This window comes from Streptomyces sp. NPDC059787 (assembly GCF_042732315.1).
Classification (GTDB): domain Bacteria; phylum Actinomycetota; class Actinomycetes; order Streptomycetales; family Streptomycetaceae; genus Streptomyces; species Streptomyces atrovirens.
This window is the reverse complement of record NZ_JBHWHX010000027.1, coordinates 1-57671: the sequence shown is the minus strand read 5'-3', so window position 1 is coordinate 57671 and position 57671 is coordinate 1. Positions and strand designations below refer to the sequence as shown.

At 71.5% G+C, this 57671-nt stretch carries 47 protein-coding genes and 1 tRNA gene (1 of these 48 running past the window's edge); 22 read left to right on the top strand and 26 right to left on the bottom strand.

Annotation, left to right across the window (positions count from 1 at the left end; translation table 11 throughout):
* The 4 genes in view from ACFV5H_RS24330 to ACFV5H_RS24315 are tightly spaced (at most 7 nt apart) and all read right to left on the bottom strand, a layout consistent with a single transcriptional unit that may run on beyond the window.
* A protein-coding gene (locus ACFV5H_RS24330; RefSeq protein ID WP_385197279.1) for an ADP-ribosylglycohydrolase family protein crosses the window boundary here: on the bottom strand, positions 1–1068 show its 5' portion. Its footprint begins 438 nt before the window's first position; only the first 1068 of its 1506 coding nucleotides appear in the window; it begins with the start codon at positions 1066–1068; the stop codon falls past the left edge of the window.
* Positions 1056–2237 carry an ADP-ribosylglycohydrolase family protein gene (locus tag ACFV5H_RS24325; protein WP_385197277.1) on the bottom strand — a complete coding sequence of 394 codons (1182 nt, stop codon included), beginning with the start codon at positions 2235–2237 and terminating at the stop codon, positions 1056–1058. The genes ACFV5H_RS24330 and ACFV5H_RS24325 overlap by 13 nt, the downstream gene beginning before the upstream one ends.
* 7 nt (positions 2238–2244) lie before the next feature.
* Complete coding sequence (locus ACFV5H_RS24320) at positions 2245–3618, bottom strand: ADP-ribosylglycohydrolase family protein (RefSeq protein WP_385197276.1); 1374 nt, start codon at positions 3616–3618, stop codon at positions 2245–2247.
* A complete protein-coding gene (locus tag ACFV5H_RS24315; RefSeq protein WP_385197275.1) occupies positions 3615–4628 on the bottom strand; it encodes an ADP-ribosylglycohydrolase family protein in 1014 nt (337 codons plus the stop codon). Before ACFV5H_RS24315 ends, ACFV5H_RS24320 begins: the two co-directional genes overlap by 4 nt.
* 455 nt (positions 4629–5083) lie before the next feature.
* Here ACFV5H_RS24315 and ACFV5H_RS24310 point away from each other — a divergent pair, with 455 nt between their 5' ends.
* From ACFV5H_RS24310 to ACFV5H_RS24300, 3 genes are all read left to right on the top strand, one after another.
* Positions 5084–5815 carry a VIT1/CCC1 transporter family protein gene (locus ACFV5H_RS24310; RefSeq protein WP_385056872.1) on the top strand — a complete coding sequence of 244 codons (732 nt, stop codon included), beginning with the start codon at positions 5084–5086 and terminating at the stop codon, positions 5813–5815.
* Positions 5816–6187: 372 nt separating this feature from the next.
* Positions 6188–10789, top strand: coding sequence for a glutamate synthase large subunit (gltB, locus tag ACFV5H_RS24305; protein WP_385197296.1), 4602 nt, complete (start codon positions 6188–6190; stop codon positions 10787–10789).
* Positions 10782–12245, top strand: coding sequence for a glutamate synthase subunit beta (locus ACFV5H_RS24300; protein WP_385056869.1), 1464 nt, complete (start codon positions 10782–10784; stop codon positions 12243–12245). Before gltB ends, ACFV5H_RS24300 begins: the two co-directional genes overlap by 8 nt.
* A gap of 121 nt (positions 12246–12366) precedes the next feature.
* Here ACFV5H_RS24300 and ACFV5H_RS24295 read toward each other — a convergent pair whose 3' ends face one another.
* Entirely contained in the window at positions 12367–13284 is a 918-nt protein-coding gene (locus ACFV5H_RS24295; protein ID WP_385056866.1) for a chitosanase, read from the bottom strand.
* The gene (locus ACFV5H_RS24290) at positions 13281–14207 is read right to left on the bottom strand and encodes a rhomboid family intramembrane serine protease (protein WP_385197274.1); all 927 of its coding nucleotides are present in this window, start codon (positions 14205–14207) and stop codon (positions 13281–13283) included. Before ACFV5H_RS24290 ends, ACFV5H_RS24295 begins: the two co-directional genes overlap by 4 nt.
* Before the next feature lie 145 nt (positions 14208–14352).
* Between ACFV5H_RS24290 and ACFV5H_RS24285 the strand changes: the two genes are divergently transcribed.
* Positions 14353–15078, top strand: a complete 726-nt coding sequence (locus ACFV5H_RS24285; RefSeq protein ID WP_385197273.1) for a vWA domain-containing protein — start codon at positions 14353–14355, stop codon at positions 15076–15078.
* A gap of 101 nt (positions 15079–15179) precedes the next feature.
* Here the strand turns inward: ACFV5H_RS24285 and ACFV5H_RS24280 are convergent, their stop codons facing one another.
* The gene (locus ACFV5H_RS24280; protein WP_385056858.1) at positions 15180–16079 is read right to left on the bottom strand and encodes a hypothetical protein; all 900 of its coding nucleotides are present in this window, start codon (positions 16077–16079) and stop codon (positions 15180–15182) included.
* Positions 16080–16160: 81 nt separating this feature from the next.
* On the opposite strand from ACFV5H_RS24280, the gene ACFV5H_RS24275 reads away from it, so the two are divergent.
* The 4 genes from ACFV5H_RS24275 to ACFV5H_RS24260 all read left to right on the top strand — a co-directional run bounded on the left by ACFV5H_RS24275 (position 16161) and on the right by ACFV5H_RS24260 (position 21365).
* Positions 16161–16538 carry a chorismate mutase gene (locus ACFV5H_RS24275; protein ID WP_385056855.1) on the top strand — a complete coding sequence of 126 codons (378 nt, stop codon included), beginning with the start codon at positions 16161–16163 and terminating at the stop codon, positions 16536–16538.
* 111 nt (positions 16539–16649) lie between these two features.
* Positions 16650–17192: a two-component system response regulator gene (locus ACFV5H_RS24270; protein WP_385056852.1), complete on the top strand. Its 543-nt coding sequence runs from the start codon at positions 16650–16652 to the stop codon at positions 17190–17192.
* Between the two features lie 48 nt (positions 17193–17240).
* Positions 17241–19826, top strand: a complete 2586-nt coding sequence (pepN, locus tag ACFV5H_RS24265; RefSeq protein WP_385197271.1) for an aminopeptidase N — start codon at positions 17241–17243, stop codon at positions 19824–19826.
* Positions 19827–19973: 147 nt separating this feature from the next.
* Positions 19974–21365 (top strand): lysine N(6)-hydroxylase/L-ornithine N(5)-oxygenase family protein, encoded by a 1392-nt coding sequence (locus ACFV5H_RS24260; protein ID WP_385197270.1) that lies wholly within the window; start codon positions 19974–19976, stop codon positions 21363–21365.
* A 26-nt stretch (positions 21366–21391) separates the two neighbouring features.
* Here the strand turns inward: ACFV5H_RS24260 and ACFV5H_RS24255 are convergent, their stop codons facing one another.
* Positions 21392–23197: a bifunctional metallophosphatase/5'-nucleotidase gene (locus tag ACFV5H_RS24255; RefSeq protein WP_385056844.1), complete on the bottom strand. Its 1806-nt coding sequence runs from the start codon at positions 23195–23197 to the stop codon at positions 21392–21394.
* Positions 23198–23350: 153 nt separating this feature from the next.
* Between ACFV5H_RS24255 and ACFV5H_RS24250 the strand changes: the two genes are divergently transcribed.
* A complete protein-coding gene (locus tag ACFV5H_RS24250) occupies positions 23351–24028 on the top strand; it encodes an SIMPL domain-containing protein (RefSeq protein ID WP_385056843.1) in 678 nt (225 codons plus the stop codon).
* 163 nt (positions 24029–24191) lie between these two features.
* A complete protein-coding gene (gene pyk, locus ACFV5H_RS24245; RefSeq protein WP_385056840.1) occupies positions 24192–25628 on the top strand; it encodes a pyruvate kinase in 1437 nt (478 codons plus the stop codon).
* A gap of 104 nt (positions 25629–25732) precedes the next feature.
* Here the strand turns inward: pyk and ACFV5H_RS24240 are convergent.
* Positions 25733–25805: transfer RNA gene (locus ACFV5H_RS24240), tRNA-Leu, on the bottom strand.
* Positions 25806–25910: 105 nt separating this feature from the next.
* Between ACFV5H_RS24240 and ACFV5H_RS24235 the strand changes: the two genes are divergently transcribed.
* Positions 25911–26567, top strand: a complete 657-nt coding sequence (locus ACFV5H_RS24235; RefSeq protein ID WP_359345469.1) for a response regulator — start codon at positions 25911–25913, stop codon at positions 26565–26567.
* Between the two features lie 71 nt (positions 26568–26638).
* On the opposite strand, the gene ACFV5H_RS24230 is transcribed toward ACFV5H_RS24235, so the two are convergent.
* From ACFV5H_RS24230 to ACFV5H_RS24190, 9 genes are all read right to left on the bottom strand, one after another.
* A complete protein-coding gene (locus tag ACFV5H_RS24230) occupies positions 26639–27355 on the bottom strand; it encodes an ABC transporter ATP-binding protein (RefSeq protein ID WP_385197269.1) in 717 nt (238 codons plus the stop codon).
* On the bottom strand, positions 27352–28275 hold the full coding sequence (locus ACFV5H_RS24225; RefSeq protein WP_385056832.1) for an ABC transporter ATP-binding protein: 924 nt from the start codon (positions 28273–28275) through the stop codon (positions 27352–27354). The genes ACFV5H_RS24230 and ACFV5H_RS24225 overlap by 4 nt, the downstream gene beginning before the upstream one ends.
* A 5-nt stretch (positions 28276–28280) precedes the next feature.
* Positions 28281–30104, bottom strand: a complete 1824-nt coding sequence (locus tag ACFV5H_RS24220) for a branched-chain amino acid ABC transporter permease (RefSeq protein ID WP_385056829.1) — start codon at positions 30102–30104, stop codon at positions 28281–28283.
* A 5-nt stretch (positions 30105–30109) separates the two neighbouring features.
* The gene (locus ACFV5H_RS24215) at positions 30110–31042 is read right to left on the bottom strand and encodes a branched-chain amino acid ABC transporter permease (RefSeq protein ID WP_385056826.1); all 933 of its coding nucleotides are present in this window, start codon (positions 31040–31042) and stop codon (positions 30110–30112) included.
* 113 nt (positions 31043–31155) lie between these two features.
* Positions 31156–32391, bottom strand: coding sequence for a branched-chain amino acid ABC transporter substrate-binding protein (locus ACFV5H_RS24210; protein WP_385057472.1), 1236 nt, complete (start codon positions 32389–32391; stop codon positions 31156–31158).
* Between the two features lie 288 nt (positions 32392–32679).
* The gene (locus ACFV5H_RS24205; RefSeq protein WP_385197268.1) at positions 32680–33282 is read right to left on the bottom strand and encodes a Tat pathway signal sequence domain protein; all 603 of its coding nucleotides are present in this window, start codon (positions 33280–33282) and stop codon (positions 32680–32682) included.
* A complete protein-coding gene (locus ACFV5H_RS24200) occupies positions 33279–33701 on the bottom strand; it encodes a hypothetical protein (RefSeq protein ID WP_385197266.1) in 423 nt (140 codons plus the stop codon). The genes ACFV5H_RS24205 and ACFV5H_RS24200 overlap by 4 nt, the downstream gene beginning before the upstream one ends.
* A 76-nt stretch (positions 33702–33777) precedes the next feature.
* Complete coding sequence (locus tag ACFV5H_RS24195) at positions 33778–34260, bottom strand: PaaI family thioesterase (protein WP_385057468.1); 483 nt, start codon at positions 34258–34260, stop codon at positions 33778–33780.
* A gap of 51 nt (positions 34261–34311) precedes the next feature.
* Positions 34312–36591, bottom strand: coding sequence for an FdhF/YdeP family oxidoreductase (locus ACFV5H_RS24190; protein ID WP_385197265.1), 2280 nt, complete (start codon positions 36589–36591; stop codon positions 34312–34314).
* Positions 36592–36836: 245 nt separating this feature from the next.
* Between ACFV5H_RS24190 and polA the strand changes: the two genes are divergently transcribed.
* Together polA and ACFV5H_RS24180 are read left to right on the top strand one after the other, a co-directional pair.
* Complete coding sequence (gene polA, locus ACFV5H_RS24185; RefSeq protein WP_385057464.1) at positions 36837–39563, top strand: DNA polymerase I; 2727 nt, start codon at positions 36837–36839, stop codon at positions 39561–39563.
* A gap of 296 nt (positions 39564–39859) precedes the next feature.
* The gene (locus ACFV5H_RS24180) at positions 39860–40288 is read left to right on the top strand and encodes a hypothetical protein (protein ID WP_385057463.1); all 429 of its coding nucleotides are present in this window, start codon (positions 39860–39862) and stop codon (positions 40286–40288) included.
* Here ACFV5H_RS24180 and ACFV5H_RS24175 read toward each other — a convergent pair.
* Positions 40212–41066, bottom strand: a complete 855-nt coding sequence (locus ACFV5H_RS24175; protein WP_385197264.1) for a DUF4184 family protein — start codon at positions 41064–41066, stop codon at positions 40212–40214. The two genes, ACFV5H_RS24180 and ACFV5H_RS24175, sit on opposite strands and share 77 nt — an antisense overlap.
* Positions 41067–41351: 285 nt before the next feature.
* On the opposite strand from ACFV5H_RS24175, the gene ACFV5H_RS24170 reads away from it, so the two are divergent.
* Positions 41352–43106, top strand: a complete 1755-nt coding sequence (locus ACFV5H_RS24170; protein WP_385197263.1) for a lytic murein transglycosylase — start codon at positions 41352–41354, stop codon at positions 43104–43106.
* A gap of 19 nt (positions 43107–43125) precedes the next feature.
* Here the strand turns inward: ACFV5H_RS24170 and hrpB are convergent, their stop codons facing one another.
* Positions 43126–45657: an ATP-dependent helicase HrpB gene (gene hrpB / locus ACFV5H_RS24165; protein ID WP_385197261.1), complete on the bottom strand. Its 2532-nt coding sequence runs from the start codon at positions 45655–45657 to the stop codon at positions 43126–43128.
* A gap of 4 nt (positions 45658–45661) precedes the next feature.
* Positions 45662–46540 carry a class I SAM-dependent methyltransferase gene (locus ACFV5H_RS24160; RefSeq protein WP_385057456.1) on the bottom strand — a complete coding sequence of 293 codons (879 nt, stop codon included), beginning with the start codon at positions 46538–46540 and terminating at the stop codon, positions 45662–45664.
* A 303-nt stretch (positions 46541–46843) separates the two neighbouring features.
* Between ACFV5H_RS24160 and rpsA the strand changes: the two genes are divergently transcribed.
* The 4 genes from rpsA (at position 46844) to ACFV5H_RS24140 (ending at position 50652) form a co-directional block, all read left to right on the top strand.
* The gene (gene rpsA, locus ACFV5H_RS24155; protein ID WP_030228486.1) at positions 46844–48337 is read left to right on the top strand and encodes a 30S ribosomal protein S1; all 1494 of its coding nucleotides are present in this window, start codon (positions 46844–46846) and stop codon (positions 48335–48337) included.
* Between the two features lie 315 nt (positions 48338–48652).
* Positions 48653–49591: a PAC2 family protein gene (locus tag ACFV5H_RS24150; protein WP_385197260.1), complete on the top strand. Its 939-nt coding sequence runs from the start codon at positions 48653–48655 to the stop codon at positions 49589–49591.
* An 18-nt stretch (positions 49592–49609) separates the two neighbouring features.
* Positions 49610–50221, top strand: coding sequence for a dephospho-CoA kinase (coaE, locus tag ACFV5H_RS24145; protein WP_385057452.1), 612 nt, complete (start codon positions 49610–49612; stop codon positions 50219–50221).
* A gap of 50 nt (positions 50222–50271) precedes the next feature.
* Positions 50272–50652: a M48 family metallopeptidase gene (locus ACFV5H_RS24140; RefSeq protein ID WP_030858785.1), complete on the top strand. Its 381-nt coding sequence runs from the start codon at positions 50272–50274 to the stop codon at positions 50650–50652.
* Positions 50653–50661: 9 nt separating this feature from the next.
* Here the strand turns inward: ACFV5H_RS24140 and ACFV5H_RS24135 are convergent, their stop codons facing one another.
* Complete coding sequence (locus ACFV5H_RS24135; RefSeq protein ID WP_385057451.1) at positions 50662–50925, bottom strand: DUF6343 family protein; 264 nt, start codon at positions 50923–50925, stop codon at positions 50662–50664.
* 147 nt (positions 50926–51072) lie between these two features.
* Between ACFV5H_RS24135 and ACFV5H_RS24130 the strand changes: the two genes are divergently transcribed.
* The gene (locus ACFV5H_RS24130) at positions 51073–51759 is read left to right on the top strand and encodes a class I SAM-dependent methyltransferase (protein WP_385197259.1); all 687 of its coding nucleotides are present in this window, start codon (positions 51073–51075) and stop codon (positions 51757–51759) included.
* Positions 51760–51872: 113 nt separating this feature from the next.
* On the opposite strand, the gene ACFV5H_RS24125 is transcribed toward ACFV5H_RS24130, so the two are convergent.
* Positions 51873–52478, bottom strand: a complete 606-nt coding sequence (locus ACFV5H_RS24125; protein WP_385197258.1) for an RNA-binding S4 domain-containing protein — start codon at positions 52476–52478, stop codon at positions 51873–51875.
* A gap of 74 nt (positions 52479–52552) precedes the next feature.
* Between ACFV5H_RS24125 and ACFV5H_RS24120 the strand changes: the two genes are divergently transcribed.
* The 3 genes from ACFV5H_RS24120 (at position 52553) to ACFV5H_RS24110 (ending at position 55285) form a co-directional block, all read left to right on the top strand.
* A complete protein-coding gene (locus ACFV5H_RS24120) occupies positions 52553–53269 on the top strand; it encodes a uracil-DNA glycosylase (protein ID WP_385197257.1) in 717 nt (238 codons plus the stop codon).
* Positions 53270–53305: 36 nt separating this feature from the next.
* Positions 53306–54277, top strand: coding sequence for a prolyl aminopeptidase (pip, locus tag ACFV5H_RS24115; protein ID WP_385197255.1), 972 nt, complete (start codon positions 53306–53308; stop codon positions 54275–54277).
* A 174-nt stretch (positions 54278–54451) separates the two neighbouring features.
* Entirely contained in the window at positions 54452–55285 is an 834-nt protein-coding gene (locus tag ACFV5H_RS24110) for an MIP/aquaporin family protein (RefSeq protein WP_385057474.1), read from the top strand.
* Between the two features lie 28 nt (positions 55286–55313).
* Here ACFV5H_RS24110 and ACFV5H_RS24105 read toward each other — a convergent pair whose 3' ends face one another.
* The 3 genes from ACFV5H_RS24105 to ACFV5H_RS24095 form a co-directional block, all read right to left on the bottom strand.
* Positions 55314–55496 carry a hypothetical protein gene (locus ACFV5H_RS24105; protein WP_385057476.1) on the bottom strand — a complete coding sequence of 61 codons (183 nt, stop codon included), beginning with the start codon at positions 55494–55496 and terminating at the stop codon, positions 55314–55316.
* Positions 55497–55870: 374 nt separating this feature from the next.
* Complete coding sequence (locus ACFV5H_RS24100) at positions 55871–56446, bottom strand: hypothetical protein (protein ID WP_385057442.1); 576 nt, start codon at positions 56444–56446, stop codon at positions 55871–55873.
* A gap of 191 nt (positions 56447–56637) precedes the next feature.
* Positions 56638–57600, bottom strand: a complete 963-nt coding sequence (locus tag ACFV5H_RS24095; RefSeq protein WP_385057440.1) for a hypothetical protein — start codon at positions 57598–57600, stop codon at positions 56638–56640.
* Positions 57601–57671 lie beyond the last annotated feature (71 nt).

Genomic DNA, 57671 nt, shown 5'->3' with positions numbered 1-57671 from the left:
GACGTCGTGGTCGCCGGTGGCGGCGGTGGCGATGACGGCCGCCGTGAACATCGCCGCGTAGACGCCGTTGGCGGTGTGGGTGAGGGTGGCGTCGCGGTGGGCCTGCTCGGCGGCGGCGGCCGGGTCGCCGGGGTTGGTCCAGCCGTGCACGTCGGCGCGGATCAGGGCGCCGATCCACTCGCGGAAGGGGTTGTGGCGGCGGGCGGTCAGTGGGGGTTCCAGGCCGCTGAGGAGGTTGCGGTAGGCGATGCGTTCGGCGGTGAAGGTGCGGCCGGCGGGGAGTTCGTCCAGCCAGACGCGGGCTACGTCGGTGGGGGTGAAGGCACGGGTGTGGCGTTGGAGGACGAGGAGGTTCAGGAGGGGGTAGTTGAGGTCGTCGTCCTCGGGCATGCCGTCGATGTTCTCGGCGAGGGAGGTTGTCGCGGAGCGGCGGTTCCAGGGGTACTGGGCGAGCAGTGGCTCCGGGACGCCGTGGGCGGTGAAGTACGTGGTGAGGGGCCAGTTGCCGGTGGACCGGGCCAGTTGACGGATGCCGGTCAGAGGGAGTTTCTCCACCGGTTTGCCCAGGAGGCAGCCGACTGCTCGGCCGAGCCAGGCGGCTTCCAGGGCGGCGGGGTGTGCTGCTCGGGGGGTTGTTGCGCGGCCCGGCGCTTGCGGGGTGCCTCCCTCACTCTCGGCTTCGCTCGAGCGGGAGGTACCCCCATCGCCCACCCTCCCCCACTCCCGGCTTCGCTCGAGCGGGGGGACCTCCATCGCCCCAGCGGCACGATTGCCCGCAGACCACGCGGGCCAGTTCGGGCACAGGGACTTGATTCTGGGCAGGTCGGTCGGTTCGTCGTCCGCGAGGGCGCTCGGGAGGTCGGCGAGTTCGTCCAGGAGGTCGGTGGCCAGGAGGCGGAGGTAGGGGGAGGCCGGTTCGGGGGACGCGCCCGCGTGGGTCGGGGCTTCGGGGCCGCCTGCCGCTTGCCAGCGGGCGGCCACGGCGGAGGGTTCCCGGCCGTCCTGGGACGCCTGGCGCAGTTCGTGGCCGATCAGGTCCTCCGGTTGGACCCAGGTCAGTCGGAGCATCCGGGGCCTCCCAGGTCCGCGAACGCCCGCTCGTGGGCGCGGCGGCGCTGTACGTCGCGTACGAAGATCTCGCGCGTCACGGCGGTGAGGGCGGCCGCCGGCTCCCACAGGTCGAGGCGGCTGGCCTCCGCCACGGTCTTGGCCCAGCCCTCGGGGACCGGTGAGCCGAGCGCGCCGGCCACCGCGCCGGCCATCGTGGCGATGGAGTCGCAGTCGCGGCCGTAGTTCACCGCGCCCAGGACCGCGTGGTGGAAGTCGCCGCCGGCCACCACCAGCATGCCCAGCGCCACCGGGAGTTCCTCGATGGCGTGCAGCCGGGACGGGCGGCGGGCGCCCAGGGAGGGGGAACGGTAGTCGGGGCCGACCGTGTCGTACGGCGTCACCGCCTCCCGCAGCGGACCCAGCGCCGACTCGAAGTCCGTGTGGCGCGAGGCGACGTCGCAGACCTTCTCGACCGCCTCCCGGGTGCCGTCCTTCGCCAAGGCCAGACACGCGGCGACCACCGAGTCCGCCGTCGCACCCGGCGCGCACGCCGCCGCCACGGCCGCCGCGAAGACACCGGCCGCCTCCCTGCCGTACGACGACTGGTGCGCGCCCGCGACATCCAGCGCCTCGGCGTAGGCGGCGGCCGGATGGGCGGCGTTGACCAGGCCGACCGGGGCCATGTACATCGCGGCACCGCAGTTGACGATGTTGCCGGTGCCGGCCTCGCGCGGGTCGACGTGACCGTAGTGCAGGCGGGCCACGAGCCACTTCTCGGCGAGGAAGATCCGCTGCAGCGGGAGCGCCTCCGCCTCCAGCTCCGGGATCCAGCGCGGGTTCGTCATCAGGTCCGGGACCAGGTGGTCGGCGACGGCGTAGGCGTCCAGGTGGTCGCGGACCGTCGCGTACACCCGGATCAGTGCGTGCGTCATCAGGGTGTCGTCGGTGACGTGGCCGTCGCCCTTGTGGTACGGCGCGATGGGGCGGGCGGTGCGCCACGCGTCGCCGTTCCACGGGCCGACGACGCCGTGCACGCGCCCGCCGTGGCGCTCGACGATCTGCTCGGGGGAGTACCCCTCGACCGGCCCGCCGAGGGCGTCGCCGACGGCCGCCCCGACGAGGGCGCCGGTGATCCGCTCGTCCAGGGGCAGGCCCTGGTCACTCTTTTCCGCCTCTTCGCGCGTCATGCCCGAATCATCCCCCTGTCGGGGCCGGTTGTGCGGCTTCCAGGAGTCCGGCGAGTTCCATCAGGTCCGTGCCGGTGAGCCGGGGGAGTGCGCAGCCGGAGAGGGTGCGGCAGCTCTCCCGCCACGTCTCCGGGATCGCGGCCCCGCCGCCCAGCGCGCCGGTGAGGGCGCCGACGAGCGCCGGGGCGGAGTCCGCGACCCGGGACAGACAGGCCGCCGCGGGGACCGCCTCCGCGATCCGGCCGTGGGCGGCGGTGGTGAGGGCGAGGGCGACGGGGACGGTCTCGGCGGCGGCGACGCCGTAGCTGTAGACGTGGTCGACGATCTGGTGCTCCAGCGGCGGTACGAGGGCGAAGGCGCTGTCGGCGTCCACCGCGAGCTTCAGGGCGTGCCGGGCGTTGCGGCCGATCTCCGTGTCCTCGGGCAGCTCGGCGCAGGCCGCCGCCACACAGGCGCGCGGGTCCGCGCCGGTCAGCGCGAGGGAGACGGCGGCGGCCATGGCGCGGGCGCCGTGCACGCCGTCGCCGTCCTGGGTGTAGCGGGCGTCGAACTCCGCGAGGTCGGCGGCGGCCCGTGGGTCGCCGGGGTGCGCCACGGCCAGCACGCAGGCGCGTACGCAGGCGGCGTCGTCGAAGTAGTGGGGGTTGTCGTGGCCGGTGGCGGGCGGGCGCAGGCCGGTGGCGAGGTTGCCGAGGCCGGCGCGGACGGAGATGCGGGCCCGCAGGGGGAGTACGGCGGACTCCGTCTCGGGGGCGCGGTCCGCCGCCGCGGCGATCTCGCCGGCGACGGTGTTCCAGGTCAGGTCGATCGCCGCGCGGGTGCGGCGTTCTCGGCTCAGGTCGCCGAAGGCGGTGTCGTCTCCGGCGCGGAGGACGGCCTCCGCGGCGAAGGCCGCCCATTCGGCGTCGTCGGAGGGGCCCAGGCGCAGGGGTTCGGAGGGCTGGTTGAGGGCGATGGGGACGGGGAGGGTGGTCGTGGCGTTCTGTTCGGCGAAGGTGTCGAGCTCGCGGGTGAGGCGGCGTGTCCACTCGGGCATCCTTGCCGCTCGGTGGCGGGCGGCGGGCCAGCCGGCGGCGTCGCCTGCGGCGAGGCCGAGGAGGAGGCCCTCGATTCTCGCCTGCGGCGCGGTTTCAACGGCCTCGGCTTCGCTCCTTGCCTGTGCCTGTGCCTGTGCCTGTGCCTGTGCCTGCGGCGGCTGGGTGGGGCTTTCGGCCTCGGCTTCGCCTTCGGCCCGGGTGTTCCCACCCGCACCACCCGTGCGGCGTTCGTCGTCGGGTGCGGGTGGCCCCTGTGGGGCGTTCTCGGCGTCGGCGGCTGCGGGTGGGTTGTGTGGGGTGGTCCCTGTGGTGGCTGTGGGGTCTGTGTCGGTGAGGGGGATCATGTGGGCGCCTCCGTCTTGTCGGCCGGTGCCAGGACCGAGGCGTCGGGTGCCTCCGGCGTCAGCAGGTCCGCGATGTCCAGGACGTGGTGGCCCGCCATGGTCGGGAGGCAGGTGCCGCGGGCCGGGGTGATGGCGGACGACCAGGCCGGCGGGATCGCCGCGGCGCCCCGGGTCGCGCCCGCCAGGGCGCCGGCCACCGCCGCCGTGGTGTCCGCGTCGCGGCCCATGTTGACGGCCGTCAGCACCGCCTGTTCGAAGTCGCCGTCGGCCGCCGCGTACGCGCCGAAGGCGAGGGCGACCGCCTCGGGGGCCAGGTCCGTCCACGGGTAGCCGCCGATCACCACCGCCGCGCGGACCGCGCGTTCTCCCAGGTGGGCCGCGGTGACGGCGCGGCGCAGTGAGCGGGCGGTCCAGGAGTCGTCCGGGACCACCGCCAGGGCCGAGGCCACGACCGCGACCACCGGCGCCCCGGCCATCGCCGCCGCGACGCCCGCCGCGACCGCCTGGCCGCCGTAGATGCCCTCGCCGTCGTGGCTGACCGAACCGTCGATCGCCGCCAGCCGGGCCGCCTCGTCGGGGCGGCCGGCCGCGAACACCCCGTGGGGCGCCGCCCGCATCGCCAGCCCGTCGCTCCAGGCGTGCCGGTGCTGGGCGGAGATCGGCGCCGCCAGTCCCCGGCGCAGGTTCTCCAGCGTGCCGCGCTCGCTGAAGCCGGCGCCCCGGAAAGGGCCCTCCGCGCGGTCCGCGATCCACTCGTGCCAGGCCGTCTCGACATGCGCCGGGGTGAGCGCGGAGCCGTGCCGGGCCAGCAGCAGGCCGGAGAAGATCGCGTACTCGGTGTCGTCCGTGCCCGCCGGGTGCTCCGTCACGTATCCCGTGATGCGGCCCCACCGCGCGCGGATCTCGGAGGGCTTCATGTTCTCGGCCGGGGCGCCCAGCGCGTCACCGACGGCCAGACCGAGCAGCGCGCCGCGCGCCCGCTCGCGGCGCCCGAGGACGTCCCCGGGCACCGGGCCAGCCGGAACAGCCAGCACAGCCCGGCTGGTCGGCGCAGCCGGGACAGCCGGGCCGGTCGGCACAGCCGGGACAGCCGGGCCGGTCGGCACAGCAGGCACAGCCGGGCCAGCCGGCGCAACCGGGACAGTCGGCGCAACCGGGCCAGCCGGCGCAACCGGGACAGAGGGGATGCGGGCGGTCGATGCCATACGCGGCTCTCCTCTCAGGTGCGCCCCGAGAGGCGCGGAGCCCTTTGCGCATCTGTCCCCTGCTCGGTGCCCGGCGCAGCCTCACAGCCCTCAGCGTCACCCGGTCGACATCTGCGCACCCATCTACACAAACGAGCGAAGCCCGCAAAACCGCAGGTTAGCCCAGCCTTTCCTTGCTGGCGGGAGGGAATGAGGAGGCGTATTTTGGGTGTTGTCGAAGAGTAGAACTTGTCCAAAGAAGAGCTGTGGGGGACACCGGCATGGCCATCATCGAGACCGAGGCGACGCTGCACGAGGCGCACCGCGACAACCACACGCACCGGGACGTGAACGGCGGCTGGCTGCGCCCCGCGGTCTTCGGCGCGATGGACGGACTGGTCTCCAACCTCGCCCTGATGACCGGTGTCGCCGGAGGGGCAGTCAGTCAGCAGACCGTCGTGCTCACCGGCCTCGCCGGTCTGGCCGCCGGTGCCTTCTCCATGGCGGCCGGCGAGTACACCTCCGTCGCCTCCCAGCGCGAGCTGGTCGAGGCCGAGCTCGACGTCGAGCGGCGTGAGCTGCGCAAGCACCCCAAGGACGAGGAGGCCGAGCTCGCCGCGCTCTACGAGTCCCGCGGTGTCGAGCCCGAGCTGGCCCGTGAGGTCGCCCGGCAGCTCTCCCGGGACCCCGAGCAGGCGCTGGAGATCCACGCCCGCGAGGAACTCGGCATCGACCCCTCCGACCTGCCCTCGCCCACCGTCGCCGCCGTGTCCAGCTTCGGCTCCTTCGCGCTGGGCGCCCTGCTGCCCGTACTGCCGTATCTGCTCGGCGCGAGCAGTCTGTGGCCCGCCGTGCTGCTGGCGCTGCTCGGGCTCTTCCTGTGCGGTGCGGTGGTGGCCAAGGTGACGGCGCGGACCTGGTGGTACAGCGGTCTGCGGCAGCTCGCCCTCGGTGGCGCGGCGGCCGGTGTGACGTACGTCCTGGGCACACTGTTCGGAACGGCCGTAGGATAGTGCGACTCGCACTTATGCGTTGGGCCGCATAAGTAGTCGTAAATTGCTGGTTTCGGCCGCATGGCCACTGGGCATGAGCCGTAAGCGCTGTGGGCAAAGAGGCCGACGGCGTGCCCCGCGGGTCGGGCGAAGGAGCCCTTTCCCGCCATCGGGCCGCGATGGACACCGATCTGTCCGACCGGCCCCCATAGCTTCCACCGCCAGGCGCGGAACCTCGCCGCGACCCATGTGGTGTCCGCATGTTGGAATGGATTATCCCGGTTTCCGAGAACCGCTCCATCATGTAACCTGCACGAAATTTTGCACCACGCAGAGGGCCAACGTCGTCCCTCGGCACCTTGCACATGCCACATGACGACGACGGGAGAGCCGATGCGTACGCCGCGCCAGCCGTCCCAGCATTCTACGAGCGACCGCCTGAACTGGTCTTTCATGGATGCTCGCCCTGCTGCGCAGGGTATGTACGACCCCCGCAACGAGCACGACGCCTGCGGCGTCGGCTTCGTCGCAACCCTCACCGGCGAGGCGTCCCACACCCTGGTGGATCAGGCCCTCACGGTCCTGCGCAACCTCGAACACCGCGGTGCCACCGGTTCTGAGCCGGACTCCGGCGACGGCGCCGGAATCCTCTCCCAGGTCCCGGACACCTTCTTCCGCGAGGTGGCCGGATTCGAGCTGCCCGAGGCCGGCGGTTACGCGGTCGGCATCGCCTTCCTGCCGGAGGACGGCGCCGACGCCGCCGTCGCCCGCATCGAGGAGATCGCCGCCGCCGAGGACCTGACCGTCCTCGGCTGGCGCGAGGTGCCGGTCGCGCCCGAACTGCTCGGCGCCACCGCCCGCTCGACGATGCCGGTCTTCCGGCAGATCTTCGTCACCGCCGGTGAGCTCAAGGGCCTCGACCTCGACCGCAAGGCGTTCGTGCTGCGCAAGCGCGCCGAGCGCGAGGTCGGCGTCTACTTCCCGTCGCTGTCCGCGCGGACCATCGTCTACAAGGGCATGCTGACCACCGGCCAGCTCGAGCCCTTCTTCCCGGACCTGTCCGACCGCCGCTTCGGCTCCGCGATCGCGCTGGTGCACTCCCGGTTCTCCACGAACACCTTCCCGTCGTGGCCGCTCGCGCACCCGTACCGCTTCGTCGCGCACAACGGTGAGATCAACACCGTCAAGGGCAACCGCAACTGGATGCGCGCCCGCGAGTCCCAGCTCGTCTCCGACTTGTTCGGTGCCGAGGACAAGAACCTCGAGCGGATCTTCCCGGTCTGTACGCCCGACGCCTCGGACTCCGCCTCCTTCGACGAGGTCCTCGAACTGCTGCACCTGGGCGGGCGTTCGCTGCCGCACTCCGTGCTGATGATGATCCCGGAGGCGTGGGAGAACCACGACTCCATGGACCCGGCCCGGCGCGCCTTCTACCAGTACCACTCCACGATGATGGAGCCCTGGGACGGCCCCGCCTGCGTCACCTTCACCGACGGCACCCAGGTCGGCGCCGTGCTCGACCGCAACGGTCTGCGCCCCGGCCGCTACTGGGTCACCGACGACGGCCTCGTCGTCCTCGGCTCCGAGGTCGGCGTCCTCGACATCGACCCGGCGAAGGTCGTCCGCAAGGGCCGTCTGCAGCCCGGCCGGATGTTCCTGGTGGACACCGTCGAGCACCGCATCATCGAGGACGACGAGATCAAGGACGGGCTCGCCGCCGAGCACCCCTACGGGGAGTGGCTGGAAGCCGGCGAGATCGAGCTGCCCGACCTGCCCGAGCGCGAGCACATCGTGCACACCCACGCCTCGGTCACCCGCCGTCAGCAGACCTTCGGCTACACCGAGGAGGAACTGCGGGTCCTGATCGCGCCGATGGCCAAGGCCGGCGCCGAGCCGATCGGCTCGATGGGCACCGACTCGCCGATCGCCGCGCTGAGCGAGCGCCCGCGCCTGCTCTTCGACTACTTCACCCAGCTCTTCGCGCAGGTCACCAACCCGCCGCTGGACGCGATCCGCGAGGAACTGGTCACCTCCCTGCGCTCCCCGCTGGGCCCGTCGGGCAACCTGCTGGAGCCCACCGCGGCCTCCTGCCGCAGCGTCGTCCTGCCCTTCCCGGTGATCGACAACGACGAGCTGGCCAAGCTCATCCACATCAACGCCGACGGCGACATGCCCGGCTTCAAGGCCGCGACCCTCTCCGGCCTGTACCGGGTGTCCGGCGGCGGTGACGCGCTCGCCGAACGCATCGAGGACATCTGCGCCGAGGCCGACGCCGCCATAGAGAACGGCGCCCGGCTGATCGTCCTGTCCGACCGGCACTCCGACGCCGAGCACGCGCCGATCCCGTCGCTGCTGCTCACCGCGGCCGTCCACCACCACCTCATCCGCACCAAGCAGCGCACCCAGGTGGGTCTGCTGGTCGAGGCCGGTGACGTCCGCGAGGTCCACCACGTCGCCCTGCTCATCGGCTACGGCGCCGCCGCCGTCAACCCGTACCTGGCGATGGAGTCCGTCGAGGACCTGGTCCGCGCGGGCACCTTCCTGCCGGGCATCGAGGCCGAGAAGGCGATCCGCAACCTGATCTACGCCCTCGGCAAGGGCGTCCTGAAGGTCATGTCCAAGATGGGCATCTCCACGGTCGCCTCCTACCGCGGCGCCCAGGTCTTCGAGGCCGTCGGCCTGGAGGACGCCTTCGTCGAGAAGTACTTCAACGGCACCGCCACCAAGATCGGCGGCGTCGGCATCGACGTCGTCGCCAAGGAGGTCGCCGCCCGCCACGCCAAGGCCTACCCCGCCTCCGGCATCGCTCCCGCGCACCGCGCGCTGGAGATCGGCGGCGAGTACCAGTGGCGCCGCGAGGGCGAGCCGCACCTGTTCGACCCGGAGACGGTCTTCCGCCTCCAGCACTCCACGCGCTCCGGCCGCTACGACATCTTCAAGAAGTACACCGAGCGGGTGAACGAGCAGTCCGAGCGACTGATGACGCTCCGCGGCCTGTTCGGCTTCACCTCCGGCCGGCAGCCGATCCCGATCGACGAGGTCGAGCCGGTCTCCGAGATCGTCAAGCGGTTCTCCACCGGCGCCATGTCGTACGGCTCCATCTCCCGCGAGGCGCACGAGACGCTCGCCATCGCCATGAACCAGCTGGGCGGCAAGTCCAACACCGGTGAGGGCGGCGAGGACCCGGAGCGGCTGTACGACCCGGCCCGCCGGTCGTCCATCAAGCAGGTCGCCTCCGGCCGCTTCGGTGTGACCTCCGAGTACCTGGTCAACTCCGACGACATCCAGATCAAGATGGCCCAGGGCGCCAAGCCCGGCGAGGGCGGCCAGCTGCCCGGCCACAAGGTCTACCCGTGGGTCGCGAAGACCCGGCACTCGACGCCGGGCGTGGGGCTCATCTCCCCGCCGCCGCACCACGACATCTACTCCATCGAGGACCTCGCCCAGCTCATCCACGACCTGAAGAACGCCAACCCCCAGGCGCGCATTCACGTCAAGCTGGTCTCCGAGGTCGGCGTCGGCACCGTCGCCGCGGGTGTCTCCAAGGCGCACGCGGACGTCGTCCTGATCTCCGGTCACGACGGCGGCACCGGTGCCTCCCCGCTGACGTCGCTGAAGCACGCCGGCGGTCCCTGGGAGCTCGGCCTCGCCGAGACCCAGCAGACCCTGCTGCTCAACGGCCTGCGCGACCGCATCGTCGTGCAGACCGACGGCCAGCTGAAGACCGGCCGTGACGTGGTCATCGCCGCGCTGCTCGGCGCCGAGGAGTTCGGCTTCGCCACCGCCCCCCTCGTCGTCTCCGGCTGCGTGATGATGCGCGTCTGCCACCTGGACACCTGCCCGGTCGGCATCGCCACCCAGAACCCCGTCCTGCGGGACCGGTTCTCCGGCAAGGCCGAGTACGTCGTGAACTTCTTCCAGTTCATCGCCGAGGAGGTCCGCGAGCTCCTCGCCGAGCTGGGCTTCCGCTCCATCGAGGAGGCCGTCGGCCACGCCGAGATCCTCGACGTGACCCGCGCGGTGAACCACTGGAAGGCGCAGGGCCTGGAGCTGGCCCCGCTGTTCCACGTGCCCGAGCTGCCCGAGGGCGCCGTCCGCCACCAGGTCGTCGCCCAGGACCACGGTCTGGAGAAGGCGCTCGACAACGAGCTGATCAAGCTCGCCGCCGACGCGCTCGCCGCGTCCGGCGCCGAGGACGCCCAGCCGGTGCGCGCCCAGGTCGCCATCCGCAACATCAACCGCACGGTCGGCACCATGCTCGGCCACGAGGTGACGAAGAAGTTCGGCGGTGCGGGTCTGCCCGACGACACCATCGACATCACCTTCACCGGCTCCGCGGGCCAGTCCTTCGGCGCCTTCGTCCCGCGCGGTGTCACGCTGCGCCTGGAGGGCGACGCCAACGACTACGTCGGCAAGGGCCTGTCCGGCGGCCGGATCGTGGTCCGCCCGGACCGCGCGGCCGACCACCTCGCCGAGTACTCGACCATCGCGGGCAACACGATCGCGTACGGCGCGACCGGCGGCGAGCTGTTCCTGCGCGGCCGGACCGGCGAGCGGTTCTGCGTCCGCAACTCCGGCGCGACGGTCGTCTCCGAGGGCGTGGGCGACCACGGCTGCGAGTACATGACCGGCGGTCACGCGGTCGTCCTCGGCGAGACGGGGCGCAACTTCGCGGCCGGCATGTCCGGCGGCATCGCCTACGTCATCGACCTCGACCGGAACAACGTCAACGCCGGCAACCTGGACGCCGTGGGCGCCCTGGACGACACCGACAAGCAGTGGCTGCACGACGTGGTCCGCCGCCACCAGGAGGAGACGGGCTCCACCGTCGCCGAGAAGCTGCTCGCCGAGTGGGACACCGCCGTGCAGCGCTTCAGCAAGATCATCCCCAGCACGTACAAGGCAGTGCTCGCCGCCAAGGACGCCGCCGAGCGAGCAGGTCTCTCCGAGACCGAGATCACCGAGAAGATGATGGAGGCGGCGATCAATGGCTGACCCGAAGGGCTTTCTGAACCACGGCCGCGAGGTCGCCAGGTCCCGTCCGGTCGAGGAGCGCAGGAAGGACTGGAACGAGGTCTACGTTCCCGGCTCCCTGCTGCCGATCATCAGCAAGCAGGCCAGCCGGTGCATGGACTGCGGCATCCCGTTCTGCCACAACGGCTGTCCGCTGGGGAACCTCATCCCCGAGTGGAACGACTACGCCTACCGCGAGGACTGGGGCGCCGCCTCCGAGCGGCTGCACGCCACCAACAACTTCCCGGAGTTCACCGGCCGTCTGTGCCCCGCTCCGTGCGAGTCGGCGTGCGTGCTCGGCATCAACCAGCCGCCGGTCACCATCAAGAACGTCGAGGTCTCGATCATCGACAAGGCGTGGGAGACCGGTGACGTCGCCCCGCAGGTCCCCGAGCGCCTCTCCGGCAAGACCGTCGCGGTCGTCGGTTCGGGCCCCGCGGGCCTGGCCGCCGCCCAGCAGCTCACCCGGGCCGGCCACACGGTCGCGGTGTACGAGCGCGCCGACCGCATCGGCGGCCTGCTGCGCTACGGCATCCCCGAGTTCAAGATGGAGAAGCGGCACATCAACCGCCGTATCGAGCAGATGCGCGCGGAGGGCACCAAGTTCCGTACGGGCGTGGAGATCGGCCGTGACATGCCGGCCACCGCGCTGCGCAAGCGGTACGACGCCGTGGTCCTCGCCGTCGGCGCGACGACCGCGCGCGACCTGCCGGTGCCGGGCCGCGAGCTCAAGGGCATCCACCAGGCCATGGAGTACCTGCCGCTGGCCAACAAGGTGCAGGAGGGCGACTACGTCGCCCCGCCGATCTCGGCCGAGGGCAAGCACGTCGTGGTGATCGGCGGCGGTGACACCGGCGCCGACTGCGTGGGTACCGCCCACCGCCAGGGCGCGGCCTCCGTCACCCAGCTGGAGATCATGCCCCGCCCGAACGAGGAGCGGAACCCGGTCTCCCAGCCGTGGCCGACCTTCCCCATGCTCTACAAGGTCACGTCCGCGCACGAGGAGGGCGGTGAGCGGATCTACTCCGTCTCCACCACCCACTTCGAGGGCGACGAGGACGGCAACGTCCAGTGGCTGCACATGAGCGAGGTCGAGTTCGTCGACGGCAAGCTCACCTCGAAGCCGGGCACCGAGCGCAAGATCCCGGCCCAGCTCGTCACCCTCGCCATGGGCTTCACCGGCACCGACCGGGACAACGGCCTGGTCGAGCAGTTCGGCCTGGACCTCGACGAACGCGGTAACATCGCCCGCGACGCCGACTTCCAGACCAACGTGCCCGGTGTGTTCGTCGCCGGTGACGCCGGCCGCGGCCAGTCGCTCATCGTGTGGGCGATCGCGGAGGGCCGCTCGGCCGCCCGCGGCTGCGACCGCTTCCTCACCGGGGCGAGCGAGCTGCCGGCCCCGATCCGCCCGACGGACCGCTCGCTGATGGTCTGACGAGCGGTGCACAAGGTGACCTGACGGTCCCTCGCACACGTCCCGTACAACGGCGTACGGAACACAGAAGGCGCCTGCCCTCAGTCCCCGACCGGACGACTGGGCAGGCGCCTTCGCGTGTTCAGGGAATCCTGTAGTGGTCCCCGTACATCTCCCACACCAGCGGGGTCTCCAGACCCAGGTTCCCGGCCTCCAGGAACCGGCGCTGGGCCGTGTCGACGCGGGAGGTGTCGCGGTCCGGGTACCGGGTGAGCATGGCCTCGCGGCGGATGCCGAGGAAGGTGTTCAGGTACTTCTTCTCGGAACCGCCCGCGGCGGGCGTCTTCGCCTGCTTCAGCGTGCGCTCGCGCAGGGCGTAGAAGCCGTCCGCGTCGGTGTCGGGGCCGTGGAAGACCATCGCGTCGTAGTAGACGAACTGGCCCAGCGTGCCGAGGCCGTCCAGCTTGGCGAGCCGGACCGCCGGCTCGAAGTAGAGACGGTCGCGCTCCGCCTCCTGCGCCTCCCGGAAGGCGGGCACCTCCGCCTCCGCCTCCCAGGCGGCCGTGAAGCCGGGGTCCAGGCCCTCGTGGGAGTCCGAGCCGTCGACCTCGCGCAGGGCGGGCAGATAGGACGCCAGCCCGTTGTCCGGGTGGTCCTCGGTGTAGCTCTCGACCAGCATGAGCAGGTCGTGGGTGCCGGTGCAGAAGCCGATGATGCCCGCCGTGTAGCCGCAGCCGTCGCCCTCGTCCTCGATGGCACCGTACGTGGTGCGCCAGTCGGTGGTCGAGTGCTCGGCGCTCGCCACCAGCTGCTGGGCCAGTTCCTTCTTCGCGGGGGCGGCCAGCCCCGCCGGCAGGCCGGCGACGACCGCGTCGTCCTCGGCCCGCTCCTTGGCGTCCCGCTTCTCCTCGGCCCGGTCCTTGGCGTCCTCACGGGACGACTGGACGGTGGCCGCGGACGGCGCCGCCGGGGCGTCGGCCGCGTTCGTCGGCAGGACGAAGTACACCCCCGTGGCGATCACGGGAACGGCCGCGAGGACCAGCGCACCGGCACGTTTCACTGGGGGACACCTCCACCCGTCAGTTCGGACACCTTGACCACCGCGGCCACCCCCAGCACCACCACCAGCGCCACGCACACTCCCACCTGCACCACCGTCCGCCGCCCGTCCCTGGGGGCGTACGCGAACGCCAGCGCCACCGCGCCGCCCGCCAGCAGCCCGCCGAGGTGCCCCTCCCAGGACGTGACGAGCGCGGAGACCACCAGCCACAGCAGCAGCCCCGCCATGAACCGGTTGACCTGGCTCATGTCGGCCCCGACGCGCCGGGCCATCACGTAGTACGCGGCCCCCACGCCGAAGATCGCGCCGGACGCGCCGACCACGGCGTCCTCGGGCGCGATCAGCAGCACCAGCACCGAACCGCCCAGCGCCGACAGCAGGTACAGGGCGAGGTAGTGCACCCGGCCCAGCATCGGCTCGACGAGCCGGCCCAGATTCCACAGCGCCAGCATGTTCATCACGACGTGGGCGATCCCGAACGTGCCCTCGGTGGGCGGCAGGTGCAGGAACACGCCGGTCAGCAGCCGGTACCACTCCCCGTCCACCAGACCCTCCGGACTGAAGCCCCCGGGGTACGGGTCGACCCACAGGTAGTGCTCGCCGTCCGGTCCGACCAGCCCCGCGCCCACCATCGCGAACCGGTCCACGACCTCGGGCCGCGCCAGCTCCGCCAGGTACACCAGCACATTGAGGACGATCAGCACGTACGTCACGACGGGCACCGCCGAGACCCGGCCGCCCACCAGGGTGCGGGCCTGCCGTACCGACCGCGCGCCCTCCTTCACGCACTCGGGGCACTGGTGGCCCACGGCCGCCTCGCGCATGCAGTCCGGGCAGATGTACCGCTCGCAGCGGGTGCAGCGGACGTGGCACTCCACCTTGGGGTGGCGGTAGCAGGTGGTGACGGTGGACTCGGAATCCACGGGCCGGCTCCTCGGGAGGGACGGGACGGAAGTGAGCCGGTGGGGACGGCGGCGAACAAAATATCGAACGCCTGTGGAATGGGCGAACGGTGGGGTGGTGACGTGCCGTACCCTCGGGGCCAGTTCCGTGACGAGGGGGAGCCGTATGGCCGCGATCGGTCTCAGCAGGATCGAGGAGACGGCGCCCGCGCTGGTCAGCCTCTACAAGACCGCCGGGGTGTCCCTCGCCAAGCACGGTCTGGACGGGCTGCGCGCCGCGGTCTACCTGGTGGTCGACTACTCCGGCTCGATGAAGCCGTACTACCGGGACGGCAGCGTGCAGGCGCTCGCCGACCGGGTGCTGGGCCTGTCGGCCCACCTCGACGACGACGGCACCGTGCCGGTCGTCTTCTTCTCCACCGACGTCGACGCCGTCACCGACATCGCCCTCGCCGACCACCGGGGCCGGATCGAACGGATCGTGTCCGGCCTCGGCCACATGGGCAGGACCAGCTACCACCTGGCGATGGACGCGGTCATCGACCACTACCTGGACAGCGGTTCCACGGCCCCCGCTCTGGTGATCTTCCAGACGGACGGCGGCCCCATCAACAAACTCGCCGCGGAGAAGTACCTCTGCAAGGCCGCCCGCCTCCCTTTGTTCTGGCAGTTCGTCGGCTTCGGCGACCCGAACAGCAAACAGTTCGACTACCTGCGCAAACTGGACGACCTGGCGGTCCCGACCAAACGGATCGTGGACAACGCCGGCTTCTTCCACGCGGGCGAGAACCCGAGCAGGGTCACGGACGCGGACCTGTACGACCGCATGGTGGGCGAATTCCCCAAGTGGCTGGCGGCAGCACGAGCACAGGGAATCGTGGGCGAGGAGTAGCGCCCCCACAGGGGCGCGGGGCTGTATCGACATGCGGCTCCGCCGCGTGGGCGCGATCGACCACAACGCACCCGCACCCGGAGAACCGAGCCCCGATACCGCTAGGTGTCGCACTCCAACACGGTCCGGCACAGCCCGCACCGCGCCCGCACGCGCCCCCGCACCGGCACCCGAATCCGCTGATGGCACGTAGGACAGGGAAACGACACCCGCAACACCTCCTGACCACCCGCCGTGAAGCGGTACGGCACGTCCCCCCGCGCCCCCGCCGGAACGGGGTGCCCCTCCGCATACCGCCGGTCCCGCGCGTACCGCCGCCTGCCGACCCACCCGGCGGAAACGAGCGGAGGCTGCTCCGAGTCCCGGCGCGCCAGCGCCACCCCCTCCGTGTACGCCGTATAGGCCTCCGCGCTGGTGAACCACACCGACGGATCCTCCCCGAACACCACCGCCCGCTTCGCCAGCACGTACCCGAACTCCTCCGGAGTGAGGTACCCCAGCTTCTGCGACGACGCCCCGTCCTGACGGAACGCGTCCAGCAGCAGCCACCCCGCCCCCAGGTACGTCGCCACCGTGTCCGTCAGGATCTCGTTCTCCCGCGTCCCCGGGAACGACAGGTCCAGCCGGTGCAGGTACACATGCGCCACCTCGTGCGCCAGGGCCGCCCCGATGTCCCGCCGATGCGTCCGGAACCGGTCGTTCAGCTCGACGAAGTACTCCGGCCCGGCCGCCAGTTCCACGCTCGCCGCATGCGTCATCTCACGGAACCCGACGATCAGCCGCGCGTCCGGCAGCCGGTAGTGCCGCACCAGCTCGCGGGCCACCCGCTGCGCCCCCAGATGGAGATCGTCCGTGTCGCAGAACGCCACATCGGCCGGCGCCACGCTCACCGAGAACGTGCGGACCGTGTCGTACGACAGCCGCCGGTACAGCGCGGTGACGGCCGCCCGCACCGTCTCCAGATGCGGATAACCGTGCTCGACCGGTCCGCCGTTCGCCACGTCTCACCCCCGGACGCCCTGAACCCGGTTCCACTGTACGGGCCCGCCCCGGCCGGTGCCCGCCCCGTAATGTGACCCACCATGACCACCAGCAACACCACCACCGGTGACGCCGACCTCGCCGTCCGCGAAGAGCTCGCCCGGCTGCGCGACAGCATCGACAACATCGACGCGGCCGTCGTCCACATGCTCGCCGAACGCTTCAAGGCGACCCAGCAGGTCGGCCGCCTCAAGGCCGAGCACCAGCTGCCGCCCGCCGACCCGGGCCGGGAGGCCCGCCAGATCACCCGGCTGCGCGCCCTCGCCGAGAACGCCAAACTCGACCCGGCCTTCGCGGAGAAGTTCCTGAACTTCATCATCGCCGAGGTGATCCGCCACCACGAGCGCATCGCCGAGGACACCGCGGGCGGCGCCACGCCCTCGGCGAACCCCACCACGACGTCCTCCCCCGGGGAGTGACAGAGCCGCCCGCGGGGAGCATGCTGCCCCGTGCACTCCTTGTCGGCCGGCGAGCACCACCCGCCGGCCCCCGGACAGCCATCCGGTCCCTTGCGAGGAGGGACGCGCCGCATGCCGCCGAACGCCCGCATCCTCATCGTCGACGACCACGAGGACACCCTGTACGCCCTGGAGAGCGCCCTGGCCCCGCTGGGCCACCTGCTGGGCCGGGCCACCAGTGGCGACGAGGCCCTCAAACAGCTGCTGCGCGGAAACGTCGGCCTGCTGCTCCTGGACGTCAGGCCGCCCGGCATCGGCGGACTCGACGTCGTGCGCTACATGCGGCGCCTGGAACAGACCCAGCTCATTCCCGTCGTCCTGCTCACCGGCTTCGCCCGCGACCCGCAGCTCGGCGCCGCCGCGTACGCCCTCGGCGTAGCCGATCTCGTCACCAAACCGGTCGACCCGTGGGCGTTGCGTACCAAGATCCGTCATCTCTACGACGCGCACCAGCGCCGGCTCGCCCTGGAACGCGAGGTCCGCGCCCTGCGCGCCCGGCTGGAGGAACGCAACCCCGCTCCCGGACATCCCGCCCTGCCCCACCCGCACGCGCACACGCCGCCCTCGGGGCCCGCCGGGGCGCACACCGGGGAGCTCGAACGAGACCGGACATAGGGTGCGTACCCGATCCGCCCCTGTGGTTCGGCGACCGCATCAGGCAGCATGGCCCGCATGTCCGTACTGACGCGCGACGAAGCGCAGAACCGAGCACAGCTCCTCGACGTCCACCGCTACACGATCGAACTCGATCTGACCACCGGTGACGAGACGTTCGACTCCCGCACCCTGATCAGGTTCAGCGCCCGTACGGACGCGGACACCTTCGTCGAGCTCAAGCCCGCCGAGCTGCGCTCCGTCACCCTCGACGGACAGCCCCTGGACGCCGGCGCCCTCGACGGCAACCGGCTGCCGCTGAAGAACCTCACCGCCGGCGAGCACGAGCTGCGCGTCGACGCGAGCATGCGCTACTCCCGCACCGGCGAGGGCATGCACCGCTTCACCGACCCCACCGACGGCGAGACCTACGTCTACACCCAGCTCTTCCTCGACGACGTGCAGCGCGTCTTCGCCGCCTTCGACCAGCCCGACCTCAAGGCCGTCTTCGAGCTGACCGTCACCGCCCCGCGGCACTGGACCGTCCTCGCCAACGGCGTCACCGAGCACACCGGCGAGGGCGTGTGGCGGGCCGCCCCCACCCCGCTGATCTCCACCTACCTCGTCGCCGTCGCCGCCGGCCCCTGGCACTCCGTGCGCACCGAGCACCGCGGTCTGCCCTTCGGCATCCACTGCCGCCGCTCGCTGGCCCCGTACCTCGACGCGGACGCCGACGAACTCCTCGACATCACCCGCGCCTGCTTCGACCGCTACCACGAGAAGTTCGAGGAGCCCTACCCCTTCGACTCCTACGACCAGGCCTTCGTCCCCGAGTTCAACGCGGGCGCCATGGAGAACCCCGGACTGGTCACCTTCCGCGACGAGTTCGTCTACCGCTCCGCCGTCACCGACACCGAACGACAGACCCGCGCCATGGTGATCGCCCACGAGATGGCCCACATGTGGTTCGGCGACCTCGTCACCCTCGCGTGGTGGGACGACATCTGGCTGAACGAGTCCTTCGCCGAGTACATGGGCTACCAGACCCTCACCGAGGCGACCCGCTTCACGGACACGTGGACCGACTTCGGGGTCACCCGCAAGCCCTGGGGCTACGACGCCGACCAGCGGCCCTCCACCCACCCCGTCGCCCCCGAGAACGTCGAGGACACCGCCTCCGCCCTGCTCAACTTCGACGGCATCTCCTACGCCAAGGGCGCCTCCGCCCTGCGCCAGCTCGTCGCCTGGCTCGGCGAGAAGGACTTCCTCGCCGGCATCAACACCCACTTCGCCCGGCACAGGTTCGCCAACGCCACGCTCGCCGACTTCATCGAGTCCCTCGCCTCCGCCACCGAGCGCGACGTCCACGCCTGGGCCGACGCCTGGCTGCGCACCACGGGCGTCGACACCCTCGTCCCCGAACCGGGCAACGGCGACAACGCCTACTGGCGTCTGGGCATCGAGAACAAGGGGGGCCTCGTGACCCGGCCGGCGCCCGGCCCCGACAAGGACCGCCCCGGGGCGGAGCACGCCGGTACTCCCGTCCAGGCCCGCGGCTCGCGCCCGCACCGCATCACCATCGGCGTCTACGACCACGACCTGCACGACGCCCGCCGGCTCACCCTGCGCGACCGCTTCGAGGCGGACATCCCCGCCCACGAGAGCATCGCCATCGCCACCGGCGGCACCCGTCCCGCCCTCGTCGTCCTCAACGACGGTGACCTCACCTACGCCAAGATCCGCTTCGACGCCGACTCCCTGGACACCCTGCGCGCCCGGCTGTCCGGTCTGCCCGACCCCCTCACCCGCGCGGTGGTGTGGAACGCGCTCAGGGACGCCGTCCGCGACGGCGAGCTGCCCGCCGGCGACTTCCTGGACATCGCCCGCGCCCACCTCCCGCACGAGACCGACCTCGCCCTCGTCCAGGGCGTCCTCGCCTTCGCCTCCGTCCACATCGCCGGCCGCTACCTCACCCCCGACCAGCGGCCGGCCGCGCTGGCCACCCTCACCGAGCTGTGCCGCGACCTCATCCGGCGCACCGAGGACGGCGACCACCCCGGTCTGCGTCTGATCGCCGTGCGGCACCGCATCGACACCGCCGCCCACCCCGACACCATCGCCGCCTGGCTCGCCGACGGCACCGTCCCCGGCGGTCCCGAACTCGACCCCGAGCTGCGCTGGCGGGTCCTCGCCCGCCTCGCCGTGCTCGGCGCCACCGACGAGGCCGCCATCGCCGCCGAACTCGCCCGCGACCCCAGCGCCACCGGCCAGGAGGGCGCCGCCCGCTGCCGTGCCGCCCTGCCCGACGAGGACGCCAAGGCCCGCGCCTGGGACGCCATGTTCGGCTCCGACGACCTGTCCAACTACCTGTTCACCGCCACCGCCCAGGGCTTCTGGCAGCCCGAACAGGCCGATCTCGTACGGCCCTACGTGTCCCGCTACTTCAAGGACGCCGTGGCCGTCGCCGCCCGCCGGGGCCCCGCCATCGCCGAGGCCGCCGGACGCTGGGCCTTCCCCGCCCACGCGGTCGACGCCGAGACCCTGAAGCTCGGCGAGAAGTGCCTGCGCAAGGCCGACCCGATCCCCGCACTGCGCCGCAAGCTCGTCGACCAGCTCGACGACCTGGCCCGCGCCCTGCGCGTACAGCAGAAGTAGGTCCGGCGGAAGCGGCCCGGCGGCCGAGAACACCCCTCGAAGGCGGACTTACCCCCTTCGAGGGGTATTCACCGGGCTTTTCGGGCGCCGCAGCCCACTCCCGTCCAAGCTGGACCCTCCCGCGCACCGCGCCCCGGAGGACAGTCCATGAGCACCCCGCCCCGCGACCTCGTCGGCGTCGGCATCGGCCCCTTCAACCTCTCCCTCGCCGCCCTCGCCCACTCCCTCCCCGGACTGAGCACCGCCTTCTACGACCAGAACCCCCGCTTCACCTGGCACCCCGGCCTGCTCCTCGACGACGCCACCGTCCAGGTGCCCTTCCTCGCGGACCTCGTCACCCTCGCCGACCCCACCAGCCCCTGGACCTTCCTCAACCACCTCAGGGCCCGCGAGCGCCTCTACCCGTTCTACTTCGCCGAGCACTTCCACATCCGCCGCACCGAGTACGACGCCTACTGCCGCTGGGTCGCCGACCGCCTCCCCGCGCTCCACTTCGGCCACCACGTCGACACCGTCCGCTGGAGTCCCGAACGCGCCCTGTTCGAGGTCGACCTCACCCGGCTCGGCCCGGACGGACAGGCCGCCTCCGCCGGCCGGGTCCACGCCCGCCACCTCGTCCTCGGCGTCGGCACCGAGCCCCGGGTGCCCGAGCCGCTGCGGTCCCTCGCCGACGCTCCCGGCGTCCCCGTGATCCACTCCGACGACTACCTCACCCACCGCGACACCCTCCTCGCCGCCGGCCACATCACCGTCGTCGGCACCGGGCAGTCGGGCGCGGAGGTCTTCCTCGACCTGCTGCGCCACCGGCCCGTCGGACGGGAACGCCTCCACTGGATCGGCCGCACCGGCGCGTTCGCCCCCATGGAGTACTCCAGACTCGGCCTGGAGCACTTCACCCCCGACCACACCCGCTACTTCCACGCCCTGCCCGAACCCGTCCGCGACCGGCTCGTCCCCGCCCAGTGGCAGCTCCACAAGGCCATCGACGCCGGCACCGTCGCCGCCATCCACGACGAGCTCTACCGGCGCACCCTCCACGGCGGCTGGCCCGACACCGTCCTCACCCCCGCCGTCCACGTCCGCACCGCCGGACGCCTCGGCCCCGCCCGTTTCGAGCTCCACCTCGAACACACCGTGCAGCACACCCGCACCCGTCTCACCACCGACGCCGTCGTCCTCGCCACCGGCCACCGCCCGCGCCCCCTCGACCACCTCCTCGCGTCCCTCGACCCCCACCTGCGCCGCGACCACGCCGGCCGGCCCCGCGTCGACGCGCACTTCCGCCTCGACCTGGACCCCGCCGTCACCGGCAGCGTGTACGTCCAGAACGCCGAACTCCACACCCACGGCGTGGGCGCCCCCGACCTCGGGCTCGCCGCCTGGCGCAGCGCCACGATCCTCAACCACCTCACCGGCCGCCAGGCCTACCCCCAGCCCGCCCGCACCGCCTTCACCACCTTCGGCCTCCACCCCGGAACGCCACAGGTCCCGCCCGCCCGGCGAGCCGTACGGCTCACCCCACTGGCGGACGGGACCTGACCATCACCCTTACGGAGGAACGGGGATCAGAACACCGGCGTACCGTCCCGCGTCAGCCTCCAGTCGACGGACGCGAAGTCCTCCGGGTCCAGCACACCCTTCGCCGTCACCCACTCCGCGATCCGGGTCCGGATCTCCGTCGACTCCGCCCACAGCTCCTTCGCCGACGCCACGTGCGGGAACGCGCCGCCGCCGTTGGCGCGGTAGTTGTTCACCGCGAACACGAACTGCGCCGCGTCGTCCAGCGGGGCGCCGCCGAACGTGACGTTCCTGATGCGCGAACCCGCCGGCTGCGCGATGTCGATGTCGTAGGCGAGCCCCGAGACGTAGTCGTAGTTGTAGTCCGGGCGGCCGCCCGCGTTGGTCAGCTTCGCCACGTCCACCGCCGCACCGGCCGCGGTCTGCACGAAGTACTCCGCCGAGTACTCCAGGTACGCCCGCACCTGCGCGCCCGTCATCAGCTTCGCCACCAGCGTGTTGTCGTACACGTACAGGCTCGACAGGTCCCGGATCGTCACCTCGCCCGCCGGGATCTCGGAGGTCCGCGAGAACGGCGACGCCTGCGACAGCACCGGCAGCGACGCGTACTCGGTGCCCGCGAGGGCCGCCCTGACCACGTCCTCCTGCACCTTGCTGATCAGGTCGATGATCGGCGCGTCCTTGTAGCGCGCCTCCACCGTCGTCAGCGTCTCGGTCGCCGACCCCACCACCTGATTGACGTACTCCACGACCTGCGCGTGCTCGTCGCGCAGCAGCCGGGTGATCCTCGGGTCGTCCTCCACCGTCGCCGCGTCCCGCAGCGACGCCTTCACCGACTCCACCCGCCACCGGCCCCGCTCGAAGGCCAGCTCGAAGTCGAACAGTGTCAGCCGCTCCGCGTAGCACAGCGGCTCCGACAGCACGACCTCCCTGCCGGTCTCCTCGTTGGCGACCCGCAGCTCCGCGATCTCCTGGTGCGCGTGCCCCACCAGGATCGCGTCGATCCCCGGCACCTGCCGCGCCACGTTCGCTGCCGCGTTCTCCACGTACGGCAGCTGGTCACCGTACGACGACGTGCCCGAGGAACCCGAGTGTGCCGACACCACCACCACGTCCGCGCCCATCGACCGCAGCTTCGGCACCCACTTCGCCGCCTGCTCCTCAAGACCAGGGAACGTCAACTTGCCCTGTACATACGCCTTGTCCCAGATCGCGATGCCGGGGTTGGTCAGCCCGAGGACCGCCACCTTCACCGGGGGAGCGCCCTTCACGTGGAACTTCTTGATGAAGTACGGCGGGAAGGCCGGCTTCAGCGTCTTCGCGTCCAGCGCGTTGGCGCCCAGCAGCGGGAAGTCGCACTGCTCCTCGAACTTCCGCAGCGTCTCGATGCCGTAGTTGAACTCGTGGTTGCCGAGCGCCACCGCGTCGTACCCGATGGCGTTCATCGCCTGTGCCATCGGGTGCACCGGACCGCCCTCGGCGGTGATCGGGTCGACCTTCGCGAAGTAGTACGTCAGCGGGGTGCCCTGGATGGTGTCGCCCGCGTCCAGCAGCAGCGTGTTGCGCCGGCCCTTCTCCTCGCGCACCTGGTCCACCAGCGTCGACACCCGAGCCAGGCCCTGCGCGTTGCCGGCCGCGTCCGTGTACTCGGCGTCCTTGAAGTAGTCCCAGTTGAAGACGTGACCGTGCAGGTCGGTCGTGCCCATCACGGTCAGCGCGTACCGCTTCACCGGCTTCCTCCCCCGTCCCGCCCCGGCGGCCTCGGCCGCGGGGACCGCCGCCGTACCCGCCAGCGCCACCCCCGCCCCCGTCACGGCGGACCTCTTCAAGAACTTCCGGCGGTTCAACGGCATGTCAGGCTCTCCTCGGACAACAACGGAACAACGCGCGTAGATTCGCCCGATGATTCTGACCTGAACACGCCCACGCGGAACAGACCTCCCAGGTTGCGATCCGGTGTCCCGCGCCCTCCCCGCACCCGTACGACCGGTGACACAGTGGGACGTATGACCACCCCTCACCCGTACGGCACACCCGGCGCCCCCCATCTCGCCGTCCGCGGCGAGGCCCACCTCGAAACCGCCCCCGACCTCGCCCGCATCGCCGTCACCCGCACCGCGCGCGGCCGTGACCGGCGCACCACCCTCGACGACCTCACCCGCCGCACCACGGAAGCCCTCGACCTGCTCAGGTCCTACGGCGACGCCGTCGAGCACCTCGAGACCGGCGCCCTCACCGTCACCCCGGAACTCAGCCCCCACGGCCGGGGCGAACGCGTCCGCGCCCACCACGGCACCGTCCAGCTCACCGCCGACCTGGCCGACTTCGCCGCCCTCGGCGCACTCGTCACCCGTCTGGCCGACCTCGACCTCACCCGTGTCGACGGCCCCTGGTGGAGCCTCCGTCCGGGTTCCCCCGCCCACCGCGAGGCGCGGCGACTGGCGGTGCACGACGCCGTCCGGCGCGCTCGCGAATACGCCGAGGCGCTCGGCACCACCCTCGCCGCCCTCATCGAACTCACCGACGCCGCGGCGGGACCCGAACCCTTCCCCCGGGCCCGCTCCATGGCGTTCGCCGCGGCCGCCGAGGACGCCCCGCCCCCGCCCCTCGACCTCGAACCCCGGCGGCAGTACGTCCACGCCGAGGTCGGCGCACGCTTCACGCTCCAGCCGCCCCGGCTGTAGAACCGGCATTCATGGAACCGGTATTCGAAAACCGAGGGCGCACATGCTCATCGGAGCGACCCGGTGCACAATTCAACACTTGTCAACAACCCTTCATTCACTGGCCGTTGAGTCGTCACACGCCACCAGGTCGCTACCGGCCGGTAAGCCCTAGGCTCGAAACATGCGCCGAGCGAAGATCGTCTGCACCCTGGGCCCTGCCACCGACAGCTACGACCGGATCAAAGCCCTGGTCGATGCCGGAATGGACGTCGCCCGATTCAACCTCAGCCACGGCGAGCACGCCGAGCACGAGGAGCGCTACCGACGGGTGCGGAAAGCCGCCGACGAGACCGGCCGCAGCGTCGGCCTCCTCGCCGACCTTCAAGGCCCGAAAATCCGCCTCGGCCGCTTCGTCGAAGGTCCCGTACTCCTTGAACGCGGGGACACCTTCACCATCACCGTCGAGGAGGGCACCGAAGGCGACCGCGACATCTGCGGCACCACCTACGCCGGCCTCGCCGACGACGTCACCACCGGCGAGCGCATCCTCGTCGACGACGGCAGGGTCACCCTCGAAGTCACCGCCGTCGACGGCCCCCGCGTCCGCACCACCGTCGTCGAGGGCGGCATGGTCTCCGACCACAAGGGCCTCAACCTCCCCGGCGTCGCCGTCTCCGTCCCCGCGCTCTCCAAGAAGGACGAGGACGACCTGCGCTGGGCGCTGCGCACCGGCTTCGACGTGATCGCCCTGTCCTTCGTCCGCAGCGGGCGCGACATCAAGGAGGTCCACCGGATCATGGACGAGGAGGGCCGCCGCCTCCCCGTCATCGCCAAGGTCGAGAAGCCGCAGGCCGTCGAGAACATCGACGACATCGTCGCCGCCTTCGACGGCATCATGGTCGCCCGCGGCGACCTCGGCGTCGAGATGCCCCTCGAACAGGTGCCGATCGTCCAGAAGCGCGCGATCAAGCTCGCCAAGCGCAACGCCAAGCCGGTCATCGTCGCCACCCAGATGCTCGACTCGATGATCGACAACGCCCGTCCCACCCGCGCGGAGGCCTCCGACGTCGCCAACGCCGTCATCGACGGCACCGACGCCGTCATGCTCTCCGGCGAGACCAGCGTCGGCAAACACGCCGTCGAGACCGTGCGCACCATGGCCCGCATCGTGGAAGCCGCCGAGGAGGACATCCTCGCCAAGGGCCTCCCGCCCCTCACCGAGCGCAACAAGCCCCGCACCCAGGGCGGCGCGGTCGCCCGCGCGGCGGCGGAGATGGGCGACTTCCTCGGCGCCCGCTTCCTGGTCGCCTTCACCCAGTCCGGTGACACCGCCCGCCGTCTCTCCCGCTACCGCAGCCCCATCCCCCTCCTCGCCTTCACCCCCGACCCGGCCACCCGCTCCCAGCTCACCCTCACCTGGGGCGTGGAGACCTTCCTCGGCCCCCACGTGGACACGACGGACGCGATGGTCGACCAGGTCGACGAGCTGCTCCTGAAGTACGCCCGCTGCGAGAAGGGCGACACGGTCGTCATCACGGCGGGCTCCCCGCCGGGGGTCTCCGGCTCGACGAACATGGTCCGCGTCCACCACATCGGCGAGGACGACAGCCCCAGGTAGCCGGGGCGGCCGGGGCGCGCAAGCGGGAAGGACGGAAAAAGCGGATGTTCACCGAAAAGGTGGACATCCGCTCTCAAATGGTGACCTTGGATATCAAGGAAAAGTACCCCGGGTCGGATTCGAACCGACGCTGGATGGTGTTTGAGACCATTGCCTCTACCGCTGGGCTACCGGGGCGCCCTGTAAAACAAAGGTCGACGGTCACCCGCCGTGCCCCCACCTTATCGCAGCTGGGTACGCTCTTGTCAGCAGTACCGGCCTGCCCCGCACCAAGGAGCCCACGTGAGCGCCCCCGAGTCGCCCCAGCCCGTAGACGTGCCCGATGACGACAAGTCGCACGTGCCTCCGATGACGACCCGTGTCGTGATCGCCGAGGACGAGGCCCTGATCCGGCTCGACCTCAAAGAGATGCTGGAGGAGGAGGGGTACTCCGTCGTCGGTGAGGCCGGTGACGGTGAGCAGGCCGTGGAGCTGGCGCGCGAGCACCGGCCCGACCTGGTGATCCTCGATGTGAAGATGCCGAAGCTGGACGGCATCTCCGCGGCGGAGAAGATCGCCGAGGAGAGCATCGCCCCGGTGCTGATGCTGACCGCGTTCTCGCAGCGTGACCTGGTGGAGCGGGCGCGGGACGCGGGCGCGATGGCGTACCTGGTGAAGCCGTTCAGCAAGAGCGACGTGGTGCCCGCGATCGAGATGGCGGTGTCGCGGTTCACGGAGCTGAAGGAGCTGGAGCGCGAGGTCGCCGACCTGAGCCTGCGGCTGGAGACGCGGAAGCTGGTGGACCGGGCGAAGTCGGTGCTGCAGACGCAGTACGGGCTGAGCGAGCCGGCGGCGTTCCGGTGGATCCAGAAGACGTCGATGGACCGGCGGATGTCGATGCAGCAGGTGGCGCAGGCGGTCATCGACGACGCCGAGGAGAAGAAGGCGTCGAAGGGCTAGCACCGCCCGTGTACGGCAGGAGGCCCGCGCTCCCCGCTCGGCAGGGGGGGGCGCGGGCCTCGTCGTGCGGATCAGTCCTCGCCGAGGTAGGCCTTGCGGACCGACTCGTCGTGGAGGAGGTCCTGACCGGTGCCGGAGAGGACGATGTTGCCGGTTTCCATGACGTGACCGTGGTCGGCCAGGGAGAGGGCGGCCTGGGCGTTCTGCTCGACGAGCAGGATGGTGGTGCCCTGGGACTTCAGGTCGGAGATGGTCGCCATGATCTTCTGCATCATGATCGGCGAGAGGCCCATGGAGGGCTCGTCGAGCATGAGGAGCTGGGGCTGGGACATCAGCGCCCTGCCCATGGCGAGCATCTGCTGCTCTCCGCCGGAGAGGGTTCCGGCGGCCTGCTTGCGGCGTTCCCCGAGGATGGGGAAGAGGTCGTAGGCGCGCTGGATGTCCTTCTCGATGCCCGCCTTGTCGCTGCGGAGGAAGGCGCCGAGGCGGAGGTTGTCCTCGATCGTCATGCGGGGGAAGATGTGCCGCCCCTCGGGGGAGTGGGCGAGCCCGAGGGAGACGATCTTGTGGGCGGGGATCTTCTTGAGCGACTTGCCGTTGAACTTGATCTGGCCGCCGACGGGCTTGAGGAGCCCGGAGAGCGTGCGCAGGGTGGTGGTCTTGCCGGCGCCGTTGGTGCCGATGAGGGTGACCACTTCGCCGGCGTCGACGCTGAAGGAGATGCCCTTGACGGCCTGGATCTTGCCGTAGGCGACTTTGAGGTCCTCGACTTCGAGGAGTGCGGTCATCGGTCGTTCTCCTTGCCGGGCGCGGCGTCCGTGGCGGCCTCGGCCTCCGTCTCGGCCGCGGCTTCGGCGGCCTCGACTTCGGCGGCTTCGGCGGCGCCGGGGTCGTTCTCCATGGGTTCACCGATGTAGGCGGCGATGACGCGCTCGTCGCCCTGGACGGTGGCCGGGTCGCCCTCGACGAGCTTCTGGCCCTGGACGAGGACGGCGACGCGGTCGCAGAGGTTGAAGATGAACCGCATGTCGTGCTCGATCACGAGGACGGCGATGCCCTGGTCGCGGATGGCGAAGATGAGCTCCTCGGCCGCCCGGGTCTCCTGGGGGTTCATACCGGCGGTGGGCTCGTCGAGGAGCAGCAGACCGGGTTCGCTGGCGAGGGCGCGGGCGATCTCGAGCTTGCGCTGTTCGCCGTAGGGGAGGTTGCGCGAGAGGTGATCGGCCTTCGCGGCGAGGCCGACGAACTCCAGGAGTTCCATGGCCCGTTCGCGGGAGGCCGCCTCCGCCCGGTGGAAGCCGGGTCCGCGCAGGACGGCCGACCAGAAGCCCTCCTTGGTCCGCGTGTGGCGGCCGACGAGGACGTTCTCCAGGACGGTCATGTTGGCGAAGAGCCGGATGTTCTGGAACGTCCGGGCGATGCCGGCGGCGGTGACCTTGAAGGGCTTGGGCGGCAGGACCTTGTCCTTGTAGCGGACCTCGCCCTCGGTCGGGATGTAGAGACCGGTCAGGCAGTTGAAGAAGGTGGTCTTGCCGGCGCCGTTGGGGCCGATGAGGCCGACGATCTCGCCGCTGCGGACGGTGAGGTCGACGTCGCGGACGGCGGTGAGTCCGCCGAAGCGCATCGTGACGCCGCGTGCGTCGAGGACGGTCTCACCGGGGGCGGGTGCGCCCGGAGCGGTGTCCTTGGTGGTGGTGTCGGTGGTCATGGTGGTCAGGCCCCTGTCTTGCTCAGGACTGCGGGCGCGTCGTCCTCGTGGAACTCCAGCTGGCGGCGGCGGTTGGGGATGAGGCCCTCGGGGCGGAAGCGCATCAGCAGGACGAGTGCGAGACCGAAGGCGAGGAGCTGGTAGTCGCCGAGGAACTGGAGCTTGTTGGGGATCAGGAAGAGCAGCGCGGCTCCGATGAGGGGTCCGGCGATGGTGCCCATGCCGCCGAGGACGACTGCGGCGAGCAGGAAGGCGGAGTTGGGCGGGGTGGTGCCGGCGAACAGGTACTGCTCGGGGGTCACGGTGTAGGTGACGTGTGCCTGGACGGTTCCGGCGAGGCCGGCGAGGGTGGCGCCGACGGCGAAGGCGATGAGCTTGACCCGGAAGCCGTTGATGCCCATGGCGAGCGCCGCGGTCTCGTCCTCGCGGATGGCGACCCAGGCGCGGCCGATGCGGGAGTCGCCGCTGCGCCGGAAGACGAGGACGACGACGGCCGTGATGAGCAGCATCAGGAAGAAGTAGTTGGCGAACCGGCCGATGGTGAAGCCGGCGATGTCGTGCTGGACGCCGAGGTCGAAGCCGAGGATCTTCAGGTCCGGGATGGACGCGATGCCGTTGGAGCCGTTGGTGAGGTCCGGTCCGGAGGTGCCGTCGGTGTTGTTGGCCGCGATCCGGAAGATCTCACCGAATCCGAGGGTGACGATGGCGAGGTAGTCGCCGCGCAGGCGCAGCGTCGGGGCGCCGATGAGGACGCCGAAGACGAGGGAGGCGACGGCCCCGACGAGCACGGCGGCCCAGAAGGGGAAGTGGACGCCGAACGGCGAGCTGGGGGACCCGGAGACGAGTGCGGCCGCGTAGGCGCCGACGCCGAGGAAGGCGACGTATCCGAGGTCGAGCAGGCCGGCGAGTCCGACGACGATGTTCAGACCGAGGGCGACCGTGGCGAAGATGAGGATGTAGACGCCGAGGGTGGCGTACTGGTCGTCGGTCTGGGTGAAGGGGAAGCAGGCCGCCGCGACGAAGGCGCCGCAGACGGTGATGTTCGTGTGCCGCGCGGTGATCTGCGAGGCGTGGGCGATCAGCCCGGAGCGGTTGAGGGCGGCGAACGCGAAGCCGGCGGTGATCAGGAAGCCGACGAAGAGTTCGTCGTACTCGGTGCCGATGCCGTAGGTGAAGACGACCAGGGCGAGTGCCAGGACCGCGACGATGATCAGGATCTCGGCGTAGGACGGCAGGGCGCGCACGGGGCGCGGGCTGCCGGAGGCGAACGCCGCCCGGAGGACGGCCATGTTGTGGCCGGCCCTGTGCTTGAACTGCTCCCAGCCGGTGTCGTCCGGGTCGAAGGGATCGGGTTCGGGCCGCTCGAAGGGGAGGGCGAGGGCGCCGAGGAGGGCGATCAGCGTGGCGACGGCGACGACGTAGCCGCCGGGTTCGAGGTTGACGAGGCCGCCGAGCTGGAAGCTGATCGCGAGGATCGTGTACCAGGCGGTGGCGAAGGTGCCGAGTGCGGCGTACTTGACGGCCGCGTCGGCGCCGGCCGGGGTGAGCCAGCCCAGTCCCTTGACGCCGTAGGAGGCGAGTCCGAACAGGGTGGCGAGTGCGCCGCCGATGAGGACGAGGACCTGGAGTCCGCCCGGGTAGCCGTAGAAGGTGAGGTCGCCGGGGAACTCGGCGGTCCAGGTCCACGCGAGGAAGGTGGAGACGACGGTGAGGACGCTGCCGCCGGTGGCGAGGGCCCGGCCGATGTGCGGGGGTATGCCGATGAGGCCGGTGGAAGCGTTCGCGGTGGGGGCGGCCGCGGTGGTCGAAGCGGTGGTCTGTGTGGTCATCGGTGTCACGCCCTGTCCGCGACGCGCTCGCCGAGCAGGCCCTGTGGCCTGAACAGGAGTACGAGGATGAGGAGGATGAAGGCCCAGACGTCGGCCCAGGACTGGCTGCCGAACTTGTCCAGCCCCGGGATGTCGGCGATGTAGGCGGTGGCCAGGGTTTCGGCGACGCCGAGGACCACACCGCCGATCATGGCGCCGTAGATGTTGCCGATGCCGCCGAGGACTGCCGCGGTGAAGGCCTTGAGACCGAGGATGAAGCCCATCTTGAAGTCGATCTGGCCGTACTTGAGGCCGCTGGCGACGCCTCCGACGGCGGCGAAGACGGCGCCGAGGGCGAAGGCGATCACGATGATGCGGTCGGTGTTGACGCCCATCAGCTTCGCGGTGTCCGGGTCCTGCGCGGTGGCCTGCATGCCGCGCCCGGTGCGGGTGCGCATCACGAAGTAGGCGAGGATGCCCATGCTGATGGGGGCGGCGACGAGGAGGAAGATGTCGCCGGTCTGGATGGTGGCGCCGCCGATGGTGAAGGGGCCGCCTTCGATCTGCGGGAAGGGCAGCTTGGACTTCGCCTCGGGGTAGAAGGCCCAGACGGCCTGCTGGAGCGCGAGGGAGAGTCCGATGGCGGTGATGAGCGGGGCCAGGCGGGGCGCGCCGCGCAGGGGGCGGTAGGCGAACCGTTCCGCTCCGATGGCGACCAGGACCGAGACGATCACGGCGCCGATCAGCATCAGGGGCAGCGCGACCCAGATGGAGGTGCCGTCGGGCAAGACGTACAGATGTACGGTGAGGGCGCCGAAGGCGCCGACCATGAATATCTCGCCGTGGGCGAAGTTGATGAGCTGGACGATGCCATAGACCATTGTGTAGCCGATGGCGACCAGGCCGTACATGGATCCCAGTAGCAGGCCGTTGACCAGCTGCTGCGGCAGTTCGTTCACCGCATGTCCTCCGAGACTTTCGGAATGTTCGACGGATGGGGCCGGATGCGAGTGCGCGCGGGGCGCCAGTGGAACAGCGCCCCGCGCGGCTCGTGGAGTGGTGCGGGCGGGGGTCAGCCGGTGAAGGTGCCCGACCTCACCGTGGCCCAGGCGCCGTCCTTGACGGTGTACACGGTGAGCTGCTTGTTGGTGGCGTCACCGAACTCGTCGAAGGAGACCTTGCCGGTCACTCCGTCGAAGGAGACGTTCTGCATGGCGTCGACGACCTTGGAGCGGGCGTCGTCGGGGAGCTTCCCGTCGTTGTCGTCGACGACCTTCTTGACGGCCTCGATGATCGCCCAGGCGGAGTCGTAGGAGTAGCCGCCGTACGCCTCGAAGGCCTCCTTGTATCCGGCGTCCTTGTAGTTGGCGACGAATTCCTTGGCGGAGGGGAGCGTCTCGACGGGCGCGCCGACGGAGGTGGCGAGGTCGCCCGTGCCCGCGCTGGCGGCCAGCTTGATGAAGTCGGCGCTGTAGATGCCGTCACCGCCGACCAGCGGGATCTTGGCGCCGGCTTCCTTGATCTGCTTGCTCAGCGGACCGGCCTGCGGGTACTCGCCGCCGTAGTAGACGACGTCGGCGCCGGAGTTCTTGACCTTGGTGGCGACGGCGTTGAAGTCCTTGCTGTCGGGGTTGATGTGCTCGGTGCCGACGACCTGGCCGCCGAGCTTCTTGAACTCCTCGGTGAAGGTGGCGGCGAGGCCGGCGCCGTAGGTCTTCTTGTCGTCGATGACGAAGACCTTCTTCTTCTTGGCGTCGTTGTAGACGTACTGCGCGGCGAACGGGCCCTGGATGGCGTCCGTGGTCGCGGTGCGGAAGTACGACTTGTACGGCCGGACCTTGTTGGTCTGCCAGTCCACGCCCTGGGTGAGGGCGGGGTTGGTGTTGGCGGGGGAGACCTCGACCAGCTTGGCCGTGTCGAAGACCTTCTGCATGGACTCGCCGACGGAGGAGTTCAGCGGGCCGACGACGCCGAGGACGTCGTCGTTGGCGACGAGCTTGGTGGCGTTCTGCTGGCCGACGGAGGCCTGGCCCTGGTCGTCGAGGGCTTCGATCTTGAAGGTGATGCCCTCGACGTACTTCTCCTTGTTGGCGGTCTTGGCCGCGAGGTCCACGGAGTTCTTGATGCCGAGGCCCAGCGCGGACAGGTCGCCGGTCAGTGGCGCGTCGACGCCGATGACCACGGTGGTGCCACCGTTGCCGGAGTCCGAGCTGCCGCCGCCGTCCTCGTCGCGTGAGCCGCAGGCGGTGAGGGTGAGTGCACCCGCCGCCAGGGCGGCGGTGATGGCGATGAGCGAACGTTGACGCACGATCCAGTCCTTTCCCCTGACAGCCGCTTCCCGGTGGAAACGGCCGAGTCGAGCGCTGGGCCGACGTGTGAATCGGGCGGCGCGGTGACTGGCCGTGACTCTAAGCGGGGGTGGGGAATGTGGAGGAGACTCTGGCCAAGGCTGTGACGCTCTTGTTATGACACGACGTATTGCAGAGCGGTACTGAGTGGGGGGAACGGAGGAATTCTCGCCGTTTTGCCCTGTCCGGATGGTGAGAAACCGCAGGACCCGGCCGGATCCGTTCAGGTGTATCAGGCGTTTTGGTGATTACCCGAAGTCGTTGCTGCAGGCTACTTGCAGGGCGCGGGAGAGGTCCTGTGCGTACCGTGACCCGAGGATGAAGCTGTGCTTCTGGATTGCGCGCGTATTACGCAAAGTTACGTCCAGGAAAGGGAGTCCGGCGTTCCGTGGCACTTTTCCGCATTCGGTCACCCGTGTGGTGATCGTGATCTTGCGGGGGGATCCTGCTTTTGTCCGAAAAGGTGTGCGTGGACTGGAGGACGCGGAGAGCCCCGCGTACGGCTGCGATATCCGGGTGACGGTAACCGGATGATCGGATTCCACGGTCACCTCCACGTCGAAGGAGAAACTCCGCGGGCCGGTCGCGGCGCCCGCCGCCCGCGGGTCCAGGTACTCGACGGCGGTCACCTGGCTCGGGTACGGCGGTGGAGGCGGCGGCTCCGGCCGGGGCCGGGTGACGTAGAGACAGCCGCCGCCCGTGAGTACGGCGGTGGCGAGGAGCGTGCCCAGCACGGCCCTGCGGTGCCGCTCGAAGTGCTGCGCCACGAGCCCGCGTCGAGGACGGGGCGCGGAGAGGACGGCCCGGGCGTGAGTGCCCTCGCCCGGCTCCACCGGACCGACCCCGCTCACCGCCAGGGCCCCTTGCCCGGCCCGCCGGCGCGGTACCACTCGGCGCAGCCCTCGCGCGCCTCACGGTCGATCGACCGACCGGGATCCGCCGCTCCTCGGCGCTCGGCGGCCCGGGCGGAATCGACCACCTCGCGCAGGATGTCGTACTGCCCGCCGGACAGCCCCATGGACTGGTAGTCGCCGTAGGTACGGCCGTTCAGCACCTGGCGCGCCCAGTGGCCGACGAGCTTCGTGCACAGGTCCTCGTCGGACGTCACTCGCGGTGACGGCGACGTCGTGCGCCCGCCGTCCGTCCCGGCCGGGGACGCCCGGCCCGCGGGGCCGGAACCCGTCGCACCGCAGCCGGTCACCGTCGAGCCCGCCAGGAGCACGGCCGCGAAGGACGCGACCAACGCCCGAGAGGTGCCTCCCCGTCCCATGCCCGCACCGTAGGGCGGCCACCGCCCCACGGCAACGGGGATGCGGAGCGGACGCCCTCCGCATCCCCGACGGCCGTCAGCCCGCCGCCTGTTCCCCCTCGCCGGGCCGGACGTCCCGCAGCAGGCAGGTCAGGCGCGCGGTGCACACCCGCTTGTCCGCCTCGTCGGTGATGACGATCTCGTACGTCGCCGTGGACCGCCCCCGGTGCACCGGAGTGGCGACGCCGGTGACCAGGCCGGAGCGGACGCCGCGGTGATGCGTGCAGTTGAGGTCGACGCCGACCGCGATCCTGGAGCTGCCGCCGTGCAGCATCGACCCCACCGACCCCAGCGTCTCCGCCAGTACGGCGGACGCGCCGCCGTGCAGCAGCCCGTACGGCTGGGTGTTGCCCTCCACCGGCATCGTCCCGACGACCCGCTCCGCCGACGCCTCCAGGATCTGCACGCCCATGCGCGTGCCCAGGTGACCCGCCGAGAACAGCGCCGGCAGGTCCACGCCGAGCGCGGCGTACTCGTCGATGACCTCCTGCGGGAACGTCACCTGCTGCTGCTCTCCCATGGGCCCGGCTCCTTCGTCGTGCGTCGGTACGGCTGTCTGCTGAGCGAACGCTCAGTCGGTCGCCGATTGTTCCAGACGCACCACGACGGACTTGCTGGCCGGGGTGTTGCTGGTGTCCGCGGTGGCGTCCAGCGGCACCAGGACGTTGGTCTCCGGGTAGTACGCCGCCGCGCACCCCCGCGCCGTCGGATAGTGCACGACGCGGAACCCGGGCGCCCTGCGCTCCACACCGTCCTTCCACTCGCCGACCAGATCGACGTAGGCGCCGTCCGCCAGCCGCAGCTCCCGCGCGTCCTCCGGGTTGACCAGGACCACCCGGCGGCCGTTCCTGATGCCCCGGTAGCGGTCGTCGAGACCGTAGATCGTGGTGTTGTACTGGTCGTGCGAGCGCAGCGTCTGCAGCAGCAGCCGGCCCTTGGGCAGCTCGGGGAACTCCACCGGCGCGGCGGTGAAGTTGGCCTTGCCGGTGGCGGTGGGGAAGCGGCGCTCGTCGCGCGGGGCGTGCGGCAGCGCGAACCCCCCGGGACGCGCCACGCGCGCGTTGAAGTCCTCGAAACCGGGGATCACCCGCGCGATGCGGTCGCGGATCGTCGCGTAGTCCTTCTCGAACTCCTCCCACGGCACCGTGTCGTCCTCGCCGAGCACACGGCGGGCCAGCCGGCACACGATGGCCGGCTCCGACAGCAGCCGCCCGCTCGCCGGCTCCAGGCGTCCGCGCGAGGCGTGCACCATGCCCATGGAGTCCTCGACCGTCACGAACTGCTCGCCGCCGCCCTGGACATCGCGCTCGGTGCGGCCGAGCGTCGGCAGGATCAGGGCACGCGCGCCCGTGACGGTGTGCGAGCGGTTCAGCTTGGTCGACACGTGCACCGTCAGCCGCGCCCGGCGCATCGCGGCCTCGGTGACCTCCGTGTCGGGGGAGGCGGAGACGAAGTTGCCGCCCATGGCGAAGAAGACCTTCGCCTTGCCGTCGCGCAGCGCCCGGATGGCCCGTACGACGTCGAAACCGTGCTCGCGCGGGGGCGCGAAGCCGAACTCCTTCTCCAGGGCGTCCAGGAACGCGGGCGCGGGCCGCTCGAAGATGCCCATGGTGCGGTCGCCCTGCACGTTGGAGTGACCGCGCACCGGGCAGACTCCCGCACCCGGGCGGCCGATGTTGCCGCGCAGCAGGAGGAAGTTGACGACCTCGCGGATGATCGGCACCGAGTGCTTGTGCTGGGTGAGCCCCATCGCCCAGCAGACGATGACGCGCTTCGATTCGAGGACCATCCGCAGACACCGCTCGATGTCCCCGCGCGGGAGGCCGGTCGCGGTGAGCGTCCCGTCCCAGTCGGCGGCGCGCGCGGCCTCGGCGAACTCCTCGTAGCCGTGCGTGTGCTCGCGCACGAACTCCTCGTCGACCGCGCCGGGCGTCTCCAGGATCAGCTTGTTGAGGAGGCGGAACAGGGCCTGGTCGCCGCCGATGCGGATCTGCAGGAACAGGTCGGTCAGGGCGGCGCCGGTGGTGAGCCCCTTGGCGGTCTGCGGGTTCTTGAAGCGCTCCAGGCCCGCCTCGGGCAGCGGATTGACGCTGACGATCCGCGCGCCGTTCGCCTTGGCCTTCTCCAGGGCGGACAGCATGCGCGGATGGTTGGTGCCGGGGTTCTGGCCGGCGACGATGATCAGGTCGGCCTTGTGGAGGTCCTCCAGCAGGACGCTGCCCTTGCCGACGCCGATCGTCTCCGACAGGGCCGAGCCGGACGACTCGTGGCACATGTTGGAGCAGTCGGGCAGGTTGTTGGTGCCGAGCCGGCGGGCGAAGAGCTGGTAGAGGAAGGCGGCCTCGTTGCTGGTGCGCCCGGAGGTGTAGAAGACGGCCTCGTCCGGGGAGGAGAGGGCGGCGATCTCCTCGGCGACGATGTCGAAGGCCCGCTCCCAGGTGACCGGCTCGTAGTGCTCACCGCCCTCGGGCAGGTACATGGGGTGCGTCAGCCGCCCCTGCTGCCCCAGCCAGTAACCGCTGCGGCCGGACAGGTCGGCGACGGAGTGCGCGGCGAAGAACTCCGGGGTGACCCGGCGCAGGGTGGCCTCCTCGGCCACCGCCTTCGCCCCGTTCTCGCAGAACTCCGCGCGGTGCCGGTGCTCCGGCTCCGGCCAGGCGCACCCCGGGCAGTCGAAGCCGTCCTTCTGGTTCACGCTGAGCAGCGTCAATGCCGTCCGCTTCACACCCATCTGCCGCTGGGCCATCCGCAGGGTGTGACCGACCGCCGGCAGTCCCGCGGCAGCATGTTTCGGCCCGTCGACCTGCGGCGCGTCCTGAACCGGATCCCCCTTGGGCGGCTTCGCTGCCATCGCGCACTCCTGTTCCACATACACGTATGAGGTGGACCCCCGATCCTGCCACGCCCTTACGGCCCGCCCGAAGGCGGAGGACGAGGCCCGCCCTTCCAGCCCGTCCGGCGTTCGAGGACGAGGCCCGCAGGGCCGGAGGGGGGCCGGGGCACAGCCCCAGGGACAGGCAGGGGCGGAGGGGGTGAATCGACCCCACGACACACGGCCCGCCCACACTGTCAGTGCCACGTGGCAGGATCGGACACGTGGCAGACACAGCATCGAAGAAGACCGACCAGCCCCCCACCGGCCCCCGCCCCCGCCTGATGCTCATGGACGGGCACTCCCTCGCGTACCGCGCGTACTTCGCGCTGCCCGCGGAAAACTTCACCACCGCGACGGGCCAGCCGACCAACGCGATCTACGGCTTCGCGTCGATGCTGGCCAACACCCTCCGTGACGAGGCCCCCACCCACTTCGCCGTGGCCTTCGACGTCTCCCGCAAGACCTGGCGCTCGGAGGAGTTCACCGAGTACAAGGCGAACCGCTCCAAGACCCCGGACGAGTTCAAGGGCCAGGTCGAACTCATCGGCGAGCTCCTCGACGCGATGCACGCCGACCGCTTCGCCGTCGAGGGCTTCGAGGCGGACGACATCATCGCCACCCTCGCCACCCAGGCCGAGGCCGAGGGCTTCGAGGTGCTGATCGTCACCGGCGACCGCGACTCCTTCCAGCTCGTCTCCGAGCACACCACGGTGCTGTACCCGACGAAGGGCGTCTCCGAGCTGACCCGGTTCACCCCGGAGAAGGTCGTCGAGAAGTACGGCCTGACCCCCGCCCAGTACCCCGACTTCGCGGCGCTGCGCGGCGACCCGTCGGACAACCTGCCCGGCATCCCCGGCGTCGGCGAGAAGACGGCCGCGAAATGGATCAACCAGTTCGGTTCCTTCGCCGAGCTGGTCGAGCGCGTCGAGGAGGTCAAGGGCAAGGCCGGGCAGAACCTGCGCGACCACCTGGAGGCGGTCAAGCTCAACCGCCGCCTCACCGAGCTGGAGCGCGCCGTCGAGCTGCCCAAGGGCGTCCTCGACCTGGCGCGGACCGCCTACGACCGCAAGGCCGTGGCGATGATCCTGGACACCCTGGAGATCAGGAACCCGTCGCTGCGCGAGCGGCTGTTCGCCGTCGACCCGGGCGCGGAGGAGGCCGAGACCACCCCGGTCGTCGCGGAGGGCGTGGAGCTGGACGGCACGGTACTGGGCACCGGAGAGCTGACCGCCTGGCTCACCGGGCACGGCACCGGCCCGCTCGGTGTCGCCACGGTCGACACCTGGGCCCTCGGCACCGGCTCGGTCACCGAGGTCGCGCTGGCCACGGCCGCCGGACCGGCCGCCTGGTTCGACCCGTCCGAGCTGGACGAGGCCGACGAGCGGGCGCTCGCGGCCTGGCTCGCCGACGCGGCCCGCCCCAAGGTGTTCCACAACGCCAAGGGCGCGATGCGGGTCTTCGCCGAGCACGGCTGGACCATCGAGGGCGTCACCATGGACACCGCGCTCGCCGCGTACCTGGTGAAGCCGGGCCGCCGCTCCTTCGACCTGGACGCGCTGTCCCTGGAGTACCTGCACCGCGAGCTGGCGCCCGCCGCCGCGCCCGACGGCCAGCTCGCCTTCGGCGCGGACGACAGCGCCCAGGCCGAGGCGCTGATGGTGCAGGCCCGCGCCATCCTCGACCTGGGCGGGGCCTTCGAGGGCCGCCTCGAGGAAGTGGGCGCGGCGGACCTGCTCCGCGACATGGAGCTGCCCACGTCCGCGCTGCTCGCCCGCATGGAGCGGCACGGCATCGCGGCCGACCGGGACCACCTCCAGGCGATGGAGCAGATGTTCGCGGGCGCCGTGCAGCAGGCGGTGAAGGAGGCGCACGCGGCGGCGGGGCACGAGTTCAACCTGGGCTCGCCCAAGCAGCTCCAGGAGGTCCTCTTCGGCGAGCTGGCCCTGCCGAAGACGAAGAGGACGAAGACCGGCTACACCACGGACGCCGACGCCCTGGCCTGGCTCGCCACGCAGACCGACAACGAACTGCCGGTGATCATGCTCCGCCACCGTGAGCAGGCGAAGCTGCGCGTCACCGTCGAGGGCCTGATCAAGACGATCGCCGCGGACGGCCGTATCCACACCACGTTCAACCAGACCGTCGCCGCGACGGGCCGGCTGTCCTCGACGGACCCCAACCTCCAGAACATCCCGGTCCGCACGGACGAGGGCCGAGCGATCCGCCGCGGCTTCGTCGTCGGCGAGGGCTTCGAGTCGCTCCTCACCGCCGACTACAGCCAGATCGAACTGCGCGTGATGGCCCACCTCTCCGAGGACGCCGGCCTGATCGAGGCGTTCACCTCGGGCGAGGACCTGCACACCACGGCGGCGGCGCAGGTGTTCTCCGTCGAGCAGTCCGCGGTGGACGCGGAGATGCGCCGCAAGATCAAGGCGATGTCGTACGGGCTGGCGTACGGGCTGTCGGCCTTCGGCCTCTCCCAGCAGCTGAACATCGAGGCGGCGGAGGCGCGCGCCCTGATGGACGCGTACTTCGAGCGCTTCGGCGGCGTACGGGACTATCTGCGCCGGGTCGTCGACGAGGCCCGGGCGACCGGCTACACGGCGACACTCTTCGGCCGCCGCCGCTACCTGCCGGACCTCAACAGCGACAACCGCCAGCGCCGCGAGGCGGCGGAGCGCATGGCGCTGAACGCGCCGATCCAGGGCACGGCGGCGGACATCGTCAAGATCGCCATGCTGAACGTGGACCGCGCCCTGCGCGAGGCGGACCTGCGCTCCCGCACGCTCCTCCAGGTCCACGACGAAATCGTCCTCGAACTGGCCCCCGGCGAGCGCACCGCGGTGGAGGACCTGGTCCGCCGCGAAATGGCGTCCGCGGTCGAGCTCAGGGTCCCCCTGGGCGTCTCGGTGGGCGCGGGCCCGGACTGGGAGTCGGCGGCGCACTAGCCCCTACGGGGGCCCCGCCCCCGTACCCCCGCTCCTCGAACGCCGGAGGGGCTGACCCAGCCCGTCCGGGGGCGGGGGTACCCCTCTGGGAGAGCCCGAGACCGAGGCCTGCGCTTCCAGCCCGTCCGGGGAGTTTGGGGACGAGGTCTGCGCTTCCAGCCTGTCCGGCGATTGAGGACAAGGCCCGCCCAGGGCCGGGGGGGAGCCCGGGGGCGCAGCCCACGGGACCGGAAGCCTTCACTCGCGTGGCCCCTGCGGGAAAGCCCCCGCCCGCAGGGCCGGACACCATGCCATGCATGGGTATACGCATGCTTCACCGCACAGCGGCAGGCAACGCACCCCCGCGCCCCGGCGGACACACGCCGTCCCCGCCGGTCCCGGTCTTCGCGGCCTCCGCAAGCACCGCCCGCGTCCCCGCCACCCTCGCGACCGCGCTGCGCAGCGCCACGGCGGACCTCGGCCGCCGTATCGCCGCCGGCCGCCGGCGAACCGCCCGCACCCCCACCGCCGGGGTCCTCACGGTCGAGCAGCCGCCGTGGCGGCTGTGGGCCGAGCTGGCCCGCGCCTACCTCACCCTCGTGCTCACCCTGCTGCCCCGCCCCCGCCCGGTCCGCACCGTCACCGTGTTCGTCGCGGCGAGCGACACCCTCAGCGTGCGCCCGTACGGTCCGGCCGCCGCGTACCGGCGCTCGTGGGGACCCTCGTGGCCGGACGCCACACCCTGACGGCCACCGCGTACAGCGGCAGCGCGAGGACCAGCCCCGCGCCCGCCCCGAAGCACACCGTCGGAATCAGTTCCCAGGGCTTCGCGGCCGAGCCCCAGTAGGCCCACCACCGCGAGGCCCGCTGCACCGCGGCCACCACCGCGCACCCGCCGAGCAGCGCGACGGCCCACCACCGGTCCCCGGCGGACAGCACGGGCACCCCCACCGGCTCGCTCTCCGGGGCCGTCCGCCGCAGTGCCCGCACCACGAACAGCGCGATGACGACCGCGGCCACCGCCGAACCGCCGTACTGCAGGTACCAGTACAGCGGCGACCCCGCCACCTTCTCGCCCAGCACGGGAAACACCCGCATCCCCCACCGGTCGAGATGTGTGAACGCGTCCCAGACCACATGCGTCAACGCCCTCACCACGGCCGAGAGGTACCAGCGCGCCACCAGCGACGGCCGCGTCCGCGCACGCGGCGCCCCGCAGCGCAGCAGCGTCGCCGCCCGCCCCTGCCGGGCCCGCGGCAACAGCGCCACCAGCGGTTCGCGCACCAGCAGCCACAGCCCCACCAGCGCCCAGGCGATGAGCACGTCGACCGTGAACACACCCCGGAACGCATGGGTGACGTCACCGAACTCCATCGCCCCGGACAGGACACTCGCCGCGTAATAGGTCATGTCGGGCGCGAAGCTGCCCGCGACCAGCACGGCGGGAACCAGAGGTCCCCGCCCGCTCCCGTCCGTGCGCACGGCGGGCAGCACCGCCGCCGCATGGCTCAGCGTGAACGGCAACGCGGCTCCTCGGGACAGTGGTTGACCGGGCCCGCGGGCCCACCTGATCGGCAGGCCCCAGTATGCGGGACGCCCCGCACCGGCCCCGCCTTACGGGAACGTGGTGAACCGGTGAATATCGGGCATGAACAGGTGCCCGGGCAAAGGAAGTTGTCGTAGGGTCGCGAGGGCCGTCGTGCCGGATGCCCGCAGGAGGGCAACCAGCGGGGCGGGTAGATCGTCACAACAGGGCGAACACAACACAGGCTGACGGACGGCACGGCGTTCACGGGAGGGGCTCACTCTATGGCGGCGCAATTCGGCAGGAGGCTGCGCAAGGGAGTGACGACCACCGCCGTCGCCGCGGCGGCGGTGGCGGCCCTGGCCGCCTCCCAGGCCCCCGGCGCGACGACCGAGGGCCAGGGAGGGCAGACCGCCTCGGACGCCACGCCCTCGCCCGAGGAGGCCGCCGACGCCGCCGGCGCGACCGGCAACTCGCCGTACTACACGGACCTGCCGCCGCTCAACAGCCCCAACCCCGCCCCGTCCACGAGCACCGGGACGGACACGTCCGGCGTGACCGAGGCCGGCATACCCGCGACCGTCCTCGACGCCTACAAGCAGGCAGAGGCGACGCTGCGCGAGAAGAAGCCCGGCTGCAACCTGCCCTGGCAACTCCTCGCCGCCATCGGCAAGGTGGAGTCCGGCCAGGCCCGCGGCGGACGCGTCGACGCCGACGGCACCACCCTCTCGCCCATCCTCGGCCCCCAGCTCGACGGCAACGGCTTCGCCCTCATCAAGGACACCGACAACGGTGCCTACGACGGCAACAGCTCCTACGACCAGGCCGTCGGCCCCATGCAGTTCATCCCCTCCACCTGGGAGTGGGCGGGCCGCGACGGCAACGGCGACGGCCGTGAGGACCCCAACAACATCTACGACGCCGCCCTCGCCGCCGGCCACTACCTGTGCCGCTTCGACTGGGACCTGTCCGACCAGCGGGACCTCGACCGGGCGATCCTCAGCTACAACCAGTCGACGGAGTACCTGAACACCGTCATGTCGTGGCTGGAGTACTACCGCAGGGGTACGCACGAGATCCCCGACGGCACCGGCACGCTGCCCACGGACCGCAGCGACAGCACCGGCACGGTGCGTCCTTCCCCGACGGTGCCGAGCACGCCGCCGAGCACGCCGCCGTCGCCGAAGCCCAGCCCGAAGCCGGAGAAGCCGGCCGACTCCGGCAGCCCGAGCACGCCGCCGCCCACCACCACCCCGCCGACCACCCCGCCCACCCCCACCGACACGGTGGACCACCTGGAGGCCGCCGGTGACACGCAGCTCACCGCGATGGCGGGCGACGCGTTCACCGAGCGGATGAGCGCCCGCGCGGAGACGGACGCCGGCAAGGCCGTGGCCAAGGTGCGGATCCGGTTCACCATCGTCGGTGACACCGACACCACCTTCACCGGCGGCGAGAGCGTGGCCACCGTCGTCACCGACAGCTCGGGCGTCGCCGTGGCCCCCGCGCTCCAGGCGGGGGAGAAGACCGGCTCCGTCGGCGTCCGGGCCACGGTGGTCGGCCGTACGGTCAAGGGCGTCACCTACCGGGCGACCGTCACCGAGCGCGCCGCCGACACCCTCGTCCGCACCAGTACGGAGGAGCTGACCTGCACGCCGGGCGGCGAGTTCGCGGACGCGGTCGAGCTGAAGGCCACGTACAAGGGCGCGGTCGCCGACAAGGTCGCCGTCACCGCGACGATCGTCAAGTCGGCCGAGGACCCGACCGAGAACGACAAGGGCCCCTACTTCAAGGACGCCGACGACAAGGCCGTACGCACCCTGAGCGGTCTGACGACGGACGCGGACGGCCTGCTGAAGCTGCCTCAGCTCTACGCGGACGACACCGAGGGCACGTTCCAGCTCCTCATCACCACCGCGGGCGGAGCGACCGTCACGGTCGACCTGACCGTGGCGGCGCCGCCGGCCGAGACGGAGCCCCCGGCCGGGACGGAGACCCCGGTCCCGTCCACCAGCCCGTCGGCGAGCCCCGCCGCCTGACGGAACCGGAACGACCGGATCACCGCCTGAGCCGCGTGTTGGTGTGCCGGGTCGGCTCGGCGGTGGCCGGATCCTCCGGCCAGGGATGCCTGGGGTAGCGCCCGCGCAGTTCGGCCCGTACGCCCTTGTAGCCGTCCCGCCAGAACGAGGCGAGGTCGGCGGTCACGGCGGCGGGCCGCCCGGCCGGGGACAGCAGGTGCACCAGCAGCGGCACCCCGGCCACCCGCGGCGACTCCCGGAGCCCGAACATCTCCTGCAGCTTCACGGCGAGCACCGGCTGCTCCGGGTCGGAGTAGTCGATCCGGATTCCGGACCCACTGGGTACGGTGATCCGCTCGGGGGCGAGCTCGTCGAGCCGCACGGCCTCGCCGGAGGCCCAGGGCAGCAGCCGCGCGAGCGCCTGCCCGGCGTCGATCCGCCCGAGGTCGGCCCGTCGCCGGGCCCGGCTCAGTTCCGGCTCCAGCCACTCCGCCACGCGCGCGTGCAGCGCCTCGTCGGAGACATCGGGCCACGGCGCACCGAGCCGGCCGTGCAGGAACGCCAGCCGCTGCCGCAGTACGACGGCCCCGGCCGGCCACCGCAGCAGCCCGAACCCCTCCCGCCGCAGCCCGCCCAGCAGCGCGTCCCGTACGAGCGAGGGGTCGGCGTCGGCGTACGCCCGTACGGTCACCTCCACCGCCCCGAGCCGCTCGACCCGCCGCGCGACGACGTCCCCGTCGCCCCAGCCCACTTCCTCCCGGTGCTCCAGCAACGCCCCCGCCGCGACCCGCGCGACCCCCTCGTCGACGACGCCCCCGAGCTGCACGCGCGCGTGCCCCCGCCCCACGGGCCGGTCCGCGACGGCGACGGCGACCCACTCGGCCCCCCGCAACCGCGACCCCGCCCCCACCTCGGCCCGCGTCCCACCCACCATCAGATACGACCCGCCCTCCGCACGGGCCACCCGCTCGGGAAAGGCCAACGCGACAACGAACCCGACCCGCCCGTCCTCCCCGCCCCCGTCGGCCGACGGCCGGGGGGAAGAGGCCGGTGCGGGTGCGTCCGAAGGCTCGGAGACGAGACCGCGGAGGCGGTCGGCCTCCTTGCGCCACCGCGCGGTGTACGCGTCACCGCCGCGCCGGGCGGTCCGCAGTGCGGCGGTGAGGTCGTCGCCGTACTCCCTCGGCGGCTCCTCGCTGATCAGGGCGACCACCTCGGCCGCGAGGGCCGGGCCCACCGCCGGTGCCGCGTCCAGCAGGGCGCGGCCCAGACGCGGGTGCAGGCCCAGGCGGGCCAGCCGTGCCCCGCGCTCGCCGGCCCGCCCGTCGGGGCCCACCGCGCCGATCGCCGTCAGGACGGAGCGGGCCGCCGCCATCGCCCCGGCCGGCGGGGGATCCAGCAGCGCCAGTCCCGAGGCGTCCGGATCGCCCCAGCAGGCCGCCTGGAGCGCGAACGCCGTCAGGTCGGCCACCTTGATCTCGGGGGAGGGGAACCGCGGCAGCCGCGCGTCCTCCGCCTCCGCCCAGCACCGGTACACCGCCCCCGGCGCCTCACGTCCGGCCCGCCCCGCCCGCTGGAGCCCCGCCGCGCGGGAGGCCCGTACCGTCGTCAGCGCGCTCAGCCCCCGCGCGTGGTCCACGCGCGGTTCGCGCGCCAGCCCGGAGTCCACGACCACCCGCACCCCGGGAACCGTCAGCGACGACTCCGCGACCGAGGTCGCCAGCACCACCCGGCGCCGCTCCCCGACGGACAGCACCGCGTCCTGCACGGCGGCCGGCGCCCGCCCGTGCACCTGGAGCACGTCGACGTCCCCGAGCCCCCCGAGCTGCCCGGCCACCCGGGCGATCTCACCGACCCCCGGCAGGAACACCAGCACGTCCCCGTCCCGCTCCGCCAGCGCCCGCCGCACCACCGACGCCACGTGCGTCAGCAGCGCCGGATCGACCCGCATCCCGTGCGGCGGCCGTACCGCACGCGCGGGCGGCGCCCACACCACGTCCACCGGGAACGCGGCACCGCGCGCCTGAACCACCGGCGCGTCCCCCAGCAGCCGCGCCCAGCCCTCCGCGTCCGTCGTCGCCGACGCGGCCACCAGCCGCAGCTCCGGGCGCAGCGCCTCGCGCACGTCCCACAGGAACGCCGCCGCCGTGTCCGCGTCCAGATGCCGCTCGTGGCACTCGTCGAGCACCACCACGTCCACCCCGGACAGCTCCTGGTCGCGCTGGAGGCGCTGGAGGAGCACACCGGTCGTGACGACCTCCACGCGCGTGTGCCGCCCCACCGCCCGCTCCCCGCGCACGGTGAAACCGACCGACCCGCCGACCCGCTCGCCCAGCAGCCACGCCATCCGCCGTGCCGCCGCGCGGGCCGCGATCCGCCGCGGCTCGGCGACCACCACCCGCCGCGCGGGCCCGTCCCCGACCAGCCCCGCCAGCGCCAACGGCACCAGCGTCGTCTTGCCGGTGCCGGGCGGCGCCACCAGTACGGCGGTGCCGTGCGCGTCGAGCGCGTCGGTCAGCCCCGGCAGGGCCTCGCGTACGGGAAGGGCGTCCAGGGCGTCGTAACGGATCACGCACTCAGTCCCGTACGCACACGAAGATCGCCGTCCCCGGGATCAGGTTCCCGCGCAGCGGCGACCAGCCGCCCCACTCCGAGGTGTTCCAGGCCGGCCACTCCGGCTCCACCAGATCCACCAGCCGGAACCCCGAGGCGACGACGTCACGGACACGGTCCCCGAGCGTCCTGTGGTGCTCCACGTACACCGCGCGGCCCCCCTCGTCCTGCTCGACGTAGGGAGTGCGGTCGAAGTACGACGCGGACACGCTCAGCCCCTCCGGTCCCGGCTCGTCCGGGAACGCCCAGCGGATCGGGTGCGTGACCGAGAAGACCAGCCGGCCGCCGGGCCGCAGCACCCGCCGCACCTCGCGCAGCACCAGCCGCGGATCGGCCACGAAGGGCAGCGCCCCGTACGCCGAGCAGGCCAGGTCGAAGGAGCCGTCCGCGAACGGCAGCGCCCCCGCGTCCGCGCACACCAGCGGGACCGGCCCGCCGATCCGCAGCGCGTGCTGCAACTGCCGGTGCGAGATGTCCAGGGCCACCGGCCGCGCCCCCTGCGCGGCCAGCCAGCGCGAGCACTGCGCCGCGCCGGCGCCCAGCTCCAGGACGTCCCGCCCCTTCAGCTCCTCCGGCGGGCCGAGCAGCTCCGCCTCCACCTCGTCCAGTCCCTCGGGCCCCCACACGAAGCGGTCGTCGCCGAGGAACGTGCCGTGCTCGATCTGGTACTCGTCCGCGTTGCGGTCCCACCAGCCCCGGTTGGCGCGTGAGCTCTCCGTGACACCGGCCTGCCGCCGGGTCGCCTCCGGTTCGGGCGCTTCGGGCTCTTGGATGATCGGCTCCCTCGTCGTACTCTTCCGTCCAGCCGGCCGGTCCCCGGCGTGTCGCCGCAGGGGTCTCATCACCCCTCCGTGGCCTCGGGAGACCGTAGTTGTGCCGGTTATGAGGCGATCCGCCCCGGGTGGGCGGCTTCGCGCATTGACCATGCCCGCCGGCCCCCGTATGCTACAAGTTGCGCTGCGAGCCTGCGCACCTCAGACGTAGCAGGCTGCGCTCGCATCTGTTGTATGTCCCCTCGGTTCTCGAGGTGTCATTGCCGGCGAACGGCGATGCGCTTCCTTGGCTGTCCGGCTTCTGCAGAGCGAAACGGGCTCCGGCGTAGCAGTACCTACGACTTCAATGTCCGTACCGGAGCCCTTTCCCACATGACGAGCAGCACCGAGACCACCGCCACCACCCCGCAGGTTGCGGTCAACGACATCGGTAACGAGGAAGCGTTCCTCGCCGCGATCGACGAGACGATCAAGTACTTCAACGACGGCGACATCGTCGACGGCGTCATCGTGAAGGTCGACCGGGACGAGGTCCTGCTCGACATCGGTTACAAGACCGAAGGTGTCATCCCGAGCCGCGAGCTCTCGATCAAGCACGACGTCGACCCCAACGAGGTCGTCGCCGTCGGTGACGAGATCGAGGCCCTTGTCCTCCAGAAGGAGGACAAGGAAGGCCGCCTGATCCTCTCGAAGAAGCGCGCCCAGTACGAGCGTGCCTGGGGCACCATCGAGAAGATCAAGGAAGAGGACGGCATCGTCACCGGTACCGTCATCGAGGTCGTCAAGGGTGGTCTCATCCTCGACATCGGCCTCCGTGGCTTCCTGCCGGCCTCCCTCGTCGAGATGCGTCGTGTCCGCGACCTCCAGCCCTACGTGGGCAAGGAGCTCGAGGCCAAGATCATCGAGCTGGACAAGAACCGCAACAACGTGGTCCTGTCCCGCCGTGCCTGGCTGGAGCAGACCCAGTCCGAGGTCCGCCAGACGTTCCTCACCACCCTCCAGAAGGGTCAGGTCCGTTCCGGCGTCGTCTCCTCGATCGTCAACTTCGGTGCCTTCGTGGACCTGGGTGGCGTCGACGGTCTGGTCCACGTCTCCGAGCTGTCCTGGAAGCACATCGACCACCCCTCCGAGGTCGTCGAGGTCGGCCAGGAGGTCACGGTCGAGGTCCTCGACGTCGACATGGACCGCGAGCGCGTCTCCCTGTCGCTGAAGGCGACCCAGGAAGACCCGTGGCAGCAGTTCGCCCGCACCCACCAGATCGGCCAGGTCGTGCCCGGCAAGGTCACGAAGCTGGTTCCGTTCGGTGCGTTCGTCCGCGTGGACGAGGGCATCGAGGGTCTGGTCCACATCTCCGAGCTGGCCGAGCGCCACGTGGAGATCCCGGAGCAGGTCGTCCAGGTCAACGACGAGATCTTCGTCAAGGTCATCGACATCGACCTCGAGCGCCGTCGCATCAGCCTCTCGCTGAAGCAGGCCAACGAGGCCTTCGGTGCCGACCCGTCGGCGGTCGAGTTCGACCCGACCCTGTACGGCATGGCCGCGTCCTACGACGACCAGGGCAACTACATCTACCCCGAGGGCTTCGACCCCGAGACCAACGACTGGCTCGAGGGCTACGAGACCCAGCGCGAGGCGTGGGAGACCCAGTACGCCGAGGCGCAGCAGCGCTTCGAGCAGCACCAGGCGCAGGTCATCAAGTCCCGCGAGGCGGACGAGAAGGCCGCTGCCGAGGGTGGCGAGGCCGCCGCTCCGGCCGCGTCCGGTGGCGGTTCGTACTCCTCCGAGGGTGGCGACCAGTCCGGTGCGCTGGCTTCGGACGAGGCGCTCGCCGCTCTGCGGGAGAAGCTGGCTGGTGGGCAGAGCTGACGCTCTCCACTGACGCCTAGCCCTTGACTGAGGGGCCGTACCTTTTGAGGTACGGCCCCTCAGTGCTGTGTTCCGGGCCGCGGCCCGTCGGGGTTTTCGCGCCCACGCGTCGGAGCCGCATATCGGTACGGCCCCGCGCCCCTGAGGGGGTCGCCCGCGGCCTCGGTGAGGAGATCACCGTGTCCGCGCTCCTTGGGGAGTTGCGCGCGGTCCCGATGAGAAGATCCCCGCGTCTCCCGGGGAGTTGTTCTTGTCGGGGAATGTCAGTGGTGCGTGCCATGTTGTGGTGTACGGACATGAGGAGGAGCGGTCACTGTGCTTGATCCGCAGGGTTTGTACGCGTGGGAGCCGAAGGGGCTCGGTGTCGTCGACATGGCGCTGGCCCAGGAGTCGGCCGGACTTGTCATGCTCTACCACTTCGACGGATACATCGACGCGGGGGAGACCGGGGACCAGATCGTCGACCGGCTGCTCGACTCGCTGCCCCACCAGGTCGTGGCCCGGTTCGACCACGACCGGCTCGTCGACTACCGCGCCCGCCGCCCGCTGCTGACCTTCACCCGCGACCGGTGGAGCGACTACGAGGTGCCCGCCATCGAGGTGCGCCTCGTCCAGGACGCCACGGGAGCGCCCTTCCTGCTGCTCTCCGGGCCCGAACCGGACGTGGAGTGGGAGCGCTTCGCCGCCGCCGTCCAGCAGATCGTGGAGCGGCTCGGCGTGCGCCTGTCGGTGAACTTCCACGGCATCCCCATGGGGGTCCCGCACACCCGGCCCGTCGGCCTCACCCCGCACGGCAACCGCGCCGACCTCGTCCCGGTGGCCGGCAGCGTCTTCGACGAGGCACAGGTGCCGGGCAGCGCCGAGGCGCTCGTCGAGTACCGGCTCATGCAGGCCGGGCACGACGTCCTGGGTGTCGCCGCGCACGTGCCGCACTACATCGCCCGCTCCCCGTACCCGGACGCGGCCCTGACCGCCCTGGAGGCCATCACGGCCGCGACGGGACTGGTCCTGCCCGGCGTCGCGCACGCGCTGCGCACCGACGCCCACCGCACCCAGACGGAGATCGACCGCCAGATCCAGGAGGGCGACGACGAACTCACCGCCCTCGTCCAGGGCCTGGAGCACCAGTACGACGCGGCGGCGGGCGCGGAGAGCCGGGGCAACATGCTCGCCGAGCCGGTGGAGATCCCGTCGGCGGACGAGATCGGCCGCGAGTTCGAACGCTTCCTGGCGGAGCGCGAGGGCGACGGCTGACGCCCTAGGCTGTCCCCCATGCTGAAAGTGGGCCTGACCGGCGGGATCGGTGCCGGTAAGAGTGAGGTGTCGCGGCTGCTCGTCGAGTGCGGGGCCGTGCTGATCGACGCGGACCGGATCGCGCGTGAGGTCGTAGAACCGGGGACGCCCGGTCTCGCGGCGGTCGTGGACGCCTTCGGCGCGGAGGTCCTCACCGAGGACGGCAGGCTCGACCGGCCCAGGCTGGGTTCCGTCGTCTTCGCCGACCCGGAGCGGCTGGCCGTCCTCAACTCGATCGTCCACCCCCTGGTGGGCGCCCGCTCCCGCGAGCTGGAGGAGGCCGCCGCCGAGGACGCCGTCGTGATCCACGACGTCCCCCTCCTCACGGAGAACGGCCTGGCCCCCCTCTACGACCTCGTGATCGTCGTCGACGCGAGCCCGGAGACCCAGCTCGACCGGCTCGTCGGCCGGCGCGGCATGACGGCGGAGGACGCACGCGCGCGGATGGCCGCCCAGGCGACCCGCGAGCAGCGCCGGGAGATCGCCGACATCGTCATCGACAACGACGTCCCCCTCGACGAGCTGCACCGGCGCGTCAAGGAGGTGTGGGCCGGCCTCGTCCACCGGGCACGGACCTCCCACCCGGAATAGCGGGTGCCGGGCGGGGCGTTGAACCCGTTCAGCGAGGGAAGGATTCCGCCGTGCCCGAGACCAGCGGTTCGACCGGACGTACGCCGGAAACGCATGTCATCGACTTCCGTGCCGCCGAGCACCTGCTCGCCTCCCGGGACCCGAGGGGCGCGGTGAAGCTGCTCGACGGTGTCATAGACGTCCACCCGGAGAACACCGCCGCGCGGCTGCTGCGCGCCCGTGCCTTCTTCGCGGCGGCCCAGCTGCGCCCCGCCGAGCTGGAGTTCTCCCTCGTGCTGGAGCGCGAGCCGGACAACGCCTTCGCCCACTTCGCGCTCGCCCGCACCTACCAGCGGCAGGGCCGCCCGCACCCGGCCAAGCGCCACTTCCGGCTGGCGGCCGCGCTGGACCCGAACCCGGAGTACCTGAAGGCGGCCCGTTTCGACGAGTGACGGCCGGCGCTACGGGCGGCTTTTCGGCGGCTGGTACGGGGGCACGTCGCGCCCCGGCTGGTAGTGCGGGCCCTGGCGGATGTGCCGCAGGACGACGACCAGGTCGACCGTGACGACCAGCCACAGCAGCCCGCAGACGAGGGCCCAGCCCGGATGTCCCGCGAGCGCGAACGCCACGGCCCCGGACACCGTCCAGACCACGCCCCACACGCTCAGCCAGAACCGCATCCGCAGAGCACTGCGCGCGGTCGTCGGCTCACTGCCCGTACGCATCCCGATCACCACCCCGTCCGCGCCGCTTCCGTGTGTTCCGGGTTCCCCGAACCGCCTCCAGCACCACGTGTCACTCGGTCGGGTGAACCGGCGAGGAAGGGGAACGGGCGTGCGGACGCCGGCCGTTTCACGGGCATGGAACTGAGAATGCGTGAGGGCTATGAGGGGACGGGTCCCGGGGCGATCACCCCGGACGGCTGCGCGGTGGAGCTGTACGCGCGGCTGCCCGTCGGGGACGAGCCGGACGTCATCGCCGCCGCGGTGCCGGCGGGGGCGCGGATCCTGGAGCTGGGCAGCGGTGTCGGGCGGATGACCCACGCGCTGCTGGAGCGCGGCTTCGAGGTCACGGCGGTGGACGAGTCCGCGGAGATGCTGGAGCGGGTGCGCGGGGCGCGGACGATATGCGGCCCCATAGAGCGGCTCGACCTCGGTGAGACGTTCGACGTGGTGCTGCTCGCGTCGTTCCTGGTGCACGCGGGGGACGTGGAGGTGCGGCGGGGCCTGCTGCGCACCTGCGCGCGGCATCTGGCGAAGGACGGGTGCGTGCTGATCCAGCGGGAGGGCGAGGACTACCACACCGATGTGCCGCGCGAGCGGGTCGACCCGGCCGGCTTCACCGTGCGGATCGTGTCGGCGGAGCCGGTGGGCGACGGCGTCGACTCGGTCCACGCGGAGTACGTGTTCCCGGACGCGACCTGGACCCAGACGTTCCGCGCCCGCCCCCTGACGAGGGAGCAGTTCGAGGAGGCACTGGCGGAGACGGGCCTGAAGGTGGACCGCTACCTGACGGAGGACAGGATGTGGGTGAGGGCGGTGCCGATGTCCGACACCTGATCACCCGCCCCACGCCCCGGCCGTCTCGCGTCCGGCAGATCGACCATGCCCGCCGGTTCCGCCGGACGCGGCGCCCGGGTCACCGCCGCTGCCCGGCCCGCCAGGTCCCGCGTTCACGGCCGACCCGCGCCCCCGGTCCCCCTGCTGCGGGCCTTGCGGCCGCCGGCCGTCTCGCGTCCGGCGGGTCGACCACGCCCGCCGGTTCCGCCGGACGCGGCGCCCGGGTCACCGCTGCCGCCCGGCCCGCCCGGTCCCGCGTGTCCACCGAACGGGGCGGGGCCGCCCAGGCCGCGCAGCCGTTCCATCTCCCGGCGGTCGCGCTTGGTGGGGCGGCCGGTGCCGCGGTCGCGGATGCCGGCGGGGGCGACGGCCTCGCGGGGCGGGGGCGGCGGGGAGTTGTCGATGTAGCACTGGACGGCCACCGGGGCGCCGACCCGCTTGCGGATCAGCCGCTTGACGACGATGATCCGCTCCCGGGTCTCGGCCCGCAGCCGCACCTCGTCACCGACACGGAGGGAGTGGGAGGGCTTCACGCGCTCGCCGTTCACCCGGACGTGCCCGCCCTTGCAGGCGGCGGCGCCGAGGGACCGCGTCTTGACCAGCCGTACCGACCAGATCCAGCTGTCGATCCGTACGGACTCGCCACTCGGCGGGCCGGCCGCCTCGGCGGCGGCCACGGCGGCGGCGACCTTGGGGTCCTCGGCACTCTCAGAAGCCATGGTCCCGACCTTAACCCTTGGTCCCGGCCGGTGGTGCGGGGTTTTCGCCCGCCCCGAACACCTACGGTGGAGCCATGGACCCCCGTGGCCTCGACCGGCTCGACCAGCGCATCGCCGGCTGCCGTGCCTGCCCCCGGCTGGTCGGCTGGCGGGAGGAGGTCGCCCGGACCAAGCGGGCCGCGTTCGCGGACTGGACGTACTGGGGGAGACCGGTGCCCGGATTCGGGCCGGCGGACGCCCGGCTGCTGATCGTCGGCCTGGCACCCGCCGCCCACGGCGGCAACCGCACCGGGCGGATGTTCACCGGGGACCGTTCCGGGGACGTGCTGTACCAGGCGTTGTACGACGTGGGGCTCGCCTCGCAGCCGGGCTCCACCCACACCGGGGACGGCCTGGAGCTGTACGGCGTGCGCGTCACCTCGCCCGTGCACTGCGCCCCGCCGGCCAACAAGCCCACCCCCGAGGAACGGGACACCTGCCGGCCCTGGCTGGTGCGGGAGCTGCACCTGCTGCGGCCGACGGTACGGGCCGCGCTCGTGCTGGGGGCCTTCGGCTGGCAGGCCGCGCTGCCCGCGTTCGCCGAGGCCGGCTGGACCGTGCCCCGGCCCCGGCCCGCCTTCGCGCACGGCGCCCACGTCACCCTGGACGCCCCCGACGGCCCCGGCCTCGACCTCTTCGGCTGTTTCCACGTCAGTCAGCGCAACACCTTCACCGGCCGCCTCACCCCCGAGATGCTCCGCGACGTGCTGCGCACGGCGGCCGGGGCGGCGGGACTGCCCGCGCGGAAATGAGATGAGCCGCTCCGCCGACGGCACTACGGTGTCCCGATGGCCAGGTATCCGGAGATCGAACCGTACGACCACGGCATGCTCGACGTCGGCGACGGCAACCACGTCTACTGGGAGACCAGCGGCAACCCGCGGGGCAAACCCGCGGTGGTGCTGCACGGCGGACCGGGCTCCGGTGCGGGCCCGAACCTCCGGCGCTACTTCGACCCCGACGCCTACCGCGTCGTGCTGCTCGACCAGCGTGGCGCCGGCCGTTCGACACCGCCCGCGAGCGACCACGCCACCGACATGGGCGTCAACACGACCGCCCACCTCATGGCGGACCTGGAGCGGCTGCGCACCCACCTCGGCATCGAGCGGTGGCTGGTGTGGGGCATCTCGTGGGGATCGGTGCTCGGACTGCGGTACGCGCAGACCCACCCGGGGGTCGTGTCCGAACTCGTGCTGACCGGGGTCGCCACCGGTTCCGACGCCGAGGTGGCCCTGCTGACCCGCGGACTGGGGCAGTTCTTCCCGGAGGCCCACGAGCGCTTCCTCGCCGCACTGCCGGCCGACGAGCGCGACGGCAACCTGGCCGCCGCCTACAACAGGCTGCTGGAGTCACCCGACCCGCAGACCAGGGAACGGGCCGCGAAGGCCTGGACCGACTGGGAGACGGCGACGATCCCGGCGCCCCCGGGATCGGTCGCACGCTTCCGGGACCCGGTGTTCCGCATGGGCTTCGCCCGTACCGTCACCCACTACTGGGGCAACGACCACTTCCTCGGCGACGGCGGGGACAACGACGAGGGGGTCGTCCTGCGCGACGCCCACCTCCTCAAGGGCGTCCCCGGCACCCTCGTCCAGGGCAGCCTCGACTTCGGCAACCTCCTCGGCATCGTCTGGCGCCTCCACCACGCCTGGCCGGACAGCGAGTTGACGGTCGTGGACGACGCCGGCCACGACGCGGGCGATGTCGGCGACGACGCGTTGGTGGCGGCGACGGACCGCTACGCGCGCCGCGGCGGGTGAACACCGTCCCTCTTGCTCCATGGGAGGGAAATCCGGCTCTCCCCAGGCATGATCCGCACGGTGGACATACGCTTCCGGCGAGGGGAGGGGAAAAAGCGGGATTTCTGCCGAGGAGGGCCGGTGGCCGAACGCATCGCCAAAAGACGAGGCTATCGGGAAGGTGTCCTCGGCGAGATGCTCGCCGAATTCCTGGGCACGTTCGTCCTGCTTCTGCTGGGCATCGGATCCGTGGCCGTGGCCGTCGTGGGTCTGCCCGGTTCGGGCCGGCAGGCGGTGCCCTTCGGGGCCGACAACTGGCTCATCATCTCGTGGGCGTGGGGGTTCGCCGTCGCGTTCGGCGTCCATGTGGCCGGCGGTGTCAGCGGCGCCCACCTCAACCCCGCCGTGACCCTGGCCTTCGCCGTGCGCCGGGACTTCCCCTGGCGGAAGGTGCTGCCCTACTGGCTCGCGCAGGTCCTGGGCGCCTTCGTCGCCGCCGCGCTCGTCTACGCCTGCTACCGGTGGGCGATCGACGCGGCCAACGCCAAGGAGGGAATCACGCGGGAGGAATCACTGGCCACCTACTCCATTTTCGCCACGTTCCCCGCCGAATACTTCGGGGATTCCTGGTGGGGCCCCCTGCTCGACCAGATCGTCGGCACCGGAATTCTGCTCCTGCTGATCTGCGCGCTCATCGACACCCGCAACACGGCTCCGGCGGCGAATCTCCACCCCTTCCTCATCGGCCTGGTGGTCGTCGTCATCGGCATGGCCTTCGGCACCAACGCCGGATACGCGATCAACCCCGCACGCGATTTCGGCCCCCGGCTGTTCACGTTCTTCGAGGGCTGGGGGGCGATCGCGCTGCCCGGGTCGTTCGGATGGTTCAGCGGTTACTGGTGGATCCCCATCGTCGGCCCGCTCATCGGCGGCGTCCTCGGAACCCTCGTGTACGACCTGTTCATCGGCCCGGTGCTCAGGGCGAGGGCGAGGAAGGGCGAAGAGGGCCCGGCCACCGAAGAGGCCTAGGCACACGCACCGGCCGCCACGAGGCCTCCTACGCGAGCAGCGGCTCCAGGAACCGGCTCGGGGCGCCGTGCCAGGAGATGGCCAGGGCGTCACGGGAACGGGTGGCGGCGACGAAGAGCAGGGAGCGGGCGCGCTGGAGTTCCCGGCGGTGGCGCAGCGCGCGCCGTCGGAGCGGCCCCACCCCGCGCAGCACCCGCGTGACCGGCCGCACCCACAGGTGCGCCTCGATGCGCAGCAGCGGCCGGGGCCGCTTCTCGTCCGACCCTCAGACCCCTGCCTCCCGGGGCGTGGATCGGGTAGGGGTCCACGGCGGAGACATCGCCGTACTTTCCCTCTTGCCCGGCCGAAAAAGACAATCGCCACTGCGTGAGGAAGTCGAAGGCGGCCCGGTCGGAAACGAGAACGGCCCCCATCCGGGCCGGAAGGAGGGGACTGTCTGAGCCGCCCCATGAGCGCCGGATGGAGCGGGTGCGGCGACCGTGCGGCCTCCACCTGCGCGAGGCCCCTGCCACCACCCTCGAACGGGTGGTGGCAGGGGCCCTTTGTGCCGTGAGGCGGGTCAGGTCCTGCCCGGACGCGTCCGGGTCAGCGGTAAGCGTCGAAGAACGGACGCTCCGCTTTCCTCGCGATGGAGAACGGACGGAACTCCCGGTCCGTGAGAACCCGGTGGATGAACTCCGAGGTGGAGACACCGTCGAATCGGTGCCAGTCCTCCAGGGGGGAGGTCCGGGCGACGATGGGCCATTCTTCGGGATCCTTCGACGTATCGGCCAGCCAGTAGTACGAGGCTTCCGTCATCGACTGTCCCCAAAGGATGAGTCCGCTGCCCTCGAAGACCGGATAAGGGTCGAAAAGGGCCTGCACCTGCGGATCGTCCCACTGGTCCTTCAGTGAGTTCCATCTCCCCAGCAGGCCGTGCGGTTTGGCGCTGTCCACCGGCAGGAGTTCCAGAAAACCGCTGAAGGCGCCACGGCCGAACACTTCGCAGATCTCCTTGAAGTCGTCCGGGAGGGGTGTTCCGAGCTCGCGCTCGATGTCCGCCCAGTCCACCTCCTGCCGCTCGCACCGCCGACCGGTAAGGGAGACGAGTTCACTCACCCATTCCATGAGGTTCTCTTCCTCGATGGCCCTTTCCCATCCTGTGATGCTGGTCTGATTCACATCAGCAGGCAGTGGGACCGGGTTCCGCAGGCAGCGGAACCCGCGGCTCCTTCTCCACCGCCGCCCGGTCGACGGAAACCCCCAGCGGCTCCCGGCCGGTCAGTTCGATCACACGCCGCACCCACATGCGACAACCTTTCGGAACCGACCCGGTCGGGCACCGAACGCCCGCCCCGGGGCGGGGCGCCCCGTCAGAACAGTGAGTCGTCGCCCCGCAGCCGGCGTCGTAGGAACGAGGCGAAGGTCTGCTCCTCCAGGTGGGTGAGCGAGGTGCCCCCTGGCTCGATGTAGGCGACGCGCCACTCCTGCGGGTCGCCCGTCAGGGCGAGCCAGCCGAAAGCCCTGCCCTCCAGTTCGCCCCACTGCAGGAACACCGGGTCCTCGGTCAGCCAGGCGGCCTTGGCGACGGGAAACACGCGCATTCCGGCGATCACCCCGCCGGGGAACTCCCGCATGACTGTCAGGTAGTCCTCCGGGAACACGGGGCCCGGCGTCTTCGTGCTCTCCGCGGCCCCGTCGACGAGCTCCCGCGCGTACTGCCGGATGCCCGGAACACCGATGTTCCGGATCCGGGCGACGAGTTCCTCCACTGCGCCGATGTCCGGGTTCGACAGCACCGTGGCCGTCGCCCGCATGTCGTCGGCGACCTTCCAGAAGGAACCCGATTCGTATTCCTCGACGGTCTCGAACGCGGGAACCCCCTCGGGACGTCCGAGCAGCGCCCGCGCCACGAACTCCGAGGCGGAGAAGGGAAGGTCGAGCCACAGCTGGAAATCGTCGTCCGTGACGACGGTCGTCCAGTCCGCGGTGTCGTCGGCGGTGGTGTCCCACAGCAGTACGCCGTCGGTCGCGCTGCGCCCCCACGGCACCATGCCGCCGGGCTCCGGGTGGAGCGGCAGCCACAGTCGCTGGTCGCGGCTGCGAAGCGACAGCTCCATGTCCCCGATGCGCATGGAGGTGGGCCGGGTGAACTCCTCCAGGGAGCGCACGGGAAGAGCGCCGGGTCGTTCGAGCAGCACGGACCCTGCGAAGACCCCGGCCGGTACGGCCTGGACCAGGAGCTCGAAGTCCTCGGGAACGACCCGGCCGTACTCGTCCTCCGGTCGTGCCGGGGCGTCGAAGCCGAGTAGTCGGACGACGTCGAGATGATTCATGTGTTCCTCTCTGATCGGCTCTGACCGGTGTCGGTGCCGGCGGCGGGGCGGGCGATCGGCGACCGCCCGCC

Bases quoted from the DNA above. Each gene is read 5' to 3' on its own strand.
- ACFV5H_RS24325 (WP_385197277.1), bottom strand. From the start codon at position 2,237: ATGACGCGCGAAGAGGCGGAAAAGAGTGACCAGGGCCTGCCCCTGGAC.
- ACFV5H_RS24320 (WP_385197276.1), bottom strand. From the start codon at position 3,618: ATGATCCCCCTCACCGACACAGACCCCACAGCCACCACAGGGACCACC.
- ACFV5H_RS24310 (WP_385056872.1), top strand. From the start codon at position 5,084: ATGGCCATCATCGAGACCGAGGCGACGCTGCACGAGGCGCACCGCGAC.
- gltB (WP_385197296.1), top strand. From the start codon at position 6,188: ATGCGTACGCCGCGCCAGCCGTCCCAGCATTCTACGAGCGACCGCCTG.
- ACFV5H_RS24300 (WP_385056869.1), top strand. From the start codon at position 10,782: ATGGCTGACCCGAAGGGCTTTCTGAACCACGGCCGCGAGGTCGCCAGG.
- ACFV5H_RS24285 (WP_385197273.1), top strand. From the start codon at position 14,353: ATGGCCGCGATCGGTCTCAGCAGGATCGAGGAGACGGCGCCCGCGCTG.
- ACFV5H_RS24275 (WP_385056855.1), top strand. From the start codon at position 16,161: ATGACCACCAGCAACACCACCACCGGTGACGCCGACCTCGCCGTCCGC.
- ACFV5H_RS24270 (WP_385056852.1), top strand. From the start codon at position 16,650: ATGCCGCCGAACGCCCGCATCCTCATCGTCGACGACCACGAGGACACC.
- pepN (WP_385197271.1), top strand. From the start codon at position 17,241: ATGGCCCGCATGTCCGTACTGACGCGCGACGAAGCGCAGAACCGAGCA.
- ACFV5H_RS24260 (WP_385197270.1), top strand. From the start codon at position 19,974: ATGAGCACCCCGCCCCGCGACCTCGTCGGCGTCGGCATCGGCCCCTTC.
- ACFV5H_RS24255 (WP_385056844.1), bottom strand. From the start codon at position 23,197: ATGCCGTTGAACCGCCGGAAGTTCTTGAAGAGGTCCGCCGTGACGGGG.
- ACFV5H_RS24250 (WP_385056843.1), top strand. From the start codon at position 23,351: ATGACCACCCCTCACCCGTACGGCACACCCGGCGCCCCCCATCTCGCC.
- pyk (WP_385056840.1), top strand. From the start codon at position 24,192: ATGCGCCGAGCGAAGATCGTCTGCACCCTGGGCCCTGCCACCGACAGC.
- ACFV5H_RS24230 (WP_385197269.1), bottom strand. From the start codon at position 27,355: ATGACCGCACTCCTCGAAGTCGAGGACCTCAAAGTCGCCTACGGCAAG.
- ACFV5H_RS24225 (WP_385056832.1), bottom strand. From the start codon at position 28,275: ATGACCACCGACACCACCACCAAGGACACCGCTCCGGGCGCACCCGCC.
- ACFV5H_RS24220 (WP_385056829.1), bottom strand. From the start codon at position 30,104: ATGACCACACAGACCACCGCTTCGACCACCGCGGCCGCCCCCACCGCG.
- ACFV5H_RS24200 (WP_385197266.1), bottom strand. From the start codon at position 33,701: ATGGGACGGGGAGGCACCTCTCGGGCGTTGGTCGCGTCCTTCGCGGCC.
- ACFV5H_RS24195 (WP_385057468.1), bottom strand. From the start codon at position 34,260: ATGGGAGAGCAGCAGCAGGTGACGTTCCCGCAGGAGGTCATCGACGAG.
- ACFV5H_RS24190 (WP_385197265.1), bottom strand. From the start codon at position 36,591: ATGGCAGCGAAGCCGCCCAAGGGGGATCCGGTTCAGGACGCGCCGCAG.
- ACFV5H_RS24180 (WP_385057463.1), top strand. From the start codon at position 39,860: ATGGGTATACGCATGCTTCACCGCACAGCGGCAGGCAACGCACCCCCG.
- ACFV5H_RS24170 (WP_385197263.1), top strand. From the start codon at position 41,352: ATGGCGGCGCAATTCGGCAGGAGGCTGCGCAAGGGAGTGACGACCACC.
- ACFV5H_RS24160 (WP_385057456.1), bottom strand. From the start codon at position 46,540: ATGAGACCCCTGCGGCGACACGCCGGGGACCGGCCGGCTGGACGGAAG.
- rpsA (WP_030228486.1), top strand. From the start codon at position 46,844: ATGACGAGCAGCACCGAGACCACCGCCACCACCCCGCAGGTTGCGGTC.
- coaE (WP_385057452.1), top strand. From the start codon at position 49,610: ATGCTGAAAGTGGGCCTGACCGGCGGGATCGGTGCCGGTAAGAGTGAG.
- ACFV5H_RS24135 (WP_385057451.1), bottom strand. From the start codon at position 50,925: ATGCGTACGGGCAGTGAGCCGACGACCGCGCGCAGTGCTCTGCGGATG.
- ACFV5H_RS24130 (WP_385197259.1), top strand. From the start codon at position 51,073: ATGCGTGAGGGCTATGAGGGGACGGGTCCCGGGGCGATCACCCCGGAC.
- ACFV5H_RS24125 (WP_385197258.1), bottom strand. From the start codon at position 52,478: ATGGCTTCTGAGAGTGCCGAGGACCCCAAGGTCGCCGCCGCCGTGGCC.
- ACFV5H_RS24120 (WP_385197257.1), top strand. From the start codon at position 52,553: ATGGACCCCCGTGGCCTCGACCGGCTCGACCAGCGCATCGCCGGCTGC.
- pip (WP_385197255.1), top strand. From the start codon at position 53,306: ATGGCCAGGTATCCGGAGATCGAACCGTACGACCACGGCATGCTCGAC.
- ACFV5H_RS24110 (WP_385057474.1), top strand. From the start codon at position 54,452: ATGCTCGCCGAATTCCTGGGCACGTTCGTCCTGCTTCTGCTGGGCATC.
- ACFV5H_RS24095 (WP_385057440.1), bottom strand. From the start codon at position 57,600: ATGAATCATCTCGACGTCGTCCGACTACTCGGCTTCGACGCCCCGGCA.